Source organism: Streptomyces sp. NPDC001070, from assembly GCF_053598835.1.
In genome coordinates this window covers 63,188-120,527 of the sequence record NZ_JBSFLB010000008.1, presented here as the reverse complement: position 1 = coordinate 120,527, position 57,340 = coordinate 63,188, and the positions used below count along the sequence as shown (strand labels likewise).

At 72.5% G+C, this 57,340-nt stretch carries 48 protein-coding genes (2 of these 48 cut by a window edge); 31 read left to right on the top strand and 17 right to left on the bottom strand.

The window, feature by feature from the left end:
* The 4 genes from ACWDAS_RS12485 to ACWDAS_RS12470 form a co-directional block, all read right to left on the bottom strand.
* Positions 1–794, bottom strand: partial view of an ABC transporter permease subunit gene (locus tag ACWDAS_RS12485; protein WP_450389034.1) — the 5' portion only. 559 nt of this gene lie to the left of the window's left edge; only the first 794 of its 1,353 coding nucleotides appear in the window; its start codon is at positions 792–794; the stop codon falls past the left edge of the window.
* A gap of 9 nt (positions 795–803) precedes the next feature.
* Entirely contained in the window at positions 804–2,135 is a 1,332-nt protein-coding gene (locus ACWDAS_RS12480; protein ID WP_450389033.1) for an ABC transporter substrate-binding protein, read from the bottom strand.
* A 41-nt stretch (positions 2,136–2,176) separates the two neighbouring features.
* Positions 2,177–3,862 (bottom strand): glycoside hydrolase family 13 protein, encoded by a 1,686-nt coding sequence (locus ACWDAS_RS12475; RefSeq protein ID WP_450389031.1) that lies wholly within the window; start codon positions 3,860–3,862, stop codon positions 2,177–2,179.
* 240 nt (positions 3,863–4,102) lie between these two features.
* Complete coding sequence (locus tag ACWDAS_RS12470; RefSeq protein WP_450389029.1) at positions 4,103–5,380, bottom strand: ABC transporter substrate-binding protein; 1,278 nt, start codon at positions 5,378–5,380, stop codon at positions 4,103–4,105.
* A gap of 169 nt (positions 5,381–5,549) precedes the next feature.
* Here ACWDAS_RS12470 and ACWDAS_RS12465 point away from each other — a divergent pair, with 169 nt between their 5' ends.
* From ACWDAS_RS12465 to ACWDAS_RS12445, 5 genes are all read left to right on the top strand, one after another.
* Entirely contained in the window at positions 5,550–6,056 is a 507-nt protein-coding gene (locus ACWDAS_RS12465) for a PadR family transcriptional regulator (protein ID WP_450389027.1), read from the top strand.
* On the top strand, positions 6,053–6,829 hold the full coding sequence (locus ACWDAS_RS12460) for an ABC transporter ATP-binding protein (RefSeq protein ID WP_450389025.1): 777 nt from the start codon (positions 6,053–6,055) through the stop codon (positions 6,827–6,829). The genes ACWDAS_RS12465 and ACWDAS_RS12460 overlap by 4 nt, the downstream gene beginning before the upstream one ends.
* Positions 6,830–6,834: 5 nt before the next feature.
* Positions 6,835–9,141 (top strand): ABC transporter permease, encoded by a 2,307-nt coding sequence (locus tag ACWDAS_RS12455; protein ID WP_450389023.1) that lies wholly within the window; start codon positions 6,835–6,837, stop codon positions 9,139–9,141.
* Positions 9,142–9,345: 204 nt separating this feature from the next.
* Positions 9,346–10,431: an S-(hydroxymethyl)mycothiol dehydrogenase gene (locus ACWDAS_RS12450; RefSeq protein WP_450389021.1), complete on the top strand. Its 1,086-nt coding sequence runs from the start codon at positions 9,346–9,348 to the stop codon at positions 10,429–10,431.
* Positions 10,431–11,060: an MBL fold metallo-hydrolase gene (locus ACWDAS_RS12445; RefSeq protein ID WP_450389019.1), complete on the top strand. Its 630-nt coding sequence runs from the start codon at positions 10,431–10,433 to the stop codon at positions 11,058–11,060. Before ACWDAS_RS12450 ends, ACWDAS_RS12445 begins: the two co-directional genes overlap by 1 nt.
* 43 nt (positions 11,061–11,103) lie before the next feature.
* Here the strand turns inward: ACWDAS_RS12445 and ACWDAS_RS12440 are convergent, their stop codons facing one another.
* The 3 genes from ACWDAS_RS12440 to ACWDAS_RS12430 all read right to left on the bottom strand — a co-directional run bounded on the left by ACWDAS_RS12440 (position 11,104) and on the right by ACWDAS_RS12430 (position 12,626).
* The gene (locus ACWDAS_RS12440; RefSeq protein WP_450389017.1) at positions 11,104–11,361 is read right to left on the bottom strand and encodes a DUF4190 domain-containing protein; all 258 of its coding nucleotides are present in this window, start codon (positions 11,359–11,361) and stop codon (positions 11,104–11,106) included.
* A gap of 3 nt (positions 11,362–11,364) precedes the next feature.
* Positions 11,365–11,523, bottom strand: coding sequence for a hypothetical protein (locus ACWDAS_RS12435; RefSeq protein ID WP_450389015.1), 159 nt, complete (start codon positions 11,521–11,523; stop codon positions 11,365–11,367).
* A gap of 158 nt (positions 11,524–11,681) precedes the next feature.
* Positions 11,682–12,626, bottom strand: coding sequence for a D-2-hydroxyacid dehydrogenase family protein (locus ACWDAS_RS12430; RefSeq protein ID WP_450389013.1), 945 nt, complete (start codon positions 12,624–12,626; stop codon positions 11,682–11,684).
* A 99-nt stretch (positions 12,627–12,725) separates the two neighbouring features.
* On the opposite strand from ACWDAS_RS12430, the gene ACWDAS_RS12425 reads away from it, so the two are divergent.
* A complete protein-coding gene (locus ACWDAS_RS12425; protein WP_450389011.1) occupies positions 12,726–14,147 on the top strand; it encodes an ATP-binding protein in 1,422 nt (473 codons plus the stop codon).
* Here the strand turns inward: ACWDAS_RS12425 and ACWDAS_RS12420 are convergent.
* The 3 genes from ACWDAS_RS12420 to ACWDAS_RS12410 all read right to left on the bottom strand — a co-directional run bounded on the left by ACWDAS_RS12420 (position 14,134) and on the right by ACWDAS_RS12410 (position 18,949).
* On the bottom strand, positions 14,134–15,168 hold the full coding sequence (locus tag ACWDAS_RS12420) for a helix-turn-helix domain-containing protein (protein ID WP_450389009.1): 1,035 nt from the start codon (positions 15,166–15,168) through the stop codon (positions 14,134–14,136). The two genes, ACWDAS_RS12425 and ACWDAS_RS12420, sit on opposite strands and share 14 nt — an antisense overlap.
* A 75-nt stretch (positions 15,169–15,243) precedes the next feature.
* Positions 15,244–18,165 carry a SpoIIE family protein phosphatase gene (locus tag ACWDAS_RS12415; protein WP_450389007.1) on the bottom strand — a complete coding sequence of 974 codons (2,922 nt, stop codon included), beginning with the start codon at positions 18,163–18,165 and terminating at the stop codon, positions 15,244–15,246.
* A 58-nt stretch (positions 18,166–18,223) separates the two neighbouring features.
* Positions 18,224–18,949, bottom strand: a complete 726-nt coding sequence (locus ACWDAS_RS12410; protein ID WP_450389005.1) for a response regulator transcription factor — start codon at positions 18,947–18,949, stop codon at positions 18,224–18,226.
* Positions 18,950–19,706: 757 nt separating this feature from the next.
* Here ACWDAS_RS12410 and ACWDAS_RS12405 point away from each other — a divergent pair.
* The 3 genes from ACWDAS_RS12405 to ACWDAS_RS12395 all read left to right on the top strand — a co-directional run bounded on the left by ACWDAS_RS12405 (position 19,707) and on the right by ACWDAS_RS12395 (position 22,455).
* Complete coding sequence (locus ACWDAS_RS12405) at positions 19,707–20,069, top strand: bifunctional 3-phenylpropionate/cinnamic acid dioxygenase ferredoxin subunit (protein ID WP_450389004.1); 363 nt, start codon at positions 19,707–19,709, stop codon at positions 20,067–20,069.
* Positions 20,066–21,235 carry an NAD(P)/FAD-dependent oxidoreductase gene (locus ACWDAS_RS12400; protein ID WP_450389003.1) on the top strand — a complete coding sequence of 390 codons (1,170 nt, stop codon included), beginning with the start codon at positions 20,066–20,068 and terminating at the stop codon, positions 21,233–21,235. The genes ACWDAS_RS12405 and ACWDAS_RS12400 overlap by 4 nt, the downstream gene beginning before the upstream one ends.
* Positions 21,236–21,321: 86 nt before the next feature.
* Positions 21,322–22,455, top strand: a complete 1,134-nt coding sequence (locus ACWDAS_RS12395; RefSeq protein WP_450389001.1) for an aromatic ring-hydroxylating oxygenase subunit alpha — start codon at positions 21,322–21,324, stop codon at positions 22,453–22,455.
* Here the strand turns inward: ACWDAS_RS12395 and ACWDAS_RS12390 are convergent.
* A complete protein-coding gene (locus ACWDAS_RS12390) occupies positions 22,443–23,240 on the bottom strand; it encodes an IclR family transcriptional regulator (RefSeq protein ID WP_450388999.1) in 798 nt (265 codons plus the stop codon). The two genes, ACWDAS_RS12395 and ACWDAS_RS12390, sit on opposite strands and share 13 nt — an antisense overlap.
* A 222-nt stretch (positions 23,241–23,462) precedes the next feature.
* Here ACWDAS_RS12390 and betA point away from each other — a divergent pair, with 222 nt between their 5' ends.
* The 12 genes from betA (at position 23,463) to ACWDAS_RS12330 (ending at position 41,109) form a co-directional block, all read left to right on the top strand.
* A complete protein-coding gene (gene betA, locus ACWDAS_RS12385) occupies positions 23,463–25,127 on the top strand; it encodes a choline dehydrogenase (protein ID WP_450388997.1) in 1,665 nt (554 codons plus the stop codon).
* A 209-nt stretch (positions 25,128–25,336) separates the two neighbouring features.
* Positions 25,337–26,806 carry an aldehyde dehydrogenase family protein gene (locus tag ACWDAS_RS12380; protein WP_450388995.1) on the top strand — a complete coding sequence of 490 codons (1,470 nt, stop codon included), beginning with the start codon at positions 25,337–25,339 and terminating at the stop codon, positions 26,804–26,806.
* Between the two features lie 20 nt (positions 26,807–26,826).
* On the top strand, positions 26,827–27,930 hold the full coding sequence (locus ACWDAS_RS12375; RefSeq protein WP_450388993.1) for a quaternary amine ABC transporter ATP-binding protein: 1,104 nt from the start codon (positions 26,827–26,829) through the stop codon (positions 27,928–27,930).
* Positions 27,930–29,993 (top strand): ABC transporter permease, encoded by a 2,064-nt coding sequence (locus ACWDAS_RS12370; protein WP_450388992.1) that lies wholly within the window; start codon positions 27,930–27,932, stop codon positions 29,991–29,993. Before ACWDAS_RS12375 ends, ACWDAS_RS12370 begins: the two co-directional genes overlap by 1 nt.
* Before the next feature lie 17 nt (positions 29,994–30,010).
* On the top strand, positions 30,011–31,000 hold the full coding sequence (locus ACWDAS_RS12365) for an ABC transporter substrate-binding protein (protein ID WP_450388990.1): 990 nt from the start codon (positions 30,011–30,013) through the stop codon (positions 30,998–31,000).
* A 230-nt stretch (positions 31,001–31,230) separates the two neighbouring features.
* Positions 31,231–33,672: a GcvT family protein gene (locus tag ACWDAS_RS12360; protein WP_450388989.1), complete on the top strand. Its 2,442-nt coding sequence runs from the start codon at positions 31,231–31,233 to the stop codon at positions 33,670–33,672.
* Positions 33,673–33,828: 156 nt separating this feature from the next.
* Entirely contained in the window at positions 33,829–35,061 is a 1,233-nt protein-coding gene (locus tag ACWDAS_RS12355; RefSeq protein WP_450388987.1) for a sarcosine oxidase subunit beta family protein, read from the top strand.
* Positions 35,062–35,073: 12 nt separating this feature from the next.
* Positions 35,074–38,163 carry a sarcosine oxidase subunit delta gene (locus ACWDAS_RS12350; RefSeq protein WP_450388985.1) on the top strand — a complete coding sequence of 1,030 codons (3,090 nt, stop codon included), beginning with the start codon at positions 35,074–35,076 and terminating at the stop codon, positions 38,161–38,163.
* A complete protein-coding gene (locus ACWDAS_RS12345; protein WP_450388984.1) occupies positions 38,156–38,749 on the top strand; it encodes a sarcosine oxidase subunit gamma in 594 nt (197 codons plus the stop codon). Before ACWDAS_RS12350 ends, ACWDAS_RS12345 begins: the two co-directional genes overlap by 8 nt.
* A gap of 61 nt (positions 38,750–38,810) precedes the next feature.
* A complete protein-coding gene (locus ACWDAS_RS12340) occupies positions 38,811–39,260 on the top strand; it encodes an RrF2 family transcriptional regulator (protein WP_450388982.1) in 450 nt (149 codons plus the stop codon).
* Between the two features lie 83 nt (positions 39,261–39,343).
* On the top strand, positions 39,344–40,543 hold the full coding sequence (locus ACWDAS_RS12335) for a globin domain-containing protein (protein ID WP_450388980.1): 1,200 nt from the start codon (positions 39,344–39,346) through the stop codon (positions 40,541–40,543).
* 17 nt (positions 40,544–40,560) lie between these two features.
* Positions 40,561–41,109 carry an NUDIX domain-containing protein gene (locus tag ACWDAS_RS12330; RefSeq protein WP_450388979.1) on the top strand — a complete coding sequence of 183 codons (549 nt, stop codon included), beginning with the start codon at positions 40,561–40,563 and terminating at the stop codon, positions 41,107–41,109.
* On the opposite strand, the gene ACWDAS_RS12325 is transcribed toward ACWDAS_RS12330, so the two are convergent.
* On the bottom strand, positions 41,088–42,893 hold the full coding sequence (locus ACWDAS_RS12325; RefSeq protein ID WP_450388977.1) for an AMP-dependent synthetase/ligase: 1,806 nt from the start codon (positions 42,891–42,893) through the stop codon (positions 41,088–41,090). The two genes, ACWDAS_RS12330 and ACWDAS_RS12325, sit on opposite strands and share 22 nt — an antisense overlap.
* 264 nt (positions 42,894–43,157) lie before the next feature.
* On the opposite strand from ACWDAS_RS12325, the gene panD reads away from it, so the two are divergent.
* Positions 43,158–43,580: an aspartate 1-decarboxylase gene (gene panD, locus ACWDAS_RS12320; protein ID WP_450388975.1), complete on the top strand. Its 423-nt coding sequence runs from the start codon at positions 43,158–43,160 to the stop codon at positions 43,578–43,580.
* Between the two features lie 273 nt (positions 43,581–43,853).
* Entirely contained in the window at positions 43,854–44,954 is a 1,101-nt protein-coding gene (chvE, locus tag ACWDAS_RS12315; protein ID WP_450388973.1) for a multiple monosaccharide ABC transporter substrate-binding protein, read from the top strand.
* Between the two features lie 81 nt (positions 44,955–45,035).
* Here the strand turns inward: chvE and ACWDAS_RS12310 are convergent, their stop codons facing one another.
* The 3 genes from ACWDAS_RS12310 to ACWDAS_RS12300 form a co-directional block, all read right to left on the bottom strand.
* Positions 45,036–46,004 (bottom strand): hypothetical protein, encoded by a 969-nt coding sequence (locus ACWDAS_RS12310; protein WP_450388971.1) that lies wholly within the window; start codon positions 46,002–46,004, stop codon positions 45,036–45,038.
* A 149-nt stretch (positions 46,005–46,153) separates the two neighbouring features.
* Positions 46,154–46,960, bottom strand: coding sequence for a 4-hydroxy-tetrahydrodipicolinate reductase (gene dapB / locus ACWDAS_RS12305; RefSeq protein ID WP_450388969.1), 807 nt, complete (start codon positions 46,958–46,960; stop codon positions 46,154–46,156).
* A gap of 17 nt (positions 46,961–46,977) precedes the next feature.
* Entirely contained in the window at positions 46,978–48,240 is a 1,263-nt protein-coding gene (locus ACWDAS_RS12300; RefSeq protein WP_450388967.1) for an aromatic acid exporter family protein, read from the bottom strand.
* A 169-nt stretch (positions 48,241–48,409) separates the two neighbouring features.
* On the opposite strand from ACWDAS_RS12300, the gene ACWDAS_RS12295 reads away from it, so the two are divergent.
* The 5 genes from ACWDAS_RS12295 to ACWDAS_RS12275 are packed head-to-tail and all read left to right on the top strand — an operon-like array spanning position 48,410 to position 53,221.
* The gene (locus ACWDAS_RS12295) at positions 48,410–49,678 is read left to right on the top strand and encodes an ABC transporter substrate-binding protein (protein WP_450388965.1); all 1,269 of its coding nucleotides are present in this window, start codon (positions 48,410–48,412) and stop codon (positions 49,676–49,678) included.
* Positions 49,675–50,559, top strand: coding sequence for a carbohydrate ABC transporter permease (locus ACWDAS_RS12290; protein WP_450388963.1), 885 nt, complete (start codon positions 49,675–49,677; stop codon positions 50,557–50,559). The genes ACWDAS_RS12295 and ACWDAS_RS12290 overlap by 4 nt, the downstream gene beginning before the upstream one ends.
* A complete protein-coding gene (locus ACWDAS_RS12285) occupies positions 50,556–51,395 on the top strand; it encodes a carbohydrate ABC transporter permease (RefSeq protein ID WP_450388961.1) in 840 nt (279 codons plus the stop codon). Before ACWDAS_RS12290 ends, ACWDAS_RS12285 begins: the two co-directional genes overlap by 4 nt.
* A 10-nt stretch (positions 51,396–51,405) precedes the next feature.
* On the top strand, positions 51,406–52,584 hold the full coding sequence (locus ACWDAS_RS12280) for an ABC transporter ATP-binding protein (RefSeq protein ID WP_450388959.1): 1,179 nt from the start codon (positions 51,406–51,408) through the stop codon (positions 52,582–52,584).
* 10 nt (positions 52,585–52,594) lie between these two features.
* On the top strand, positions 52,595–53,221 hold the full coding sequence (locus tag ACWDAS_RS12275) for a DedA family protein (protein WP_450388957.1): 627 nt from the start codon (positions 52,595–52,597) through the stop codon (positions 53,219–53,221).
* A gap of 261 nt (positions 53,222–53,482) precedes the next feature.
* On the opposite strand, the gene ACWDAS_RS12270 is transcribed toward ACWDAS_RS12275, so the two are convergent.
* Both ACWDAS_RS12270 and ACWDAS_RS12265 read right to left on the bottom strand, forming a co-directional pair.
* Positions 53,483–53,932 carry a VOC family protein gene (locus ACWDAS_RS12270; protein ID WP_450388955.1) on the bottom strand — a complete coding sequence of 150 codons (450 nt, stop codon included), beginning with the start codon at positions 53,930–53,932 and terminating at the stop codon, positions 53,483–53,485.
* A 91-nt stretch (positions 53,933–54,023) separates the two neighbouring features.
* Positions 54,024–54,239: a dodecin gene (locus ACWDAS_RS12265; protein ID WP_450388954.1), complete on the bottom strand. Its 216-nt coding sequence runs from the start codon at positions 54,237–54,239 to the stop codon at positions 54,024–54,026.
* 127 nt (positions 54,240–54,366) lie between these two features.
* Between ACWDAS_RS12265 and polX the strand changes: the two genes are divergently transcribed.
* From polX to ACWDAS_RS12250, 3 genes are all read left to right on the top strand, one after another.
* Positions 54,367–56,100, top strand: coding sequence for a DNA polymerase/3'-5' exonuclease PolX (gene polX / locus ACWDAS_RS12260; RefSeq protein ID WP_450388952.1), 1,734 nt, complete (start codon positions 54,367–54,369; stop codon positions 56,098–56,100).
* Between the two features lie 66 nt (positions 56,101–56,166).
* Positions 56,167–56,556 (top strand): hypothetical protein, encoded by a 390-nt coding sequence (locus ACWDAS_RS12255; protein WP_450388950.1) that lies wholly within the window; start codon positions 56,167–56,169, stop codon positions 56,554–56,556.
* Positions 56,557–56,667: 111 nt separating this feature from the next.
* On the top strand, positions 56,668–57,340 hold the 5' portion of the coding sequence (locus ACWDAS_RS12250) for a VOC family protein (RefSeq protein ID WP_450388948.1). 110 nt of this gene lie beyond the right edge of the window; 673 of the gene's 783 nt are visible here — the first part of the coding sequence; it begins with the start codon at positions 56,668–56,670; the stop codon falls past the right edge of the window.

Sequence of the window (57,340 nt, the reverse complement as noted above, 5' to 3'; positions counted from 1 at the left end):
CCCTTGGTCAGCTCGACCGCCATGTGCGGCAGACCGCGCTCCTGGGGGTCCACGACGCCGGGCGTGCCCCCGCCGCCCGGGACGAAGTCCAGGTAGACCACGCCGGTGACGGCGTCGTCGGAGACCCGCGCGGGCGCGGCCGGGCGGGCCTGCGCGGGGAGGGACGCGGGCGGCAGGCCGACGAGGCCCAGCGTGACGTCCTTGCCCGGTGCCACCTGCGCGACCGCCTGGTAGCCGCCGTCGCCGGACTCCTTGAGCACCTGTGTGCCGCGCGGTCGGGCGCCGGGGTAGGCGGACGAGTCGGTGAAGGAGTCGTGGACGGCGACGGCGACCGCGTTCATGACTCCGCGCTGCGGGTCCTGGTCGTACACCAGGCGGAAGGTGATGCCCGCAGCGAGGAAGGAGACCGCCATCGGCATGAAGATCAGCAGCTTGAAGGCGGTGGCCCAGCGGACTCGCTCGGTGAGCACCGCCAGGACCAGACCCACGCCGGTGAGCAGCGCCGGCGCGACCGCGACCCAGATCGCGGTGTTGCGGATCGCCGTCAGGTTGGCGGGGTCGCTGAACATCTCCTGGTAGTTGTCCAGGCCCACGAAGCGGTCGCCGCTCGCGTCGAACAGGCTGCGGCCGATCGAGAAGAGGATGGGGTAGCCGACGAGGGCGCCGAGCAGGAAGAGCGCCGGGAGCGCGAAGGCGATCGCCGTGATCCGGGCCCGGCGCGAGCGCCGCCGGACGGCGGCCGGGGCGGTGCCGCCCGCCGGAGCGGACGGCACCTTGCGGGTGAGGGCGGACATGACGGGACCTCAGCCCTTGTACGCCTTGGCGGCCGCGGCCTCGAGCTTCGCCGCGGTGGCCTTGGGGTCCGACGGGTCGCGCAGGAAGTCCTGCAGGATCTGCCACTCGCCCTTGCCGGGCGTGCCGCCGAAGGCGGGCGGCGTCTGGTCCGACATGTCGAAGCGCACGGTGTCACCGGCGTCGACGAGGGACTTGGCGGCGGTGCGCAGGGTGTCGTCCGCGTAGGAGGCCGGGTCCAGCTTCGTGTTGGGGGAGAGGAAGCCGCCCGCCTTCGCCCAGAGCTCCGCGGCCTCGGGGGTGGCCAGGTAGGCGATCAGCTCCATGGCGGCCTTGGCGTTCTTGCCGGACTTCAGCGCCACGGCGGCCTCGCCGCCGCCGACCACCGGTGCGGGGCCGCCGTCGACCGAGGGGAAGGGGAAGAACTTGGCGTCCTCGCCGACCTTGCCGCCCAGGTCACCGGAGATGACACCGCCGACGAAGTCGCCCTCGTAGACCAGACCGGCCTTCGGGCTCTTGCCGAAGACGCGCGCGACGGAGTCCGGGAAGCTGGTGGCCAGGGCGCCCTTGCGGCCGCCGGCGAGCAGGTCGTCCTCGCCGAACAGCTTGGCCAGGGTGGTGAGCGCCTTGACGACGGTGGGGTCGCTCCAGGGGATCTGGTGCTGGGTCAGCTTGTCGTAGTTCTCCGGGCCGGCCTGGGAGAGGTAGACGTTCTCGAACCAGTCGGTGAGCGTCCAGCCGTCCGAGCCGCCGACGGCGAACGCGGGCAGGCCCGAGTCGGAGACCGCGCGGGCGGCGTCCAGCATCTCCTGGAAGGTCTTCGGCGGCTGCACACCGGCGGTCTCCAGCGCCTGCGGGCTGTACCAGACCGTCGACTTGTCGGAGGTCTTGAAGTACAGGCCGTAATAGGTGCCGTCGACGGTGCCGAACGTCTGCCAGATCTTGGCGTAGTTCTTCTCCGCCGCGCCCTTCACGGCCGGCGACAGCGGCTGGAGCCAGCCCTTGCCCGCGAACTCCTTGAGCACGCCGGGCTGCGGCACCATCGCGACGTCGGGCGAGTCACCGCCCTCGATCTTGCTGCCCAGGACGGTCGCGAAGTTGTCGCCGGTGGAGACGTACGCGACCTTCGCCCCGGTCTTGGCGGTGAAACCGTCCAGGACCTTCTGGAAGTTCTTCTGCTCGACGCCGGTCCAGACGGCGGCGACGGTCACCGTCTGGCCCTTGAGCTCCTGGCCGCCGGAGCCCGAGCCGGAGCCGGAGCCGGCCTTCGTGTCGCCGCCGCAGGCGGTGGTCGCGAGGGCCAGGCCGCATATCGCGGTGGCCGCGACGAGGGTGCGCTTCATCGGGGTCGATTCCCTTCTTCGGTGGGGTGGAGCGTGAACGGTCAGGTGCGTGCCGGGTCGTGGACCCACCAGGCGGCGGTGTTGCCGGGGAGGACTCCGGGCGGGCAGGCGGTGCTCGACAGCAGCGGCCGTCCGGGCACGGGGGCGGGGACGGGCTCCTCGCCGAAATTGACGGCGCAGACCAGGCCCTCGCCGCGGACGAAGGCGAGCACCCCCGGCGGTGTCTCCAGCCAGCGCAGCGTCCCCTCGCCGAGCTGGGGCAGCCGGGCGCGCAAGGCCAGCGCGTCCCGGTACAGGTGCCAGAAGGATCCGGTGTCCAGCAGCGCGCGGTCGGCGCTGTGCTCGGCGAACCAGGCCGGCTGCGGCAGCCACGGCCTGGCCGTGCTGCCCTCGGCCGTGAAACCGAAGGGCGAGGCGTGGCCCGACCAGGGCAGCGGCACCCGGCAGCCGTCCCGGACGAAGCGCCGGCTGCCGGTGCGCCGGAAGATCGGGTCGGTGAGCACCTCGTCCGGCAGGTCGACCACCTCCGGGAGCCCGAGCTCCTCGCCCTGGTAGACGTACGCGGCCCCGGGCAGCGCCAGCATCAGCAGCGCGGCCGCGCGGGCCCGGGCGGCACCGAGATGGCCCGCCGTGCCGCCCGCGTACCGGGTGACGGTCCTGACCTGGTCGTGGTTGTTGAGCACCCAGGTGACGGTGGAGCCGGTGCCGGCGATGTCGCGCAGCGCCTCGGCGATGGTGGTACGGAAGGCCCCGGCACTCCAGGGCGCGCTCAGCAGGTGGAAGAAGAAGGCCTGGTGGAGCTCGTCGGGGCGGACGTAGCGGGCCTGTTCGGCCGGGGTGGGCACGGAGACCTCGCCGACCAGGAGGCGTTCGCGCCCGTCGCGGGCGGTGTACTCCTCGCAGATCCCGCGCCACCGCCGCCACACGCCGTGCACCTCGGGACGGTTCCAGGCCAGCGGGTTGACCGAGTCGCGGGCCCGCTCGTCCGCCTCCGGGTCGGGGGAGTCGGGCAGGTCGGGGTGCTTGAACAGTCCGGCCGTCACGTCGATGCGGAAACCGTCGACACCGCGGTCCAGCCAGAAGCGCAGGACGTGCTCGAAGTGCTCCCCGACGCGCGGGTCGCGCCAGTTGAGGTCGGGCTGCTCGGGGGTGAACAGGTGCAGGTACCACTGGCCCGGCCGGCCGTCCGGCTCGGTCACCCGGGACCACGCGGGCCCGCCGAACATCGCCCGCCAGTTGTTGGGCGGCAGTTCGCCGTGCTCACCGCGGCCGTCGGCGAAGTGGAACAGAGAACGGGCGGCGCCGCCGGGCCCCTCCGCCAGCGCCGCGCGGAACCACGGGTGGGCGCTGGAGCAGTGGTTGGGGACGACGTCGACGACGGTGCGCAGGCCCAGGCGGTGCGCGTCGGCGACGAGGCGGTCGAACTCGGCGAGGTCGCCGTAGAGCGGGTCGACGGCCGTGTAGTCGGCGACGTCGTAGCCGTGGTCGTGCTGCGGCGAGGGGTAGAAGGGGCTCAGCCAGATCCCGTCGACGCCCAGCTTGCTCAGGTAGGGCAGGCCCGCCCGGACGCCGGCCAGGTCGCCGACCCCGTCGCCCGTGCTGTCCAGGAAGCTGCGGACGTAGACCTGGTAGACCACCGCGTCGCGCCACCACGGTCGTGCGGCGGTGAGAGCGGGGGAGGGGGCGGCGGCGGTGGAGGAACCGTCCTCCAGAGGGGCTGTGAACACCCGTCACCATCCTGACTGCGGGCGCGCGGGTGGACACTGCACGCCGCGCGGGTGGCTCGTTATGCATGCATGTTAAGTAGCGACGTCGGGGAGGTGTCAACGGAGCTGTCGATAGACGGCGCTTGCTGGCGTGATTTGTGTGGTTAAAGGTAGGGCTCGGGTGCGTGCTGGGCGCATGTGGGCCCGGGTCGACTACCTAACATGTATGTAGGACGATGCGCGCCGAAGGGGAACGCGGGATCAGCGGTCCCGCACGATCTCCCGCAACTCGCGGTCCAGCCGTGCGACGGCCTGCTCCGGAGTGGTGTTCAGCGCCAGCGCGTCCCGGCTCACCGCCGCCACCGCCAGGCTCACCTGCTCGTACCGCGCGCTCTTCGGTCGCGGCTTGGCCGCCTTGAGGCTCTGCTCCAGCACCGGCAGGTACGGGTAGCGGCGCACCAGCCCCGGATCCCGGTACAGGTCCGCCCACACCGGCGGCAGCGAGCCCTCCGTGAGCACCTGCCGCTGCACGGACTCACTCGTCATGTAGGCCATGAGGTCGGCGGCCGTCCGCGGATGCCGCGAGTGCGCGTTGACCGCGAGGTTGGACCCGCCCAGCACGCTGGAGCCCGGGCCGTCGGGCCCGGGCAGCGGCACGGCGCCGAAGCGCCCCGCCACCTCGGAGCCCGGCGCGGAGGCGAGGTCGTACACGTACGGCCAGTTGCGCAGGAACAGCAGCCGGCCGTCCTGGAACGCCTGCCGGGACTCCTCCTCCTTGAACCGCAGCGCCTCACGCGGGATCCAGCCCTCGCGCACCCCGCGCACCAGGAAGCCCAGCCCCTCGCGAGCGGCGGCGGAGTCCACGGTGACCCGGGTGCCCTCCCCGCCCAGGACCCCGCCCCCGGCCGACTGCACGGCCTCGGTGACATTGACCGTCAGGCCCTCGTACGGCAGGAACTGCCCTGCGTAGCCGCCGATCCGGTACTTCGGGGCGAGGTTCTCCGCCTCGCGCTCCAGCTCCGCCCAGGTGCGCGGCGGCGCCAGGTGCTCCCGGTCGAGGATGTCCTTGCGGTAGTAGAGCAGGGCGGCGTTGGTGACGTAGGGCACGGCGTACTGCCGCCCGTGGAAGGTGGCGGTCTCCACCACCGACTCCAGCAGCCGGTCCATCGGCAGGCCGCGCGGGTCGACCGGGGCGATCCAGCCCGCGCCGGCGAACTCCGAGGTCCACGCCACGTCGATGTTGAGCACGTCGAAGCGGTCGCTGCCGGAGCGCAGGCTGTCGGCCATCTGCGCGCGCACTTCGTCGGCGGCCTCGGGCAGTTCGACGAGGGTCGCCTTCTCCAGGGGGTGGGCGCGGTTCCAGCCGTCCAGTACGTGCTGGAGGTAACCGGTCAGATCACGGCCGGTCACGAAGGTCACCGGGCCCCGGCCCGTCGCGCCGGGCGGTCCGTCGGCGGCACGGGCGCCCCCGGAGGCGTATCCCGTCAGCAGCAGGGCAGCGGCGAGCAGACCCCTGCCCGCGGCCCGCGCCCAGCGCATACGATCCTCCAGGTCCCGCCTCCGGCGACGGCGTCGTCGTCCGGAGGGACATGTATACCTGTTGGACATGCGGGATACTAGCCATTGCGGCAAGACGGCCTGCTCGCCGATGATCGCGCTGGTGAGCGGCCCCTAACAAGCAGGTAACCGGGGAGGAGGCAGGAGGAGCGTGCGTCTTCCTCTCATGGCACTCCTCGCCAAGGGGCCCGCTCATGGTTACGAGCTGAAAACGGCACTTGAGAAGCTTTTCGGTGCTGCCTATCCTCAGCCGAACATCGGCCAGATCTACGTGACGCTGGCGCGCCTGGAGAAGTCGGGACTGATCCGGGGCGAGGACGTCACACAGTCCGGCCGGCCCAACAAACGGATCTACGAACTCACCGACGCCGGGCGGGAGGCGGTCGCCGCCTGGTTCGACGAGCCGTCCAGCGAGCCGCGGGTGCGCGACGAGTTCTTCATGAAGCTCGCCCTCGCCCCGGCCACGGGAATGGCCGACCAGGTCTCCCTGATCAACAAGCAGCGCCGCCACTACCTCAACCTGATGCGGGCCATGTCCCGGCTCGCCTCGGGGGAGGACCGGGACAACCGCATCGCGCAACTGCTCATCGAGGGCGCGACCCTGCATCTGCAGGCCGACCTCGACTGGCTCGAGCGCTGCCAGGAGGAGCTGGAATGAGACGGGCCGAGCCGCCCCTCGCGGGGGCGCCGCACATGCTCCGGGTCGAGGGACTGGTCAAGACGCACCGCGTGGACGGTGGTGAGGTCAGGGCCGTGCGGGGGGTCGACCTGGAGGTGCGGCCGGGCGAGTTCGTCGCCGTCACCGGGCCCTCCGGCGCGGGCAAGTCCACCCTGCTGCATCTGCTCGGCGGGCTGGAACGGCCCGACCGCGGCCGGATATGGCTGGACGGGCAACGGGTCGACCAGCTCGGCGAGGCGCGGTGGGCGGTGCTGCGGCGGCGCGGCGTCGGCATCGTCTTCCAGTTCTTCAACCTCGTCTCCACCCTCACCGTCGCCGACAACATCGAACTCCCCGCCCTGCTCGCCGGCCGCTCGCCCCGCCAGGTGCGCGCCGCCCGCGAGGAGCTGCTGGCCGAACTCGGCCTTGAGGGCAAGGAGGACAGCACCCCCGCCGATCTGTCCGGCGGCGAGCAGCAGCGGGTCGCCCTCGCCAGGGCCCTGGTCAACCGCCCGGCCCTGCTGCTGGCCGACGAACCCACCGGCAGCCTCGACAGCAAGGGCACCCGCGAGGTGCTGCGGCTGCTGACCCGCTGCCATGAACGCGGTCAGACGATCCTGCTCGTCACGCACGACGCCAAGGTGGCCAGCGCCGCGGACCGGGTGATCAGCCTCTTCGACGGCGAGATCGTCGACGACATCACCCTCGACGCCCCGCCGCCCGCCTCGCGTCCCTCGCGCGCCGCCGCCGACGTCGTGAAGCTGCAGGGCTGACCGCCGTGCGCGCCACCGTCCGCTGGGCCCTCGCCGATCTGCGCACCCATCGCGGCCAGGCCCTGTCCATCGTCCTGGCCACCGCGGGCATCACCGTGGCGCTGCTGCTGTCCGTCGCGCTCCTGGTGTACGCGGCCAACCCCTGGCAGCGGATGTTCACCGCCACCGAGGGCGCCCACGTGTGGCTGCGCACGGACGGACGCGCCGACACCGGCGCGCTGTCCCGGATCGACGGCGTCACCGCGGTCTCCGGCCCCTTCCGCACCCTCACCGTCACCGCGCAGCACGGCCGGGAGAAGGCCGCCCTCGATCTGCGGGCCGCCGGCGCGAACCCGCCGCGGGTGGGACGGCCGCTCATGGACGGCGGGGACTGGCTCAACGGCGGCGCGGGCGACGGCATCGTGCTGGAGCGGTCGGTGGCGACCGCACTGTGGGCCGAGCCGGGGGACGAGATCAGCGTGGCCCTCGGCGGACGGCCGGTCACCGTCCGGGTGGTCGGCGTCGCCGAGACCGCGGAACCCCTCTACTCCCCGGGGGACAACCCCGGCACCGCCTGGGCGTCGCCCACGCTCGTGAGCAGCCTCGCCACCGGCGCGGCGCGGCCCGGGCAGACGGTCGGGCTGCGGCTGAGGGACCCGGCCGACACCGGCTTCGTCGTCCAGCGGGCCGTCACCGCCGTCGGATCGGACCGGGTCATCGATGTCGCCACCTGGCGGGAGGCCCGCGCCGACGCCGAGGGGGACAACCATCTGCTCGGGCTGCTGCTCGGCCTGTTCGGGCTCGCCGCGCTGCTGGCCGCCGCGATCGCGGTGACCGGCGGCATCGGCACCCGTGTCCTGGCGTACGTGCGCGACATCTCGGTCCTCAAGGCCGTCGGCTTCACCCCGGCGCAGGTGGTCCGGATGTTCCTGGTGCAGCACGCGGTGCTGGCCACCGCCGGGGTGGTGCTCGGCTCGGCGGCCGCCGAGTCGCTCGCGCCGGGGATCCCCGGGCCGATGGGGGACGCCATGGAGCTGTGGCAGGGACTGCCGCAGCACACCTGGGCACTGCCCGGCACCGCGGCGGCGACCGTGCTGGTCATCGCCCTGGCCACGGTGGTCGCCGCCTGGCGGGCCGGCCGCGTGCCGCCGATCCCCGCCGCGCGGGGTGCCGTTCCCGGACGCCGCCGGATGTCCGGCGCGGCCCGGGTCGCGCTGCGGCTGCGGACCCCGCCCGCCCTCGTGCTGGGCTGCCGCGGGGTGCTGCACCGGCCCGCCCGCTCCGCGGCCGCCGTGGTGCGGCTCGCCCTGCCGATCCTGATGATCACCGTCGCCCTGGGGACCTGGGCCACCCTGGACCGCTTCGAGCACCACCCGGAACAGCTCGGCCAGGCAGGTGAGCTCACCGCCCGTCCCAACGGCCTGACCGACGAGGCCGTCCGGCGGTTGCTGGCCACGCGACCGGAGATCACCGCGGTGCACCCGGGTACCGAACTCGCCGCGCTCGCCCCCGGCCAGTCGCAGTCCGTCACCCTGCGCGGGATCGGCACCACGGACGATCCCTACCCTTTCGCCGTCGCGGAGGGCCGCCACCCCACCGGGCCCGACGAGGCGCTCGCCGGGCAGGGCCTGCTCGACGCGCTCCACATCGAGGTGGGCCAGTGGGTACGGGTCACCGTCGGCGGCACCCCGCACATCCTGCACATCGTCGGCCGCAGCATCGAGACCGGGCACGGCGGCCGGGTGATCTCGGCGCCGCTCGACGTGCTGCGCGCCCAGGACGCCTCCATCAGCCCTTCGTACTACAGCCTGGTGCTGCGCCCCGGCGCGGACCGGGCGGCCGTGCGCGGCGTCCTGACCGACGCCTCGCACGGCGCCCTGGAGGTGCGCGAGGTCACCGGGCCGGGCGCCGAACTCTCCCCGGTGCGCGGGGTCATCATCGGGCTGGTCACCGTACTCGCGCTGATCGCCCTGGCCGAGCTGTCCACGGCCGTCGGCACCGGAATCCGCGACCACGCCCGCGACATGCGCGCCTACCGGGCCGTGGGCCTGACGCCCCAGCAGACCGTGGCGACCGTCGTCACCGGTATCGGGCTGATCGTCCTGGCCGCCGCCGCGGCCGGGGTCACCGCGGGGGTGTTCGCCTCGGACTGGCTGATCGACCTCCAGGGCGGTTCCAGCGGTGTCGGCGCCGGCATCGCGCAGTCCCCGCCCCGCGCCGCGCTGCTGCTGATGGTCTGCGTGTGCGTGGCGGTCGCGGTGTCGGTCTCCCTGCTCCCCGCCTCCCGCGCGGCGGGGGACCGCAACCCGCGCATGCTGTTCAACGCCCAATGACGACAGGACACCGGTCGCGGCACGCCGCCGAACGGGTCCGCCGGGCAAGATCCTTGGTAAGAATGAATCGCGCCGTTCGGCCGGGCTGTGCTGGTCCTTGACCGCCCTGTCGGCCGTCGTCGATGCTTGCGTTGCGGCACGTGCGGTGTGTGCCGTAATGAGAAACATTCACCTCAGGGATCCGTACCAGCCGAGGAGTGCCCCATGGCTCACCAGGTCCGTGCTGTCGTCGCCCGGAAGAAGGGTTCCCCCGTCAGCCTGGAAACGATCGTCGTGCCCGACCCGGGGCCGGGGGAGGCGCTGGTACGGATCCAGGCGTGCGGGGTCTGCCACACCGACCTGCACTACCGCGAGGGCGGCATCAACGACGACTTCCCCTTCCTCCTCGGTCACGAGGCCGCCGGCATCGTGGAGTCGGTCGGCGAGGGCGTCACCGACGTCGCGCCCGGCGACTTCGTGATCCTCAACTGGCGCGCGGTGTGCGGCCAGTGCCGGGCCTGTCTGCGCGGACGGCCCTGGTACTGCTTCAACACCCACAACGCCAAGCAGAAGATGACCCTGCTGGACGGCACCGAGCTCTCCCCGGCCCTGGGCATCGGGGCCTTCGCCGAGAAGACCCTCGTCCACGCCGGCCAGTGCACCAAGGTGGACCCCGCCGCCAGCCCCGCCGTCGCCGGGCTGCTCGGCTGCGGCGTCATGGCGGGTCTCGGCGCGGCCATCAACACGGGCAGCGTCGGCCGCGGTGACTCTGTCGCCGTCATCGGCTGCGGCGGCGTCGGCGGCGCCGCGATCGCGGGCTCCCGGCTGGCCGGCGCCGCGAAGATCATCGCCGTGGACATCGACGCGCGGAAGCTGGAGACGGCCAGGAAGCTGGGCGCCACGCACACCGTCAACTCCAAGGAGACCGACCCCGTCGAGGCGATCCGCGAGCTGACCGGCGGCTTCGGCGCCGACGTCGTCATCGACGCGGTCGGCCGCCCCGAGACGTACAAGCAGGCCTTCTACGCCCGCGACCTGGCCGGCACCGTCGTCCTGGTCGGCGTGCCGACCCCGGAGATGAAGCTGGAGCTCCCGCTGCTGGACGTCTTCGGCCGCGGCGGCGCGCTCAAGTCCTCCTGGTACGGCGACTGCCTGCCCTCCCGGGACTTCCCGATGCTCATCGACCTCTACCTGCAGGGCCGCCTCGACCTGGAGTCCTTCGTCACCGAGACCATCGCGCTGGACGAGGTCGAGAAGGCCTTCGAGCGGATGCACCACGGTGACGTGCTGCGCTCGGTGGTGGTCTTCTGATGGCCGCCCGGATCGACCACCTCGTCACCTCGGGCACCTTCACTCTGGACGGCGGCACCTGGGACGTCGACAACAACGTCTGGATCGTCGGCGACGACACCGAGGCGATCGTCGTCGACGCCGCCCACGACGCCGACGCCATCGCCGGCGCGCTCGGCGGCCGCCGTCTGGTCGCCATCGTCAGCACCCACGCCCACAACGACCACATCGACGCCGCGCCCGCGCTCGCCGCGCGCACCGGTGCCCCGATCCTGCTGCACGGCGACGACCTGCCGCTGTGGAAGCTGACCCACCCCGAACGGGCACCCGACGGCGAACTGACCGACGGTCAGGTCATCACGGTGGCCGGCACCGACCTCACCGTGCTCCACACCCCGGGCCACGCGCCGGGCGCCGTCTGCCTCTACGCGCCCGCGCTCGGCACGGTCTTCACCGGCGACACCCTCTTCCAGGGAGGTCCGGGAGCCACGGGACGGTCCTTCTCGCACTTCCCGACCATCATCGACTCGATCCGCGACCGGCTGCTGGCACTGCCACCGGAGACGGTCGTCCGCACCGGCCACGGCGACAGCACCACGATCGGCGCCGAGGCCCCGCACCTGGACGAGTGGATCGCCCGCGGCCACTGAACCCTCGCGGCCGCCGCACCCACGGGTGCGGCGGCCGCGGCCGTCAGAGCGACCACACGAAGGCGTGGTCGCTCGCGGTCACCACCGCGAGCACCACCAGATCGGCCGTCCCTAGCAGCAGCCCCAGCACGGCCCGCCCCCGGCGGCCGGTCCCCTGCAACAGCGCCATGGAGCCGAGCACGAGGGCCGCGGGGCCGAGGACGAGGCTGAAGACGAGCACGCCCACCAGCCCCAGGACGAAGGACGCGGCCGCCGCGCTGTCCGCGTGCGCGCGGCGCGCCCTCGCGGATGTCCCGCGCATCACTCACCCCTCCCTGCGGTGCGCGATGCGCCGGCGCACCCCGTACAGCGCGAGCCACACCACGATGACGGCGGCCACGGCGAGGGTCACGGGCAGTGGCAGATGCGCGGCCGGTCCGAGCAGCAGCCCGAACAGGGCCACCGCGACCACCAGGAACAGCATGCCGGTCCTTCCCGGTTCTTCGTCGGTTCCAAATTCAGTGAACAGTTGTACACGGAGATTCTGCCCAGCGGGGCCACCGGAAAACGCGAACCGGCGCCCCGCGGAAGGCGGGACGCCGGTTCGGCCGAAAAGCACGCTCCCCGCCCGGAAGTCCCGGGTCAGGCCGTCAGCACCCGCATCGGCGCGCCGTCCCGGAAGGCCGCGACGTCCTCGGCCGCCTGCCGGAAGAAGACCTCGTACGTCGCCTCCGTGACGTAGCCCAGGTGCGGCGTGAGCAGGACGTTGGGCAACGTCCGCAGGACGTCCCCGGCGGGGAGCGGCTCGGTGTCGTACACGTCCAGCGCGGCGCCGGCGATCCGGCCCTCGCGCACCGCGGCGACCAGCGCCGGGGTGTCGACGAGCGGTCCGCGCGAGGTGTTGACCAGCAGCGCCGATGGCTTCATCCATTCCAGCTCCTCGGCGCCGATCAGACCGGTGCTGCGCGCCCCGAGCTTGTAGTGCACGGTGACGACGTCGGAGGAGGAGAACAGCTCCCGCTTGCCGACCGCCCGCGCGCCGCACGCGGCGGCGTGCTCCGGGTCGAGGTTGGTGCTCCACGCCAGGACGTCCATCCCGAACGCGGCGCCGATCGCGGCGACCCGCGCGCCGAGCCGGCCCAGCCCCACGATGCCCAGCGTCCGGCCGTGCAGGTCGCCGCCGATCGTGTGCTGCCACTCCCCGCGCCGCATCCCGGCGGCCTCCTCCGGGACATGCCGGGTCAGCGACAGGATGAGCGCCCAGGTCAGTTCGGCCGTGGCGTGCGGGACGCTCTCGGTGCCGCACACCGTCACCCCGTGCCGGCGGGCCGCGTCCAGGTCGATGGAGGCGTTCGCCATGCCGGTGGTGACCAGCAGCCGCAGCGCCGGCAGCGCCGCGAAGCGCTCCTCGGTGAAGGGAGTGCGCTCACGCATGGCGACCACCACGTCGAAGCCGTCCAGCGCCTCGGCCAGCTCCGCGGTGCCGGCGATGTGGTCGTGGAGGAAGACGACCTCCGCCCCCAGCGCGTCCCAGTCGGCGAACCGGTGCGCCGCCTTCTGATAGTCGTCCAGGACGGCGATGCGCATGGTGCGGTCTCCTCGGCTCGATCGATCGAACGGATGTGTCCAGCGGCTGTCCTAGTATCTGCTCGGAAAGCGGCCGTAACCGAACCGAGGGGTGGGCCCGTGGAGGCACCCGACAGGCACCGCCGACGGCGCTGGTGGCCCCGCTCGCTCTACTGGCGCCTCGCGCTCGGCTTCCTGGCGATCACCACGATCGGCGTCGCGGCCGCCGACGTCTACGCCGCCCGCGCGCTCGCCGACGGCCTGCGGAACCGGCTGGACCAGCAACTCGCCTCCATACGGCAGGACCGGCTGGACGAGCTGGAGAACAGCTCGGACCTCAAGCCCGCGGGGGCGACGGTCGTGGTGCTGCTCACCGACGCCATCGGCAGGGTCGTGCAGCGGGAATCCGGCGCCATGGTGGAGCGGGCCACCATCCGGCTGTCCAGCGCCGAACTGGACCGCATGGCGTCCGCCGGCCGGGCGGGCACCGTCGGGCCCACCCCGATGCGGGCGGTCGTCGAGAAACTCCCCGACGGCGGCTACCTGGTGATCGCGGAGTCCACCGCCGACGACACGGCCACCGTCCACAACCTCGTGGTGATCGAGGCCGTCTCCGGTGTGCCACTGGTCGCCTGCGTCGTGCTCGGCGCGCTCTGGTTCAGCCGCCGCACCATCTCCCCGCTCAACGAGATCACCGCCACCGCCCGCCGCTTCGCCGCCGAGGGCGCCCCGTCGCAGCGGGTCTCCGCGCCGGTCTCGACGGCGGAGGTGGAGGCCCTCGCCGACGCCGTCAACGCGATGCTCGGCCGGGTCGACGAGGAGTTCAACCGCCGCCGCAAGGCCGAGGAGCAGCTGCGCGACTTCGTCGGCGCCGCCAGCCACGAACTGCGCACCCCGCTCACCGCGATCGGCGGCTACGCCCAGCTGGTGCGCTTCGGCGCCCTCGACGACCCGGGCCGCCTGGACGACGCCATGCGGAGGGTGCAGAACGAGACCCGCAGGATGTCCGCCCTCGTGGACGAGCTGCTCCTGCTGGCCCGCCTCGACCAGGGCCGCCCCCTGGAGTGCCGCCCCGTCGACCTGGTCGAACTGTGCGCCGACGCGGTGGCGGACACCCGCGTCGTCGACCCCGAACGCCGGGTGAGCCTCGTGGCGTCACCCGGCACCCACCTGGTGACGGGCGACCCCGACCGGCTCCGCCAGGTGGTCACCAATCTGCTGGCCAACGTCGTCGCCCACACCCCGCACGAGGTGTCCGCCGAGGTGCGGGTCGGCCGCGAGGGCGACGAGCAGATCGTCGACGTCATCGACAGCGGCCCCGGGATCCCCGAGGAACTGCGCGAGCGGATCTTCGAGCGGTTCTTCCGCGCGGGCGGCACCGTCCGCCCCGCCCGGCAGGACGACCGCCCCGCGCCGGGAAGCGGACTGGGGCTGAGCATCGTGGCGGCCATCGCCGCGGCCCATTCCGGCTCGGTGCGCGTCGAATCCTCCGACTCCGGTGCGTGGTTCCGGGTGCGGCTGCCGGCGCTCACTGGCGCATGATCGCCGCGACGGCCAGCGCGGTCCTGAGCACCTGCAGATCGCGTGGAGCGTCCACGCGCCGCCCGGTCAGCTCCTCGATCCGGCGCAGGCGCCGGTCGAAGAACTTGCGGCGCAGCGCGAGCAGTTCGCACGCGAGGTCGACGTCGCCGTCGGCGGTGACCACCGCGTTCAGCGCGTCCCGCAGCACCAGGTCGTCCAGTACGGGTTGCACCATCGCGACCAGCCGCTGCGCGATGTCGGGCGTCTGCGCGGCCGCGTACTCGACCAGGACGTCGTCCAGCTGGTAGACGCCGGGCCCGAAGCCCAGCGCGTCCACGACCGCGCAGATGTCGTCCACCAGCAGCTGACCGGCCGTCACCTCGTTGTACGGCTTCCAGTGCACCGCGAGCCGGCCCGTCGCGCCCAGGCCGCGGTGGATGCGCCCGGCCAGGTCGGCGGAGTCCTCGTGCCGGGCCGCCGGGGTGAGGACGTAGAGGCCGCGCGTCGAGGCGAGGACGGCGGTCTCGGGGCCGCCGTGGCCGCGGGCCACCGCCTCGACGTCGCCGATGGGGCGGCCCGGCGCGCGCAGCGCCATCACGGCGTAGGCGGGCGGGGCGTACACCGGCGCGGGCGGCGGGGACACCGGGACCGAGGCCGATGCCCCCTGCCCGGACTGGGCGAAGAAACCGCGGGTCAGCTCCCTGGTCACCCGGCGTCCGGCGTCCGCCAGGCGCCGCGCGAACTCGCCGCCGGGGTCGGCGCTGCCCGCCGCCGCGTACCCGCTGGACACCAGGATGTGCTCCGTCGTCTCCCGGACGGCGACCCGCAGCGCGCTCACCGGCTCGCCGCGCGCCGCCCAGGACACCCCCTCGCCGCGGATCCGCGCGGCCGTCTGCTCGCTCCACTCTCCCGAGCCGGAGACGACTTCGATCAGGGCCGCGAACAGCTCCCGCCGCAGCGAGGGTTCGCCTTCGCCGGAGTCGCCGAACCCCAGGTCGAGACAGGAATCCAGGCCCGTGGACGCCGGTGCGTGGGTGGTCATGCGCGCAAGCCAAGCACCGGAGCATCAGAGTCACATCAAAGCGCGATCAGAGTTGGCGCTGGGGATCGCCCGCCGTCACAACGGCTCCGGGACCGCCTGCTCGGTCCAGATGCACTTGCCCCCGGGGACATAGCGCGTGCCCCAGCGCTGGCACAGCGCGGCGACCAGCTGCAGCCCGCGGCCGCCCTCGTCGGTGTCCCCGGCGTGCCGGATGCGCGGGGTGCTGAGGCTGCCGTCCGACACCTCGCAGACGAGCGTACGGCTGCGGATCAGCCGCAGGCCGATGGGTCCCCGGGCGTGCCGGACCACATTGCCGACCAGCTCGCTCGCGATCAGCTCCGTCGTCATGACCAGCTCGTCGAGCCCCCACGCGTCCAGCTGCCGCCGTATGTGCTCCCGGGCCTGGCCCGCGGCGAGCGGGTCCTCGGGCAGCGCCCAGGACACCACGTCCCCCGGCGCGAGGGAGTGCGTGCGGGCGATCAGCAGGGCCGCGTCGTCCCCGGCGTGCTCCTGGTGGGGGTCGAGCGCCGTGGCGACCTCGTCGCAGAGCCCGCCCAGGCGCCCGACCTCGCCCGGCCGGTCGTCCGGCGGCCCCGCGGGTGCCGCGGCGAGCGCCCCGGTGAGGGCCTTGGCCAGCCCGGCCAGTCCGGTGTCGATGTCACGGCGGGAGGACTCGACGAGGCCGTCCGTGTAGAGCACCAGCAGACTGCCCTCGGGGATCTCCAGCTCCACGGTCGCGAACGGCGGTGTGGCGGCGCCCAGCGGCGGGTCCGGCGACTGCCCGGCGAAGTGGACGGTGCCGTCGGGCAGCACGAGCGCCGGCGGCGGATGCCCGGCCCGGGAGAAGACGCAGGTACGGGTCGTGGGGTCGTACACGGCGTACAGGCAGGTGGCGTAGAAGTCGTCACCGAGGTCGCTGACCAGGTCGTTGAGGTGCGCGAGCAGCTCGTCGGGGGGCAGTTCGAGACCGGCCAGCGTGTGCACCGCGGTGCGCAGCCGCCCCATCGTCACGGCCTCGGAGATCCCGTGTCCCATCACGTCGCCGATGACGAGCGCGACCCGGTCGGCGGAGAGCGGGATGACGTCGTACCAGTCCCCGCCGACCGTCGTCCCCTCGACGGCGGGCAGATAGCGGGCGGCGGCGGTGACCGCGGGCAGTTCGGGCAGCTCCTGCGGCAGCAGGCCGCGCTGCAGCTCCTGCGCGCGGCCGTGCTCGGCGTCGTACAGCCGGGCGCGTTCCAGGGCCTGCGCGACCAGCCCGCTGAGCGCGGTCAGCAGGGTGCGCTCCTCCTCGCTGAACGGGCGGGGCTCGGAGAAGGAGACCACGCACGAGCCGACGGCCTCCCCGGAGACGATCAGCGGCAGGAAGGCCCAGGCGTGCTTCTGGGACCACTCCTGGAAGTGGATCCGGGCCGGATACCGGGTGCGGAAGTCCCTGGCGGAGGTGATGTAGCGGGGTACGCGCTCCCGGATGGCGTCGGCGCTGGGGCTGTCCTCGGCGAGACGGGTCCGGCTGAGCCGTTCCATCAGACCGGGGGGATAGCCGACCGAGCCGGCGACACGCAGGAGGTCGCCCTCCAGCGTCTGGATGATCAGACCGGTGGCGTCGAAGAGCGGCAGCACGCGGTCCGCCGCCGCCGCGACGACGTCCTTGACGGTGACGGCCTCGGCGAGCGCCGTGGTGAGCCGCTTGATGTGCGCGGCGCGGTCGGCGGCCGCCCGCGCGGCCTCGGCGCGGGCCTCCTCCGCGAGCCAGTGCTCGGTGACATCGGTCAGGTAGACGGTCAGGCCGCCGGGCACGGGCATGACCCGCAGGTGGTACCGGCGCGTTCCGCCGTCCCACTCGATGTCCCCGCTGACCGGTGAGCCGCCCTTGGCCGCCCGGCGGCAGTGCGCCTCCAGCTCCGAGTCCCGCACGCCGGTGAGGTCCCACAGGATGTCCCCGACCAGCGGCCGCCGCGCGCCCAGCAGCCGTTCGGCCTGCGGGTTGGCGAAGGCTATGCGGCCGTCGTCGTCGATGGCCAGGAAGCCGTCGCTCATGTGGCGCAGGGCCCGGCCGACGGCGTCCATCGCGACCCGGGTCTCCGTGCTGTCCCACAGCACGCCGGCCAGCCGGGCCGCCTTGCCGTCCTCGCCGAGCACGCTGCGGCCACGGGCCTGCACCCAGCGGAAACTCCCGTCGGGCCGGCGGACCCGGTACTCCCAGGCGAAGCCCCCGGCGGCCCGGGCGGCGTCCTCGGCGTCGGCGATCACCCAGGGCAGGTCCTCGGGGTGGACCAGCTCCACCCAGGTCTCCAACCGCCCGTCGTACATCTGCGGGGACATCCCGAACACGGTGCGCGCCGTCTCGTCGAGGTACGCCTCGCCGGTGCGGACGTTCCATTCCCAGGTGCCGATGCCCACGTCGGAAGGGGTCTCGCGGAGCCGGGAACCCGTGCCGCCCTCCGCCAGCCGCCAGCGCTCACGCGATGCGACGGCCGCCGTCCGCCCCAGCCGCTCCGACACCCAGGCCGCGATCTCCCGGAGCAGCCCCCACTGGGCGGCCGTGGGCGGCTCGGCCTCCGCGGTCACGACCGAGAGCGCGCCCAGCGGACCCTCCGGGCCGGGGAGCGGGACGGCGGCGAGCCCGGTCCCGCCGGGCAGCGGCCCCGGGGTGGACCCCGTCGTGGGCAGCCACACCGGGTCGCCACCGGTCGTCGCAAGGCCCGGGGCGGTGCCGTCGTGCGGGGGGAGGAAAAGCCAGGCGCGGGTCAGGTGCCGGGGCAGACCGCTGCGCGCGGCCAGGCGCAGCGGGACGCCGCCCCGGGCCTCCTGTCCGCGCAGATGGACCAGACCGCCCAGCGCGTTGAGCGCCGCCACGGCCTGCTGGAGCCCCAGTCGCAGCGCCTCGCGCTCGCCCTGGTCGTCGCCCGAGGACCGGAGCAGGCGCAGCCGGTCCGCTCCCGGCTGCTCGAGCGGCGCTTCCGGCTCCTGGGCGGCGGCATCGTTCGGGATCATGCCCTCTTCTCGTCGGCTCTTCCTCCGAAGGCAAACATAGCGCCGTGCGCCGACACCGTCAGCGTGAACGCGAATCGGCGGCCTGCGCCGCCCTGACCAGGTACCCGGCCCCCCGCACCGTACGGATGAGCGACTGGTCGGTGTCGCCGAGTTTCCGGCGCAGGTAATAGATGTACGTCTCCACGATCCCGGACTCGCCCTGGAAGCCGCAGCTCCACACGGCGTCGAGGATCTGCCCCTTGGACACCACCCGGTCCGGGTTCTCCAGGAGGAAGCGCAGCAGGGCGAACTCGGTGGCCGAGACCTGCACCGGGCGGCCGTGCCGCCACACCTCGTGGGTGTCCGCGTCCAGCTCGACCCAGCCCGCCCGCAGCCGCCGCCCGGCGGGCTCGGGGGCCCGGCCCCGGCGCAGCAGCGCGTTCACACGGGCCGCGACCTCGTTGATGTCGAAGGGCTTGGTGACGTAGTCGTCCCCGCCCAGCGCCAGGCCCCGGATCTTGTCCTCCACCGCGTCGCGTGCCGTGAGGAAGAGGACGGGGGCGCCCACCCGGGCGGCGCGGAGCCTGCGGCACACCTCGAAGCCGTCGAGGTCGGGCAGCCCCACGTCCAGCAGGATCACGTCGGGCGCGTGCTCGGCGGCCGCCGTCACCGCCTCCTCGCCGGTCCCGGCCGTGACCACGTCGAAGCCCAGGAACTGCAGCGCCATCGCGAGCATCGAGGCGATGCTCGCCTCGTCCTCCACGACCAGCACGCGGGGTTGCTGAGCCGAAACGGTCACGTTCATGCCGTGTGTCACTTCCTCCGGGCCGGATCCCGGCCGTTGTCACACAGAAGAGGAACGGATTATGTCATTCAGCTGAACCCGGACAACCCCCGTGACCGGAACAAGTCCCTGCGGACCGCAGGTCCGCGGGGTGCGCGGGGCGCCATGGCGCCCTTCGGCGCGGGACACGGGGTGCGGACGTGCGGGGTCTGCGTCCCGCCGGGCGGGCCGGTTCCGGCTCCCGGCGCCGCGTCGCCCCGGGCCGGGGCGGGGGCCCGGAGCCCGGCGCGGGGGCGTCCGTCGTCCGCCGCGGCCGGTTCCGGTCGGCTCGGGCGCCGGGCACGGCGGGGCGCGATGGCCGGACGGCCACCGCGTGCGCGCGAGCGTGACGGCAGCGGTTCCCCACGCCGCGCTTGCCGGGGCGGCTGGGCCGCCCCGGGCATCGCCCCGCAAGCGCTGCCGCGACAGGTACCGGAGGGGCAACCGGCCTCCCACCGGGCCTCGTTGGTCCTGGCCGTCGGCCGGGCCCCGCGTCCCTCCGGCTGCCGTACGCCGAAGCCCCCTCGGCGCGGGCCGCCCGCAGCGGTCGACCGGGTACGACGGCGATGCGAGCCGAGCCGGGCGGACCGGCGCCATCGCGCCCGGCGCGGACGGCACATGACCGGGCGTCGGGCGTCCACTTCCGGCTGTCCGGGCGATGCCTTGACAGGGGTTGGGGGCGCCTCCACACTGATGTTGCGTCAATCGCAATCCGTTTCGCTATACGCACCGAGGTGTCATGATGATTCCCGTGTGCCGGCTCGCGGATCTCCCGCGAGGCGAGGCCTTCCGGCTCGAAACCGACCCGCCCGTCGCGGTGTTCCACACCGAGGAGGGCGAGCTCTACGCCGTCGACGACACCTGCACCCACCAGGACGCGTCGCTCGCGGACGGCTGGCTGGAGGGGCGCGAGGTGGAGTGCCCGCTGCACGCCTCGAAGTTCGACCTGCGGACGGGCGCGGTGGACGCGCCTCCGGCCAAGCGGCCCGTGCGGACGCACGAGGTCGTGGTCGAGGACGGCATGATCCATGTGCGCCTGTCGACGGCCCCGCCCAACCTCCCGCCGTGCGTGGCCACGCGGCTCGCCGGGGGAGCCGCGTGAGAGCGGTCGTCGTGGTCGGCGCCTCGCTGGCCGGGCTGTCGGCGGCGCGGGCGCTGCGCGCCCGGGGTCACGACGGCAGGCTGGTGGTCGTGGGTGAGGAGCCGCACCGGCCGTACGACCGGCCGCCGCTGTCCAAGGAGTTCCTCGCCGGCGAGACCGGGGAGGAGGCGCTGACGCTGGAGGCGGACGGCGAGGACCTGGGCGCCGAATGGCTGCTGGGTACGCGGGCCGTGGCGCTCGACCCCGGCACACGGGGGATCCGGCTCGCGGACGGCCGCTCGGTCACCGCGGACGGCGTCGTCATCGCCACCGGATCCGCGGCCCGCACGCTCCCCGGCATGTCCCGCCTCGCCGGGGTGCACACCCTGCGGACGCTGGACGACGCCCGCGCGCTGCGGGCCGATCTCGCGCGGGGCGGCAGGCTCGTCGTCATCGGCGGCGGCTTCATCGGGGCCGAGGTCGCCTCGACGGCGTACGCGCTCGGCATCGACGTGACCGTGGTCGAGGCGGCGCCCACCCCTTTGTCGGGGCCGCTCGGCGAGGTGATGGGCGGGGTCGTGTCCCGCCTCCACGCCGACCACGGCGTACGGCTGTTGTGCGGCACCGGCGTACAGGGGGCCGAGGCGGGCGGCGACGGCCGGGTGGCGGCCGTGGTCCTGGCGGACGGCCGCCGGCTGCCCGCGGACACCGTGGTCGTCGGCGTCGGCGCGCGTCCGTGCGTGGACTGGCTGGCGGACTCGGGACTCGCCCTCGGCGACGGCGTCCTCTGCGGTGCGGACGGCCGGACGGGTCTGCCGGGCGTCGTCGCCGTCGGCGACTGCGCCGCCTGGTTCGACCCGGCGACCGCCGCGCACCGCCGCGTTGAGCACTGGACGGGTGCCCTGGAGCGCCCCGCCGCCGCGGTGGCCGCACTGCTGTCCGGCGGCGCGACGGAGCAACGGGCGCCCAGGCCGCCGTACTTCTGGTCCGACCAGTACGGCGTGCGCATCCAGTTCGCGGGCCACGCCGCTGGGGCCGACAGCGTCACCGTCGAGGAGGGCGCGCCGGACGAGCGCAACGTCCTCGCCGTCTACCGCAGGGCCGGGGTGCCCGTCGCGGTGCTGGGGATGAACCAGCCCCGGCTGTTCACCCGCTGGCGCAAGCAGCTGGCCGCCGCGACGTCTTGACAGCGCCGGACCCGCCCCACATGCTGCAGTTGCGCATTGCACACTCCGTTGCTCATTACACAACATCGTCCGCAAGGAGTGCCCCCGTGACCCCGACCGGCCTGCCGGACAGCCTCATCGCCACCCTCCCCGGCTCCTCCTACACCGATCCCGGGATCTTCGCCCTGGAGCAGGAGCGCATCTTCGAGGCGATGTGGTTCTGCGTCGCCCGCTCCTCGGAGCTCGACGCGCCGGGTGCCTTCCGGACGGTGGACGTCGGCCGCGAGAGCATCCTCGTCACCCGGTCGCGCGACCACGCGGTGCGCGCGTTCTTCAACGTGTGCCGGCACCGCGGCGCCCGGCTGAGCACCGAGGCGAGCGGCGAGGTCAAGCGCGCCTTCCAATGCCCGTACCACGCCTGGACGTACGACCTGAACGGCAGGCTCGTCGCCGCCCCCAACCTGACCAAGATGCCCGACGTCGGCCGCACCGAGTACGGGCTCGTCGGCGTCCACGTGCGCGAATGGCTGGGCTACGTATGGGTCTGCCTCGCCGAGGACCCGCCCTCCTTCGAGGAGCAGGTGATCGGCGAGGTGGTCACCCGGCTCGGGGACGTGGCGTCCATCGAGCGCTACGGCATCGAGAACCTCCGGGTCGGCCGGCGGATCGTCTACGACGTCAGGGCCAACTGGAAGCTCATCGTCGAGAACTTCATGGAGTGCTACCACTGCGCCACGATCCACCCCGAACTGACCGAGGTGCTACCGGAGTTCGCCGACGGCTACGCCGCGCAGTACTACGTCGGCCACGGCGCCGAGTTCGGCACCGGCATCGAGGGTTTCACCGTCGACGGCTCGGCGGGCCTGGACCGGATACCCGGCGTCTCGGCGGACCAGGACCGGCGCTACTACGCCGTCACCATCAAGCCGCAGGTCTTCGTCAACCTCGTGCCCGACCATGTGATCTTCCACCGCATGTACCCGGTCGCCGTCGACCGCACGGTCGTCGAGTGCGACTGGCTCTACCTGGAGGAGGTCGTCGCCGCCGGCAAGGACGTCAGCCGCTCGGTCGAGCTCTTCGACCGGGTCAACCGCCAGGACTTCGACGCCTGCGAGCGCTGCCAGCCCGCCATGAGTTCCCGGCTCTACGCCAAGGGCGGGGTCCTGGTCCCCAGCGAGCACCACATCGGCGGCTTCCACGACTGGGTGCACGGGCGCCTCGGCACGGTTCAGCCCAGGTAGCCCATGCGGTGGCTGATCTCGGCGGCCCCGGCGACCAGCACCGGCCCGAGTTCGTGCATGCGCTCCTCGGTGAAGCGGTACGAGGGGCCGGACGCGCTGACGGCGGCGATGACCTCGCCGTCCCGGGAGCAGATGGGGGCGGCCATCGCGTGCAGGCCGATCTCCAGTTCCTCCAGCGTCCAGGCGTAGCCGCGCTCCCTGGCCTCGGCGAGGTTCTTCTCCAGTTTCGTCCGCGAGGTCAGGGTGTGCGGGGTGAGCTTCTCCAGGCCCGCGTCCGTGAGGAGTTCGGCGCGCCGCGCGGCCGGGAGGTGGGCGAGCAGGATCTTGCCGCTGGAGGTGGCGTGCAACGGGGTGAGCTGACCGACCCAGTTGTGCGCGGTGACCGCGGCCGGTCCGCGCACCTGGTAGAGGTTGATCGCGAAGTGCTTCTCCATCACGGCGATGTTGACGGTCTCGCCGATCTCCTCGGCGAGCCGCTCGCACACCGGCCGCCCCTGCTGCGTGATGTCGATGCGGCCGGTGACCGCGCCCGCGAGCCGTACGATGCCGAAGCCGAGCCGGTACTTGCCGCGCTCGCCCGCCTGCTCCACCAGGCCGCGCGCCTCCAGCGCGCCCAGCAGCCGAAACGCCGTCGACTTGTGGACCTCGATCTCGGCGGCGACCTCGCTCACACCGGCCTCGCCGCGCCGGGCCAGGATCTCCAGCACGCTGATGGCCCGGTCGACGGACTGAACGCCACCCGGCTGCGAACCATTCGTTTCGGTATCTGCACTGAAGTTGCTCACAGCGAAACTATACGCGCGGTATACAACTGCGCGGGGGGTCCCCCGGACGGAGTGCGGGGGAGGAACGAGACTGAATCCCCGGAAACCAAGTTGCGCGGTTCGCAACCTGGTGCGCATAGCGGCACCCGTACTAGCATGCTGCGCCAGTCGACCTGTCGACGGCGCGATCGTGACGATGGTGGCGATCGGGACGAGTGAGACGACGAGTGAGACGAGGCTGACATGGCTGCCCTTGAGTACGACTTCGTCATCGTCGGCGGGGGCTCCGCCGGCAGTGCCCTCGCCAACCGGCTCTCCGCCGATCCCGGCACCCGCGTCCTGGTGCTGGAGGCCGGACGTCCCGACTACCCCTGGGACGTCTTCATCCACATGCCGGCGGCGCTCACCTTCCCGATCGGCAGCCGCTTCTACGACTGGGGCTACGAGTCCGAGCCCGAGCCCCACATGGGCGGCCGCCGCATCTACCACGCCCGCGGCAAGGTGCTCGGCGGCTCCAGCAGCATCAACGGCATGATCTTCCAGCGCGGCAACCCCATGGACTACGAGCGCTGGGCCAAGGACCCCGGCATGGAGCACTGGGACTACGCCCACTGCCTGCCGTACTTCCAGCGCATGGAGAACTGCCTCGCCGCGGGTCCCGACGACGAGTTCCGCGGCCACGACGGGCCGCTCGTCCTGGAGCGCGGGCCCGCCGCCGGCCCGCTGTTCCCGGCCTTCCTGAAGGCGGTGCAGGAGGCGGGCTACCCGCTCACCGACGATGTCAACGGCTACCGCCAGGAGGGCTTCGCGGCCTTCGACCGCAACGTCCACCGCGGCCGTCGGCTCTCCGCCGCCAAGGCCTACCTCAAGCCCGTGCGCAACCGCCCCAATCTGACCGTGCGGACCCGGGCCCTGGTCACCCGTGTGCTGTTCGAGGGCAAGCGCGCCGTAGGCGTGGAGTACGAGCGCCGCAAGGGGGTTCCCGTCCAGGTGCGCGCCCGTGAGGTCGTCCTCTGCGGCGGCGCCGTCAACTCCCCGCAGTTGCTGCAGCTGTCGGGCGTCGGCAACGCGCAGGAGCTGTCCGCGCTCGGCGTCGACATCGTCCACGACCTGCCCGGGGTCGGCGAGAACCTCCAGGACCACCTGGAGGTCTACGTCCAGTACGCCTGTACGCAGCCCGTGTCGATGCAGCCGTACCTGGCCAAGTGGCGCTACCCCTTCATCGGCCTGCAGTGGCTCTTCCGCAGAGGGCCCGCCGCCACCAACCACTTCGAGGCCGGCGGCTTCGCCCGCAGCAACGAGGAGGTGGACTACCCCAACCTGATGTTCCACTTCCTGCCCATCGCGGTGCGCTACGACGGCTCCGCCCCGGCCGGCGGGCACGGCTACCAGGTGCACGTGGGGCCCATGTACTCCGACGCCCTCGGCTCGGTGAAGATCAGGAGCAAGGACCCTCGGGAGAAGCCCGCGCTGCGATTCAACTACCTCTCCACCGAGCAGGACCGCCGCGAGTGGGTCGAGGCGATTCGCGTCGCCCGCACCATCCTGAGCCGGCCCGCGCTCGCCCCCTACAACGGCGGCGAGATCTCGCCCGGCCCCTCCGTGGAGACCGACGAGGAGATCCTGGCCTGGGTCGCCAAGGAGGGCGAGACGGCCCTGCACCCCTCCTGCACCTGCAGGATGGGCACCGACGCGATGGCGGTCGTCGACCCGGAGAGCATGCGGGTGCACGGTGTGGAGGGACTGCGCGTCGTCGACGCGTCGGTGATGCCCTACGTCACCAACGGCAACATCTACGCACCCGTGATGATGATCGCGGAGAAGGCCGCCGACCTGATCCTGGGCCGTGAACCGCTGCCGCCGTCCAAGGCGCAGTACTACCGGCACCGCGACGCCACCGCCCAGTGATCGCCAAGTGACCTCGTCGAGGCCCCTGTTACAAGCGATTTACCACCAGGTGGCGCCCCGTGGCGCGGACGCCGGACGGCGTGCGCCCTCCCCGGTCACGATGTGCCGTACAAGTCGTGCAACCCCTTGACGGCCGGTGGCCGTTCGGACAGGGTGTTCCACCACAAGCAATTCGATGCGCTATGTGCAACGAAGCGAGGGCTCCGCGCGTGGCAGACCTGTATCTGGACGGAGAGTGGCGCGAAGCGGCGGCCGGGGGCCGCCGGGAGATCCGCTGCCCCGCCGACGGCACGCTCGTCGCGACGGTCCCCGAGGCGACCCGCGCCGACGCCGAGGCCGCCGTCGCCGCCGCCCGCGCCGCCTTCGACCACGGTCCGTGGCCCCGCACCCCGGAACGCGAGCGGGGCGCCCTCCTGCTGCGCACCGCGGACATCGTCGAGCGGGACGCCAAGGACTTCGCCCGCGCCGAATCCCTCGACACCGGCAAGCGGCTCGTGGAGAGCGAGTACGACATCGCCGACGTCGTCTCCTGCCTGCGCCACTACGGCGGCCTCGCCGGGACCTCCGCCGGCCGCGTCATCGACACCGGCCGCGACGACGCCGTCAGCCGCGTCGTGTACGAACCGGTCGGCGTCTGCGCACTGATCACCCCGTGGAACTACCCACTGCTGCAGGCCTCCTGGAAGGTCGCGCCCGCCCTCGTCGCGGGCAACACGATCGTCCTGAAGCCCAGCGAGCTGACCCCGTCCACCTCCGTCCTGCTGATGCGGGCGCTGGAGGAGGCCGGACTCCCTGCCGGGGCCGCCAACCTCGTCCTCGGCGCCGGCCCCGAGGCCGGCGCACCGCTCAGCGAGCACCCCGGCGTCGACATGGTCTCCTTCACCGGCGGCCTGGAGACCGGCAGACGCGTCATGGCCGCGGCGGCCCGGACCGTGAAGAAGGTCGCCCTCGAACTCGGCGGCAAGAACCCCAACGTGGTCTTCGCCGACGCCGACTTCGAGACGGCCGTGGACTTCGCGCTCACGGCCGTCTTCCTGCACTCCGGGCAGGTCTGCTCGGCCGGGGCCCGGCTGATCGTCCAGGACGGGCTGCACGACGCCTTCGTCGACGAGGTCGTCCGGCGCGCCTCGGCCATCCGCCTCGGCGGCCCGTTCGACCCCGCCGCCGAGACCGGCCCGCTGATCTCCGCCGCCCACCGGGACAAGGTCGAGGCCTACGTCGCCGCCGGGATCGCCGAGGGCGCCGTACTGCGCTGCGGCGGCGCCCGCCCCGCCGATCCGGCCCTCGCCGGAGGCTTCTACTACCCGCCGACCGTCCTCGACGGCTGCGACCAGGGCATGCGCGTCGTCCACGAGGAGTCCTTCGGCCCCGTGCTGACCGTCGAGCGCTTCACCGACGAGGACGACGCCGTACGCATCGCCAACGACACCGAGTACGGCCTCGCCGGGGCCGTGTGGACGCAGGACGCCGGACGCGCGCAGCGGGTCGCCCGCCGGCTGCGCCACGGCACCGTGTGGATCAACGACTACCACCCCTATGTGCCGCAAGCGGAATGGGGTGGCTTCGGGCACTCGGGCGTGGGCCGGGAACTGGGACCGACCGGCCTGGAGGAGTACCGCGAGCCCAAGCACATCTGGCAGAACATCCAACCCCGGCCGCAGCACTGGTTCCGCGGCTGAACGCCGAAGAGAGGTCGACCGTGACGACCCCAGCACAGACCGATGTGCCGCAGCGGCGCGGCGCGTCCAAGGACCAGGACCAGGAACATGACCGGAATCCGGTCATCTCCGTGCGCGGGCTGTGGAAGGTGTTCGGGCCGAAGGCCGAGAAGGTGCCGGGGTCGCAGGAGCTGTGCGGGCTCAGCCGCCGGGAGCTGATGGAGCGCACCGGCTGCACCGCGGCCGTGCGCGACGTCCACTTCGACGTGTCGCCCGGAGAGGTCTTCGTCGTGATGGGCCTGTCCGGCTCGGGCAAGTCGACCCTGGTGCGCTGTCTGACCCGGCTGGTCGAACCCACCGCCGGTGAGATCGTCTTCGAGGGCGAGGACATCCGCGCCGCCGACGCCAGACGGCTGCGCGAACTGCGCCGCAACAAGTTCTCCATGGTCTTCCAGCACTTCGGGCTGCTGCCGCACCGCCGGGTCGTCGACAACGTCGCGTACGGCCTGGAGATCCGCGGCACCGGCCGGGCCGAGCGCACCAAGCGGGCCCTGGAGGTCGTCGAGCTGGTGGGCCTGTCCGGCTACGAGAACTCCTACCCCGACCAGCTCTCCGGCGGAATGCAGCAGCGCGTCGGCCTCGCCCGGGCGCTCGCCGGCGACCCCGACGTCCTCTTCTTCGACGAGCCTTTCTCCGCGCTCGACCCGCTGATCCGCCGCGACATGCAGAACGAGGTCATCCGCCTCCACCACGAGGTCGGCAAGACGATGGTCTTCATCACCCACGACCTGTCCGAGGCGCTCAAGCTCGGCGACCGCATCCTCATCATGCGCGACGGGCGGATGATCCAGTGCGGCACGGGCGACGAACTGGTCGGCGCCCCCGCCGACGACTACGTGCGCGAGTTCGTCAGGGACGTGCCGCGCGCCGATGTGCTCACCCTGCGCTGGATCATGCGCGACCCGCAGCCCGACGACGCCCTCGACGGCCCCGAACTCGGCCCCGACGTCGTCGTCCGCGAGGCGACCCGGGCCGTGCTCGCCGCCGAGAAGCCGGTGCGGGTCGTCGAGGACGGCACGCTCCTGGGCATCGTGGGCGACGAGGAGATCCTCGCGGTCGTCGCGGGCCGGGAAGGAGGCGCGTGATGGCCGTCGTCGCCTCCGGTGGTGAACGGCTCGCCCCCGTCCGCGTGCGCCGCCGGGCCGTGGTGGCGGGCATCGTCGTGCTGTGGCTGGTGCTCTTCGCCGTGCTGCGCGGACGCCAGACGCTGGCCCTCGCGGCGGCCGACCTGACCTCGCTGCACCGCTGGTTCAACGGCGTCAACGACACGATCGGCGCCGACCGCAACAGCAATCCCCTCTTCCTCTACTTCTTCAACGAGATCCGGCTGGTCATCGACAACCTGGTGACCTTCGTCCAGACGCTGATCTCGCAGCCGCCGGAAGGCCGCCCGGTGCCGCAGATCGGCTGGCTCGGCGTCGTCGCGATCGCCGGATACGTCTCCTGGGCGCTGGGCAACTGGCGCGTGGCGCTGCTGGCCGTGGCGGGCTTCACCTTCCTCGGGCTCCAGGGCCTGTGGCAGGAGAGCATGGACACCCTCGCGCTCACCCTGTCGGCCGTGCTGGTGGCACTGCTGATCGGCATCCCGCTGGGAGTGTGGGCCGGGATGTCGCCGAGGGTGAACCGCGTCCTGACCCCCGTGCTCGACTTCATGCAGACGATGCCGACCTTCGTCTACCTGGCGCCGCTCACCCTCTTCTTCCTCATCGGCCCCGCCTCCGCCACCATCGCCACCCTGATCTACGCGGCGCCGCCCGCCGTCCGCATCACCGCGCACGCCATCCGCTCGGTCCCCGGGACCACCGTGGAGGCGGCGGAGTCGCTCGGCTCGACCAGGGCGCAGACCCTCACCAAGGTGCTGCTGCCGATGTCCCGGCGCACGGTGGTGATGGGCGTCAACCAGACCATCATGGCCGCCCTGTCCATGGTGACCATCGCGGCCCTGATCGACGCCCCCGGTCTCGGCAAGACCGTGGTCCAGGCCCTGCAGTCGCTCGACGTCGGCACCGCCTTCAACGCCGGACTGGCCATCGTCGTCCTGGCCGTCGTCCTGGACCGGTTCACGACCGCGGCGGCCGAGCAGAGCGGGACGGGGGTCCCCCGGGCCGGAGACCGGGGGAGGAGCGGGATGGGGGTCCCCCCGGCCGAAGACCGGGGGAGCTCCGGGGAGGGGCACCGTCCCGGTCTCCGCTCCCCGCGCCTGCGCCGGCCGCTGCTCGGGCTCGGCGCGGTCGCCGCGGCCGTCGCCGCCTGGCTGTCGCACACCTACGTCTGGGCCGCCGAGTTCCCCGGCGACGGCGGTGCCGGGCGCTCCCTGGCGAGCGCCGCCGACACCGTGACCACCTGGGCGCAGGACAACCTCTCAGGCGCCACCAACGGCATCCGCGACGCGGTCACCAGTGCCCTCCTCAACCCCTTCCAGACGCTGCTCACCGACTCCCCGTGGTGGCTGACCGGCTTCGTGCTGGTGGCCCTGGGCGTCGTCCTCGGCGGTCTGGGCGCCGGCGCCACGGCGGCGGTCTGCGTGGGACTGCTGGTCGGCACCGGCGTGTGGCAGGACGCGATGACCACGCTCGCCTCGACCGTCGCGGCGACGCTGCTGGTGATGCTGCTCGGCGTGACCGTGGGCGTGTGGATGGGCCGCAGCGCGCTCGCCGACCGGATCATCCGGCCGAGTCTGGACGCGGCGCAGGTCATGCCGCCCTTCGTCTATCTCGTACCGTTCCTCGCGCTGTTCGGCGCGAGCCGCTTCACGGCGATCGTCGCCGCCGTCGTGTACGCCGCGCCCGTGACGATCAAGATCGTCGCGGACGGCTTGCGGGGCGTGCCGGAGACGACCGTGGAGGCGGCGACGGCGGCCGGGTCCGGCACCTGGCAGCTCGTCACCAAGGTTCAACTGCCGATGTCACGCGGCGCCCTGACACTCGCGACCAACCAGGGCCTGATCTACGTGCTGTCGATGGTTGTGGTGGGCGGCCTCGTCGGTGCGGGCGCCCTCGGCTACGACGTCGTGGCCGGTTTCTCGCAAGGAGAGCTGTACGGCAAGGGGCTGGCGGCGGGACTCGCCATCGTACTGCTCGGCGTGATGTTCGACCGGATCACTCAGGCCGCGGCCGGGCGCATCAGGAAGGTGCCCGGCGGGCGCTAGAGCAGGAGGCGGAAGACATGGCAACACACCTGACGGCGGCCGGCCGGCACGCGAGATGGCGCGCCGGCGCGGCCGGAGTCGCGGCTCTCGGGCTCGCCCTCACCGGCTGCGGCGGCGCCAAGGTCGGCGAGCCGGACGCCGGCTCGGCCGGCTCCTCGGGCAAGTGCGGCACCTTCAACCTGGCCGTCAACCCGTGGGTCGGCTACGAGGCGGACGCGGCGGTCGTGGCCTACGTCGCGGAGAAGAAGCTGGGCTGCACGGTCAAGAAGAAGGACCTCAAGGAGGAGATCGCCTGGCAGGGTTTCGGCACCGGCGAGGTCGACGCGATCCTGGAGAACTGGGGCCACGACGACCTGAAGAAGAAGTACATCGAGCAGCAGAAGACCGCCGTCGAGGCCGGCCAGACCGGCAACAAGGGTGTCATCGGCTGGTACGTGCCGCCGTGGCTGGCCGAGAAGTACCCGGACATCACCGACTGGAAGAACCTCAACAAGTACGCCGACAAGTTCCGCACCTCGGAGTCCGGCGGCAAGGGCCAGCTGCTCGACGGCGACCCGTCGTACGTCACCAATGACGCCGCACTGGTGAAGAACCTCAAGCTGGACTACAAGGTCGTCTACGCCGGCAGCGAGACCGCCCTCATCCAGGCCTTCCGGCAGGCCGAGGCCAAGAAGCAGTGGGTGCTCGGCTACTTCTACGAGCCGCAGTGGTTCCTGTCCGAGGTCAAGCTCGCCAAGGTCGAGCTGCCCCCGTACCAGGACGGCTGCGACGCCGACGCCGCGAAGGTCGCCTGCGACTACCCCGTGTACGACCTGGACAAGATCGTCAGCAAGAAGTTCGCCGGCTCCGGAAGCCCCGCCTACGGCCTGGTGAAGAACTTCAACTGGACGAACGAGGACCAGAATCTCGTCGCCAAGTACATCGCCGTGGACAAGATGACACCCGACGCCGCCGCCGAGAAGTGGGTCGAGGCCAACGAGGCCAAGGTCGACGCCTGGATCAAGTAGGCGACGGTCTCAGCGCGTTCGTCGCGTTCCCCGCGTTCACCGCTGCGCTCCCCGTGCCCGGCGGGCTGTGTTCCGACAGCCCGCCGGGCACCGCCGTTTCCCGGTCGTCGCCGGGCCCGCGGGGGCCTTCTCCGGCCCCTGGAGGGCCTCTTGACACCCACTCCGGCGCCCGGCACATTGAGTTGCGCAACCTGAATCTTGTTGCGCTGACAGCAACTGGAGGTTTGGCGATGACGGGACCCCGAGTGGTCATCATCGGAGCGGGCGTCGTGGGGGCGGCGCTGGCCGACGAACTTTCCGCCGCGGGCTGGACCGACATCACGGTCGTCGACCAGGGCCCGCTCCCCGCCACCGGGGGCTCCTCGTCCCACGCCCCGGGCCTGGTCTTCCAGACGAACCCCTCCAAGACCATGACCGAACTCGCCCGCTACACCGTCGAGAAGCTCCGCTCCCTCGACGTCGACGGGCAGCCCTGCTTCCTCCAGGTCGGCGGCCTGGAGGTGGCCACCACCCCCGAGCGACTCGCCGAACTGCACCGCCGCCACGGCTGGGTGACGGCGTGGGGCGTCGAGGCCCGGGTCGTCGGACCGGACGAGTGCGCCGAACTCCACCCGCTGCTGGACCGCTCAAGGGTCCTGGGCGGACTGCTCGTCCCCACCGACGGCCTCGCCAAGGCCGTCCTCGCCGTCGAGGCGCAGACACGGCGCGCCGCGGACCGCGGCGTACGCTTCCTCGACCGTCACGAGGTCCTCGGCATCACGCGGGACGACGGCCGTGTCACCGGTGTCGTCACCGACCGCGGCGGCGAGCTGGCGGCCGACGTCGTCGTCTGCTGCGCCGGCATCTGGGGCCCCAAGGTCGCCCGTATGGCGGGGATGGAACTGCCGCTCACCCCGCTCGCCCACCAGCTCGCGTGGACCGGCCCCGTCCCCGCCCTGGCGGGCCAGACCGACGAGGCCGTCCGCCCGATCCTGCGCCACCAGGACGCCGGCCTCTACTACCGCGACCGCCACGACCGCATCGGCATCGGCTCCTACGGCCACCGCCCCATGCCGGTCTCCGCCGACGACATCGCCTCCTTCGCCGACGCCGAACGGATGCCCTCCGTCCTGGAGTTCACCGAGGAGGACTTCGCCGACGCCTGGACCGAGACCCGGGCGCTGCTGCCCGCCACCCGCGACACCAAGATCGAGGAGGGCATCAACGGGCTCTTCTCCTTCACCACCGACGGCATGCCGCTGCTCGGCGAGTCACCGGACGTGAAGGGCTTCTGGGTCGCCGAGGCCGTCTGGGTCACCCACTCGGCGGGGGTCGGCCGCGCTATGGCCGAGTGGCTCGTCGACGGCCACTGCTCCTCCTTCGACCTGCACGAGTGCGACGTCAACCGCTTCGAGCCGCACCAGCTCGCCCCCGAGTACGTACTCGCCCGAGACTGCCGGAACTTCGTCGAGGTCTACGACATCATCCACCCGCTCCAGCCGAGCGGCGCCCCGCGCCCGATCCGCACCAGCCCCTTCCATCCCCGCCAGGAGGAGCTGGGCGCGTTCTTCCTGGAGGCGAACGGCTGGGAGCGGCCGCAGTGGTACGAGGCCAACGCCGGCCTGGTGGAGGGCCGTGCCATCGCCACCCCCGACGACTGGGCCGCCCGCTACTGGTCGCCGATCGTCGGCGCCGAGGCCCAGGCCACCCGCGAGACCGTCGCGCTCTACGACATGACCGCGCTCAAGCGCCTGGAGGTCACCGGACGGGGCGCCGCCGCCTTCCTGCAGCGGCTCACCACCGGCAATGTCGACAAGTCGGTGGGTTCGGTCACCTACACCCTGCTCCTCGACCACGACGGCGGCATCCGCAGCGACATCACGGTGGCCCGCCTCGGCGGCGACCTCTTCCAGGTCGGCGTCAACGGCAACCTCGACCAGGACTGGCTCACGCGGCACCTCCCCGCCGACGGCACGGTCGCCGTCCGCGACGTCACCGCGGGCACCTGCTGCGTCGGGCTGTGGGGCCCGCTCGCCCGGGAGGTGCTCCAGCCGCTCGCCGACTGCGACTTCTCCAACGACGGCCTCACGTACTTCCGGGCCAAGCGGGCGCACATCGGGGCCGTGCCCGTCACGGCCATGCGGCTTTCCTACGTCGGCGAACTCGGCTGGGAGCTCTACACCACCGCCGACCTGGGCCTGAAGCTCTGGGACACACTGCTGGCCGCCGCCCGGCCCCTGGGCGGCATCGCCGCGGGACGCGGCGCCTTCAACAGCCTGCGCCTGGAGAAGGGGTACCGCTCCTTCGGCACCGACATGACGTACGAGCACGACCCGTACGAGGCCGGCCTGGCCTTCGCCGTCAAGGAGGACAAGGAAGACTTCATCGGCAAGGACGCGCTCGAACGGCGCCGGGGCGAGGTGCGGCGCAAGCTCACCTGCCTGACCCTCGACGACCCCCGGGCCGTGGTGATGGGCAAGGAACCGGTGTACGACGGCGACCGGCCCGTCGGCTACGTGACCAGCGCGGCGTACGGCCACACGATCGGCAAGGGCATCGCCTACGCGTGGCTGCCGGCGGAACTCGCCGTGCCGGGACGCGCCCTCGACATCGCGTACTTCGGCGAGCGCGTGGCGGCACAGGTCGCCGCGGAGCCGCTGTTCGACCCGGCCATGTCCCGCCTGCGCGGCTGAGCGCCGTGGCCGGCACCACCCGTACCTCGGCCGACGCCGCTGAGAGGAAGCCCCGCGCATGAACCCGCTCACCGCCCGCCTCGCCGAACTCGACCCCGAGGCGAACGCCGCGCACCCGCTCCACCCGCACCTGTCGCAGGACGGAGACAACGCCCGATGACCCCCCGCACTCCGGGCGCCGAGCTCCCGGAGCACCCGGACCGGCTCTGGCGCACGCCCCAGCCCAGGCGCGCCTACGACGTCGTCATCGTCGGCGGCGGCGGACACGGCCTCGCCACCGCGCACTACCTGGCGCGCAACCACGGCATCACCGATGTCGCGGTGCTGGAGAAGGGCTGGCTCGCGGGCGGCAACATGGCCCGCAACACCACCATCATCCGCTCCAACTACCTCTGGGACGAGAGCGCGGGCATCTACGAACACGCCCTCAAACTCTGGGAGGGCCTGGAGGAGGAGCTGGACTACCCGATCCTCTTCTCCCAGCGCGGTGTCCTCAATCTCGCCCACAGCCTCCAGGACGTGCGCGACAGCGTCCGCCGGGTCGAGGCCAACCGGCTCAACGGCGTCGACGCGCAGTGGCTGGATCCCGGGCAGGTGAAGGAGGTCTGCCCGATCGTCAACACCTCGCCGGACGTGCGCTATCCGGTGATGGGCGCGACCTACCAGCCGCGCGCGGGCATCGCCAAGCACGATCACGTCGCCTGGGGCCTGGCCCGCTCGGCCGACGCCGCGGGGATCGACATCATCCAGAACTGCGAAGTGACCGGCATCGACATCGCCGGGGGCCGGGTCACCGGGGTGCGGACCACGCTCGGTCCCATCGCGGCCGGGAAGGTCGCGCTCTGCTCCGCGGGCCACTCCTCCGTGCTGTCGAGGATGGCCGGCTTCGACCTGCCGCTGCAGAGCCATCCGCTCCAGGCGCTGGTGAGCGAACTGCTGCAGCCGGTGCATCCGACGGTCGTCATGTCCAACGCCGTGCACGTCTACGTCAGCCAGGCGCACAAGGGCGAACTGGTCATGGGCGCGGGCATCGACGCGTACAACTCCTACACGCAGCGCGGCGCCTTCCACATCATCGAGCGGCAGATGGCCGCCGCGCTGGAGCTCTTCCCCGTCTTCGCCCGCGCCCACGTGCTCCGCACCTGGGGCGGCATCGTCGACGTCAGCCCGGACGCCTCGCCGATCGTCGGCCTCACCCCCGTCCGCGACCTCTACCTCAACTGCGGCTGGGGCACCGGCGGTTTCAAGGCCACCCCCGGGGTGGGCTGGGTCTACGCCCACACCATCGCCAACGACGCCCCGCACGCCCTCAACGCCCCCTTCTCGCTCGACCGTTTCACCACCGGCGCGCTCGTGGACGAACACGGCGCGGCCGCGGTGGCCCACTGAGGAGCCCGACCGATGCTGCTCATCCCCTGCCCGTGGTGCGGGCCGCGCGACGAGGCCGAGTTCCACTACGGCGGCCAGGCGCACCTCGCCTGTCCCGAGGACCCGGCGGCCCTGACGGACGAGGAGTGGGCGCGCCACCTCTTCTTCCGGGACAACCCCAAGGGACCCTTCGCCGAGCGCTGGATGCACACGGCGGGGTGCCGCCGCTGGTTCAACGCGGTGCGTGACACGGCGACGAACCGGTTCGTCGCCGGCGGTCCCACCCCGCCCGCGGCCGGCGCCACCGCGGAGCGCCCCGGACCGGAGGGGCGGACCGCCGCGCCCCCGGCGCCCGCGGCCCACGCGTCCGCGCCCCCGGCACCCGCGGTCCCCGCCCTACGGCCCGCCCGTGACCCGGCGCAGCCCTTCCGCCTCGCGGAGGGCGGGCGGATCGACCGCACCGCGCCCCTGGCGTTCACGTTCGACGGCACCGCGTACACCGGCTACCGCGGTGACACCCTGGCCTCCGCCCTCCTCGCCCACGGTGTGATCGCCACGGGCACGAGCATCAAGCTCGGCCGCCCGCGGGGCATCTTCTCCGCCGGGGTGGAGGAGCCCAACGCCGTCGTGCAGATCGAGGCGCCCTTCCCGGAGCCGATGCTGCCCGCGACGACCGTCGAGCTCTACGACGGCCTCGTCGCGACCGGCCTACCCGGGCAGGGCAGGCTCGCCGAAGAGCCCGACCCGGCCCGTTACGACGCCGTCCACGCCCACTGCGACCTGCTGGTCGTCGGCGCGGGCCCGACCGGTCTCGCCGCGGCGGCCGTCGCCGCCGGCACCGGGGCACGGGTGATCCTCGCCGACGACCAGCCGGAGCCGGGCGGCAGCCTCCTCGGCAGTTGCCGGTCCCCGGAGCGGGCCGCGGAGACCGAGGCCCTCCTCGCGTCCGCCCCCGGGCTGCGGATCCTGCGCCGCACCACCGTTTTCGGCCACTACGACGACAACCACGTCCTCGCCGTCGAACGCCGCACCAACCACCTCGGCGCCGCCGCCCCCGCCCACGTCGCCCGCGAACGCGTCCACCGCATCCGGGCCCGCCGGGTCGTCCTCGCCACCGGCGCCCACGAGCGTTCCCTGGCCTTCCCCGACAACGACCGGCCCGGCGTCATGCTGGCCGGCGCCGCCCGCACCTACGTCAACCGCTACGGCGTCCTCCCCGGGCGCAGGGCCGTCGTCTTCACCACCAACGACGGCACCGACGTCGTCACCCGCGACCTGTCCGCCGCGGGCGTGGAGATCGCGGCGGTGGTCGACGCGCGCGACGGGCAGTACGTCACCGGCACCGAGGGAGCGGACCGGCTGACGGCCGTGCTGGTGGGCGACCGCCGGATCGAGGCCGACCTCCTGCTGGTGTCGGGCGGCTGGAACCCCGTGGGCCACCTCTACAGCCAGGCGGGCGGCGGCCTCCGGTACGACGACGCCCTCGGCACCTTCGTCCCGGTGCCGGGATCGTCCCACCAGGCCGTGGAGTTCGCCGCCACGCCCGCCGAGGGCGCGGCGGCCGCCGCGCGGGCGCTCGCAGCAGAGGGCTTCATGCCGGAGCGGCCGCGACCCGCGCCGGCGGAGCCCGGCCCCGGGCGCCCGCCGCTGACCCTCTTCGACGTCCCCGTCGCGGCCCCCGGCCCGCGCTTCGTGGACCTGCAGCGCGATGTGACCGTCGCCGACCTGGCGCGCGCCACCGGCGCGGGGATGCGCTCCGTCGAGCACACCAAGCGCTACACCACCGCGGGCACCGCCAACGACCAGGGCAAGACCTCCGGCGTGCTCGCGTCGGGCGTCGTCGCCGGCCTCCTCGGGGTGGACGTGGCCGACCTCGGCACGACGACCTTCCGCCCGCCGTACGCCCCGGTGTCCTTCGCCGCGCTCGCGGGCCGCGACCGTGGGTCGCTCCACGACCCGGTCCGCGTCACGGCGCTGCACGACCTGCACACCGCGCTCGGCGCCCTCTTCGAGAACGTCGGCCAGTGGAAACGCCCCTGGTACTACCCACGGCCCGGCGAGGACATGGCGGCCGCCGTCCTGCGCGAGTGCCGGGCCGCCCGCGAGGACGTGGCCTTCATGGACGCCTCGACCCTCGGCAAGATCGACGTCCAGGGCCCGGACGCGGCGCTCTTCCTCGACCGGCTCTACACCAACCTGATGTCCACCCTGCGGACCGGCATGATCCGGTACGGCGTCATGTGCCGCCAGGACGGCATGGTCTTCGACGACGGCACGGTCATCCGGCTCGCCGAGGACCGCTTCCTGGTCACGACGACCACGGGCAACGCGGCCGCCGTCCTGGACTGGATGGAGGAGTGGCTGCAGACCGAGTGGCCGGAACTGCGCGTCCACTGCACCTCCGTGACCGAGCAGTGGGCCACCGTCGCCCTCGTCGGCCCGCGCTCCCGCGCGGTGCTGCGCTCACTCGCCCCGGAACTCGCGGTGGACAACGCCGACTTCCCCTTCATGGCGTGGCGGGACACGACGGTCGCGGGACTGCCCGCCCGCGTGTGCCGGATCAGCTTCTCCGGGGAGCTGGCGTACGAGATCAACGTCTCGCCCTGGCGGGCGCGGACCCTGTGGGAAGCGGTGCACGCCGCGGGAGCCACCCCGTACGGCACCGAGACCATGCACGTGCTGCGCGCCGAGAAGGGGTACCCCATCGTCGGCCAGGACACCGACGGCACGGTCACCCCGCAGGACCTCGGGATGAGCTGGGTCGTGTCCAGGAAGAAGCCCGACTTCATCGGCAAGCGGTCCCACGCCCGCCCCGACACCGCGCGCCCCGACCGCAAGCACCTCGTCGGCCTGCTGCCCGAGGACCCCGCTCTGCTGCTCCCGGAGGGTGCCCACCTCGTCGCGGGTCCGGCCCTGCCCGAGCCGCCGGTCCCGATGCTGGGTCACGTCACCTCCAGCTACCGCAGTGCCGCCCTCGGCCGCACCTTCGCGCTCGCCCTGGTCAAGGGCGGCCGGGAGCGGGTGGGGGAGCGGCTGTACGCGCCCGTCGGCGGCCGTCTCGTGCCCGTGACCGTCGCTTCTCCCGTCCTCTACGACCCCGAGGGGGCCCGCCGCGATGGCTGACACCACCACCCGCCGCAGTCCGCTGTCGGCCGTGGCCGGCCGGCTCGCCGCCGCGACGCGCGCCTCGGGCGGCGCGCTGCGGCTGGCGGAACTCCCCTTCCTCGCGCAGATCGACCTGCGCCTGGACCCGAAGGGCCCGGCCGCCGAGGCGGCCGGACTCGCCCTGGGCGGGCCGCTGCCCCTCGAGCCGTGCACCGCCGTCCGCTCCGGCGACCTGGCGGTCCTGTGGCTCGGACCGGACCAGTGGCTCGTCGTCGGGCCGCCCGGGACCCAGGAGGACCTGGAGGCCCGGCTGCGCAAGGCCGCGGGAGAGGCGCACGCCTCCGTCACCGACGTCTCCGCGCAGCGCACCACCCTGCTGGTCTCCGGTCCCCGCGCCCGCGACCTGTTGGCGCACGGGTGCTCGCTGGACCTGCACCCGCGGGTCTTCGCGCCGGGCCGCTGCGCGCAGACCACGGTGGCCCGGACCCAGGTGGTGCTGGTGGCCCGGGACGAGGTGAGAGCGGGCTTCTGGGTGCTGGTCCGCCCCTCCTTCGCCGGCTACCTCGCGGACTGGCTGCTGGACGCCGCCGCGGAGTACGTGTGACCTGTGCCGCACGGCCCCTCTTTAACTTGAATCATGGATTCGCATTATCTAGCCTCAAGGTATGCGCCTGACGAAGTCCACCGACCTCGCGCTCCGTGCGGTGATGGCTCTCGCCGTCAAGGACGAGCCGTCCACCGCCCGGGACGTGGCCGATGTGATGCGGGTCCCGTACTCGCACCTGGCCAAGGTCGTGGCGCGACTGCAGCACCTGGGCGTCGTCGAGACCCGCCGCGGTCGCGGCGGCGGCCTCGAGCTCACCGCCGCCGGACGGACGGCCTCGGTCGGCCGCCTGGTACGGGAGCTGGAGGGTGTCGGGGACGTCGTGGACTGCGAGGGTGAGACGCCCTGCCCGCTCGCCGGGGCCTGCCGGCTCCGCGGCGCGCTGCGCCGGGCGCAGGAGGCCTTCTACGCCTCCCTCGACCCGCTGACCGTCGCCGATCTGACCGCCACGCCCACCGGACCCGTCCTGGTGGGGCTGGTCGGCTCCGGCCCGCCCGGTCCCCGGGGCTGACCCACCTGAACCGACCGCCCGCCGTGGGCGGGTTTCCGCACGCCCTTTAATGCGAATTCCAGATACCAATTAGGGAGCCGTTCATGCTCAGCGAGAAGTCCGCAGCGACCGTCCGCGCCACGCTGCCCGCCGTCGGCGGCGCGATCTCCGAGATCACCGCGCTCTTCTACGAACGGCTCTTCGATGCCCACCCGGAGCTGCTGCGGGATCTGTTCAACCGCGGCAACCAGGCCGCGGGCACCCAGCGCGAGGCACTCGCCGGGGCCATCGCCCACTTCGCCACCGCCCTGGTCGAGCACCCGGGACAGCGCCCCGACGCCATGCTCGCCCGCATCGCCCACAAGCACGCCTCGCTGGGCATCACCCCGGGCCAGTACCACATCGTGCAGAAGCACCTCTTTGCCGCCATCGCCGAAGTGCTGGGCGACGCCGTCACCGAGGAGGTCGCCGCGGCCTGGGACGAGGTCTACTGGCTGATGGCGAACGCCCTCATCGCCATCGAGCAGCGGCTGTACGCCGAGCGCGGCATCCTGGCCGGCGACACCTGGCGCCCCTGGGAGGTCGCCGAGCGGGTGCGGGAGACCGAGGACGTCGTCACCTTCCGGCTCCGCCCCGCCGACGGCCTGCCCCTGCCGGACTTCGGCCCCGGCCAGTACGTCTCGGTGCGCGTCGAACTCCCCGACGGCGCCCGGCAGATCCGTCAGTACAGCCTCTCCGGCGCCCCCGGCGACACCACCCGGCAGATCACTGTCAAGCGCGTGCACGGCGCCGTCCCCGACCCGGCGGGCGAGGTCTCCAGCCACCTCCACGACCACGTGGGCGAGGGCGCCCGCGTCGAGCTGTCGGCCCCCTACGGCGACATCGTCCTCGACGACAACGGCGCGCCCCTGCTGCTCGCCTCGGCCGGCATCGGGTGCACCCCGATGCTCGCCATGCTGCACCAGCTGGCCGACGGCGGCTACGAGGCGCCCGTGACCGTCGTCCACGGCGACCGCTCGCCCGGCCACCACGCACTCGGCGCGGACCACCGCGCGCTGGCCGAGAAGCTTCCCGGAGGCAGCGCCCACTTCTGGTACGAGGACCCGGGCACCGCCGCCTCCGCCGACCGCACCGGCCGGGTGGACCTCTCCGGCGTCCCGCTGCCGGACGGCCTGCAGGCCTACCTGTGCGGCCCGCTGCCCTTCATGCGCGCCGTGCGCGCCCAGCTCATCGAGCGCGGCGTGCCGGCCTCCGCTGTGCACTACGAGGTCTTCGGCCCGGATCTGTGGCTGGGCCGCGACTGAGCGGCCACACTGGTCGGATGGCAGAGAAGGCGGTCAAGCGCAGCGCGGGGATCCTGCTCTTCCGCGGCACCTCGGACGGTTCGCCCGAGGTGCTGCTGGCCCACATGGGCGGCCCCTTCTGGTCGTCCAAGGACGCGGGGGCGTGGACGATCCCCAAGGGCGAGTACGAGCCCGACGAGACGGCGGAGGCGGCCGCCCGGCGCGAGTTCCTGGAGGAGCTGGGCCTGCCGGTGCCGGAGGGGACTCTGCTGCCGCTCGGCGAGAACCGCCAGCCCAACGGGAAGATCGTGACGGTCTGGGCCCTGGAGGGCGACCTCGACACCGGCCTCGTCGAGCCCGGGACCTTCTCCATGGAGTGGCCCCGGGGCTCCGGCCGCGTCCAGGAGTTCCCCGAGGTCGACCGGGCCGAGTGGTTCGCGCTCGGCCCGGCCGCGGACGGCAGGATCCTCACCCCGCAGCGGACGTTCCTCGACCGGCTGCGCCGGCTGCTCGCCGAGGGCGGCGCGGTCGTCGAGGCGAACGCGGTCGGCGAGGGCGGCGCCGGTCAGGAGGGCGACGAGGCGTAGATCGACTCGATCTGCGCCGCGTACTCACTGACGATCGTGCTCCTGCGGAGCTTCAGCGAGGGCGTCAGCATCCCGTTCTCCACCGAGAACTCCATCGGCAGGATGCGGAACGCTCGGATGGACTCGGCCCGCGACACCGCCGCGTTGGCGATCGACACCGCGCGCTGGATCTCCCCGAGCACCTCGCGCTCGGTGAGCGTCGTCTGCAGCTGCACCGCCTCCCGGTCCAGGGTGACCAGCGCCGCGACGAACGGCCGGTTGTCGCCGACCACGATGCACTGCGAGATCAGCGGATGCGCCCGCAGCCGCTCCTCGAGCACCAGCGGGGCCACGCTCTTGCCGCCGCTGGTGATGATGATGTCCTTCTTGCGGCCGGTGATGGTCAGATACCCGTCCGGGTCCAGCGTGCCCATGTCGCCGGTCGCCATCCAGCCACCGCGGCGCCACACCTCCTCGTTGGCGGCCGGATCGGCGTGGTAGCCCACGAAGACCGTCGTGCCCCGGACCAGCACCTCGCCGTCCGGCGCGATCCGCACCGCACTGCCCGGCAGCGGCCGGCCGACCGTGCCGAAGCGCACCTTCCCCAGCGGCTGCGCGGTCACGGCGGCGGTGGTCTCGGTCAGCCCGTACCCGTCGTAGATGGTGAGCCCGGCGCCCGCGAAGAGCAGCGCGAGGTCCCGGCTGAGCGGGGACCCGCCGGAGACGGTGTAGTGCACACGTCCGCCCAGCACCTCCCGGATCCGCCCGTAGACCATCCGCTCGAACGCCGAGTGCGCCGCCCTCAGCAGCGGACCCGGGCCGGGCCCCGAACCGAGCGCGTGCCGCTCCACGGCCTCCGCGTAGCGCACCGCCACGTCCGCCGCCCGGTCGAAGACATGGGCCTTGCCGCCGAGGGTGGCGGTGTTGCGGGCGCCCTGGATGATCTTCTCGTAGACGTACGGGACGGCCAGCAGGATGGTGGGCCGGAAGGACCGGAACGCGGGCAGCAGTTCGCCCGGCGCGAGGTCGGGCTGGTGCCCGAGCAGGACACCCCCGCGCACCGCGCAGGTGGTCACCATCAGCCCGTAGATGTGCGACATGGGCAGGAACGCCAGCACCGACGGCCGCACCCCGGCCGGCGCGAAGATCGAGCGGTAGCCGGCCAGCAGGGTGTCGCACTCGGCGGCGAGGTTGGCGTGGGTGATCAGGCACCCCTTGGGCGGCCCCGTGGTGCCCGAGGTGTACGCGATGACCGCCACCGACTGCGGCTCGACCGCCCAGCGCAACTGCTCCAGCAGCACCGGGTGGATCTGCCGGCCCAGCGTCCCCAGCCAGCGGACGCAGCCCGCGTCGAGCTGCCAGATCCGGCGCAGCGAGGGCAGCGTGTCGCACACCGCGCCCACGGTCATGGCGTGGTCCTCGTGCTCGACCACGATGGCGACCGCCCGTGAGTCGGAGAGGATCCAGCGGACCTGCTCCGCGGACGACGTCGGGTAGATGGGGACGATCCGGGCGCCGATCGACCAGAGCGCGTAGGAGAACAGCGTCCACTCGTACCGGGTGCGGGCCATCACGGCCACCGGCTCGCCGAAGCGGATCCCCTCGGCCACCAGGCCCCGCGCCAGATCGGCCACCTCGTCGCGGAACGCGGCGGCGCTCACCTCCTGCCAGGCGTCGCCCTCGTGCCCGTCGCGTCGGGCCAGGACGGCGGCGTGGGGGCGCTTTTCGGCCGCCTCGTACACCGAGTCGGCGAGTCCCCCCGACCGCAGCTGTTCCACCTGGGGCGGAAGGCTGAACTCGCGCACGGTGCCCCCTTCCCCGAGCCAGTGCCGCGCCGCTCCAAGGGGCGGCGGGTCGGAAGATATCCGGCGATTGGTCCACTTGCCTAGAGCCGGGGTGGAAGCGGCAGGGACTGACGCGAGCGAGCGTTGACCCCGGTGTGCGGGCCGCCGTTTCGACGGCCGCATCGCGGGACGGCCGTCGACCGGGGAGGCGGCTCGTTGTAGAGTGGGGAAACCGCCCTTGACCTGCAAAAACGCAGGCAGGGAGCCTGACACCTGGAGCATCCGATGCTGCGTACCATGTTCAAGTCCAAGATCCACCGAGCCACCGTGACCGAGGCCGACCTGCACTACGTCGGTTCCGTCACCGTGGACGCCGATCTGATGGACGCCGCCGACCTGCTTCCCGGCGAGCTGGTCCACATCGTCGACATCACCAACGGCGCCCGCCTGGAGACCTACGTGATCGAGGGCCGCCGCGGCTCCGGGGTCATCGGCATCAACGGCGCCGCCGCCCACCTCGTGCACCCCGGCGACCTCGTCATCCTGATCAGCTACGCGCAGGTGGACGACGCGGAGGCCCGCGCGCTGCGCCCGAGCGTGGTGCACGTCGACGCGGAGAACCGGATCGTCGCGCTCGGCGCCGACGCCTCCGAGCCCGTTCCCGGGAGCGGTACCGAGGCGAGCCCGAACGCGGTGCCGGTCGGCTGAACGTCCGTGCGAGCGGCTGTGCTATTGTCCGGATCCAACTTCGAGGTATCCATCCAGGTGCGGCCCGGTGGTCACGGGTCGCGTCGGGACGGGGAGCACGGCCCGTGGCCGTCATCCTCCCGCAGTACTCCTCGGGCCTGACGCATCAGCAGTTCACCGGGCTCCGGCGGATCGCTGGGCTGCCACGGACTTCCGTGACGGGCCCGGACATTGTCGCTCTCGGGGGTGGGCGATGAGAGCACATTTTTGTTCGGCCCGAAAGGAAATGAGTCGATGCACGCTGGCAGAGCTGCCAGGCTGCGTACCGCGACGCTCGTGGTCCTCACCCTCTCGCTGACGGCCGCGGCCACGGGCTGCGGTGACAAGTCGGGTAGTGAGAGCGGTGAAGTCACGGTGGGCATTGCCCTGCCCACCAGGGCGCAGACCCGGTGGATAGCCGATGGCGACAACATGGTCAGGCAGTTCAAGGCCAAGGGGTACAGGACCGACCTGAAGTACGCCGCCGACAATGTCGACACGCAGGTCGACCAGGTCGAGAAGATGATCGACTCGGGCGACAAGCTCCTGATCATCGGCGCGGTCGACGGGTTCGAACTGGGTGACGCCCTTCAGAAGGCGGCCAGGGCGGGTGTCAAGGTGATCGCCTACGACCGCCTGCTGCTCGGTTCCAGCAACGTCGACTACTACGCGAGCTTCAACAACTTGAAGGTCGGCCAGATCCAGGCCCAGTACATCGTCAAGAAGCTGGGGCTGGCGGACGGCAAGGGCCCGTACAACCTCGAACTGTTCGCGGGTGACCCCGACGACAACAACGTCCAGTTCTTCTACAACGGGGCGATGGATGTTCTCGGCAAGTACATCGAGAGCAAGCAGCTGGTGGTCAAGAGCGACCAGACCCGGCTCAGCCAGGTGGCGACGTTCAAGTGGCAGGCGGAAATCGCCACCGAGACGATGGCCACCCGCCTCAAGCAGTACTACCACGGTGGCTCCACTGTGGACGCCGTCCTCGCCCCCAACGACGGCATCGCCCGCGGTGTCATCGAGGCGCTGAAGGCGGACGGCTACGGCACCGGTGCCAAGCCGATGCCCCTCGTCACCGGTCAGGACGCCGAGGTGGACTCCGTGAAGGAGATCATCAAGGGCGACCAGTCGATGACGGTGTACAAGGACACCCGCAAGCTCGCCGAGGTCGCGGTCACGATGGCCGGTGCCATCCTCAGCGGCGACCGGCCCCAGGTCAACGACACCGAGCAGTACGACAACGGCAACAAGATCGTGCCGGCGTACCTGCTCGACCCGGTCGGCGTCGACAAGAAGAACTACAAGAAGCTGCTCGTCGACAGCGGCTACATCAAGGCCTCCGACCTCAACTGAGGCAGGCGGCACGGACGCCACAGGGCCGGGAGGAACGCTGACGTTCCTCCCGGCCCTCGTCGTGTCCGCGGCGGTGCCGCGTCAGATGATCACGTTGAGCAGGCCGACGTTGTAGAGGCCGCCGTAGCCGCGGCCGAACTTGTGGCCGAAGCCGTAATCGAAGTCGTCGAACCCGAAGCCGTAGCCCCTTCCGTAGCCGCCGTGGCCGCCGTGGCCCTTGCCGTAGCCGTTGCCGAAGCCCAGACCGTAGAGGCCCCTGCCGAGCCCGATGCCATAGCCATAGCTGACGCTGTAGCCGTAGCCGATCCCGTAGCCGTGGTGCCTCTTGTGGTTGCAGTACTTCCGGTGGTGGTGCTTCTTGTGCTTCTTCTTGTGGTCGGCCTTCTTGTGGTGGCCCTTGTCCTTGTCCTTGCCCGAGTAGTTGTTCTTGTTGTTGTTCTTGTTGTTGTTCTCGTCCTTGTCCTTGTACGAGGCGTTGTCGCCCTTGCTGTTCTTGCCGTTGTCCCCGCCCTTGCCGCCCTTGTTGTTGCCGCCCTTCGAGCCCTTGCCGTTGCCGTTGTCCCCGCCGTTGTCGTCGTTGCCGTTGCCGCGGCCGTTGCCTCCGCGGCCGTTGCCTCCGCGGCCGTTGCCTCCGCGGCCGTTGCCGCCGCCGCCGTAGCCGCCGTCGTCGTCGCCGTAGCCGTTGTCGCCGCCGTTGTCTCCACGGCCGCCCCCGCCGTAGCCGCCGTCGTCGTCGTTGCCTCCGCCGCCGTTGCCTCCGCCGCCGTAGCCGCCGTCGTCGTTGCCGTTGCCGCGGCCGTTGCCTCCGCCGCCGTAGCCGCCGTCGTCGTCGTTGCCGCCGCCGTAGCCGCCGCCGTCGTCGTTGCCGCCGCCGTAGCCGCCGTCGTCGTCGTCGCCGTAGTCGTCGTTGTTCTTGCTGTGGGAGCCGTTCTTGTTGTCGTCGCTGCCCGGTGCGGCGAGGGCGCTGCCGGTCGAGGCGGCCATGAAGCCGGTGGCAAGAAGTCCGGTGGCGACGCCGAGAGCGGTGCGGCGCATCAGACTGATTCGCATGAGGGTCCTTTCCTCGGACGCGTGGCGGGCGGCGATCGCCGCCTCTGCGATCCAGTCGTACGCCGCGCCGCAAACGCCCGCCCGTCGAGCGGAGCGTCCGGGCGACAGCGTGGCCAAGGAAGTGACGCAGTGCCACGGGGAACGGAACGTCAGTCCCCGCCCAGCAACAGGGTGTCGAGCCCGCGTACCAGCCCCCGGCGGCCGGCCGCCGCACGAACCGCGAGCAGGGTCCCCGCGACGTACGGGGCGGGGGAGCTGCCCGCCTCGTGCCGGATCACCAGCCGCTCGTCCGGCAGCCCGAACTGCGCCTCGACGGCGAGGGTGTAGCCCGGCAGCCGCAGCGAGTGGACCTGCGTGCCCGCGATCGTCGCGCCCCGGGCCTCCGGGTGTCCGGCCGTGCGTTCCGGGTCCACCGCGTACTCGGGCCGCCGAACGGCGGCCAGCTGTTCGGCGAGTTCACGGGCGGTGCCGCTCGGGGCGTCGGGCTTGGTCGCGGAGGCGTAGTCGATGATCTCCCAGTGCGGCAGATGACGGGCCGCCAGACGGGCGGCCGCCTGGGCCATCGCGGCGGTCAGTGAGAAGTTCCCGGAGGCCACCACGCCGACCCCGTGCTCCTCGGCGAGCGCCGCGATCTCCTGGTAGTCGGCGCCGGACAGTCCCGAGGAGCCGACCACGACGTGGACCCCCCGGACCACCGCGGCGCGCACGTGCCGGCCCACCGCGGTGTGCGAGGTGTAGTCGATCAGCACGTCGACCCCGTCCAGCGCGTCGTCGACGGTGCTGAAGACCGGCACCCCCAGCTCCGCACCGCCCCACACCGCGCCGAGGTCGGCCCCCGCCGCCGACCGCGCCACCGCCGTCCGCAGCCGCAGGTCCCCGGCGTCCAGTACGGCCCGCGCGACCGCCTCGCCGGTCCAGCCCGTCGCCCCGGCGACGCACACATTCAGCAGGTCCATCCCCCCAGCATGAGGCATCAGCCCCGCCCCTCCCGTCCCGAGCCGGTCCTGCCGGGGGACCCCCTGCGCAGCCGGGCGGCCATGGCGCGGGCCTGACGGCGCATCCGGCCGGACAACGTCGTCGAGCGCGGCGCGGCGGCGACGAGCTGCTCGGAGAGCCACAGCGAACGCTTCTCGAGGTCCAGCTCGTCCAGCAGCCTGTCGATGTTGGCCAGCAGCGCCCCGTACAGGTCCCAGCTCTCCCAGCGCCGTTCGGTCTCCGCCCGCAGCAGCGACGCGATCCGGTCCCGTTCCTCCCGGCCCCGGCGCAGCGCGTCCTCCAGACGGGCCTCGGCCTGGTCCGCGCCCGCCGTGACCTGGGCGGCGATCAGCCGGCCGAAGCTGTCCACGGCGTCGGCCATGTCGGCGAACAGCTCGTCCATGCCCACGGCGAGCTCGCCGGTGAACAGCGCCTCCCGCCGGCCGCGCTCCCGGTCCAGTTCCGTCAGCGAGCGGCACAGCGTCCGCAGCAGGACGGTCGACACCTCCAGTGTGTCCAGCCCGCTGCGCAGCAGGAGCCGGGTCATCGCGCCCTCCGCCGGTTTCACCCGGGGGTTGAGCCGGGTTCCCTCCTCCGCCCTGCGCAACGAGGCGTCGAACCGGGCGATCTCGTTGTCCAGCCGCCGCGCGTCCATCAGCCAGGAGCGGGCCTGCTCGGCGGTCGCGCCGCCGCGCACCTCGCGGCCCATGCGCAGCATCAGCGCGCGCATGTGCTCGGCCAGCTCGCGCACCGCGTCACCCGCCGGCTCCACGAAGGCGGGCGGCGGCACGACGACGTTCAGCAGCACCCCGACGACCGCCCCGACCAGGGTCTCCAGTACGCGGTCCAGCGCCTCGCCGGAGGGCGCCGGCACGGCCAGGATGAGCATCGCGCTGATCGCCACCTCGGCCACGAACTCGTCCACGCGGATGAAGTGACCGATCACCAGCGACGCCAGGATGATCAGCCCGAGGCTCCACCACGTCAGGCCGATCAGCTCGGCGAAGCCGACCGCGATGAGGACGCCCGCCACCACGCTGACCACCCGTCGGATGCCCGTGGTCACCGTCGTGTAGAGGGTCACCTGCACGACGAGGAGGGCGGTCAGCGGGGCCGTCAGCGGCTTGGGGTTGGGCAGCAGCCACACGGCCACGGCGTACGACAGCACCGCGGCCACGGTGGAGCGCGCCGTCTGCACGACGATCGGGTCGTTGGTGCGCCGCAGGAGGTCGGCGAGCGGGGCGGGGAGGGCGCCGGGCACCCTGCCAGTGTCCCCGGCGGCGGGACACCGGCACCGGGTCAGCCGCGGAGGGTTGCGCCGACCGCGTGAATCCGGGCGCCCGACACGCCCCTGAGGCGCCGTCGGCGGTTCCCGGCGGCGCTTCATGGTCCGGGGCCGGCTTGTGTCCGGCCAGGGGAGCGAGGTGCCTATGGCGTGCGCGGTGCGGCGCTGCCGGGCCCTTGTCGCGGTGGCCGCCCTCGCGGCTGTGGCGGTCGCCTGCGGCGGCGCATCCCGGACCTCCGGACGGGCGACCCTCGACTGGTACAACTTCCCCGACGACTCCGGGGCGCTGCAGCAGGCCGCCGACCGCTGCAGCCGCGCCTCGGGCGGACGCTACGTCATCCGCTACAACAAGCTCCCCCGGACGGCCGACGGCCAGCGGCAGCAGCTCGTACGCCGTCTGGCCGCGCACGATCCGGCCCTCGACATCCTCGGACTGGACGTCACCTGGGCGCCGGAATTCGCCGAGGCCGGCTGGATCCGCCCGTGGACGGGGGCGCACCGCGCCGAGGCCGTCCGGGACACCCTCGCCGCGCCGCTGCTCACGGCCACCTGGAAGGGCCGCCTGTACGCCGCCCCGTACAACACCAACATCCAGCTGCTCTGGTATCGCGCGGACCTCGTGCCGGAGCCGCCCGGCACCTGGGCCGAGATGCTGGACGCGGCCCGCGCCCTGGCGAAGGCCGGCAAACCCCACCGCGTCGAGGTCCAGGGCGCACAGTACGAGGGGCTCACCGTCTGGTTCAACACGCTCGTCGCCAGCGCCGGCGGGTCGATCCTGAACGGGGACGCCACCGCGCCCTCGCTCGGCCCGCCCGCCGTCCGCGCCGCGGGGATCATGCACGAGCTGGCGGCCTCGCCCGCCGCCGACCCCTCGCTCGCCAACCAGACGGAGGACCAGAACCGGCTGGCGATGGAGTCGGGCAGCGCCGCCTTCGAACTGAACTACCCCTTCGTGTATCCGGCGATGAAGGCCGACAACCCGCAACTGTTCCGGCACTTCCGATGGGCCCGCTACCCGCGGGTCGACGCCGGCCGTCCCGCACGGGTCACCATCGGCGGCATCGACCTCGCCGTCGGGGCCTACAGCCGCCGGCCCGCACTCGCCTTCGAGGCGGCGCTGTGCCTGCGCGACCGCGACAACCAGCTGACCGCCGCCCTCCGGGGCGGCCTGCCGCCCACTCTGCGCGGCCTCTACACGGACCCCGCGATCGAGCGCAGCTACCCCTTCGCCAAGGACATCCTGGCCGAACTGGAGAACGCCGCCCTGCGGCCCAGGACCCCCGCGTACCAGAACGTGTCCATCGCGGTCTCCCACACCCTGTCACCACCCGCCTCGATCCGGCCCGTCGGCTCCGTCCGGGAGCTGAGGGGGCAGATCGAGGACGCGCTGCAGTCCAAGGGGCTGGTCCCGTGACGCGGCTCTCGGCGGGTGCCCGGCAGGAGCGGCGGCTCGGCCTGCTGCTCTGCGCGCCCGCCGTCCTCGTCATGCTCGCGGTGACCGCCTATCCCGTGGTCTACGCGGTCTACCTGTCACTGCACCGCTACGACCTGCGCTTCCCCCAGCTGGCCCGGTTCGTGGGCCTGGACAACTACGCCGCCGTCCTGGGTTCGGGATTCTGGTGGGAGGCCTTCTGGGTGACCTGCGTGATCACCGTCGTCTCGGTCGCGGTGGAACTGGTACTCGGCATGGCCCTCGCCGTCGTCATGCACCGGGCGCTCCTCGGCCGCGGCGCCGTGCGCACCGCGATCCTGCTGCCGTACGGGATCGTGACCGTCGTCGCCGCGTTCTCCTGGCAGTACGCCTGGACCCCGGGCATCGGCTACCTCGTGGACGCGGCCGGCGAGGCCCCGCTGACCGACCACTGGAAGGCCATCGGGCTGATCATCCTGGCCGAGGTGTGGAAGACCACCCCCTTCATGGCGCTGCTGCTGCTCGCCGGTCTGGCCCTGGTGCCCGAGGAGACGTTGCGGGCGGCCATGGTCGACGGGGCCGGCCGGTGGCAGCGCTTCCGGCTGGTCACGGTGCCGCTGATGAAGCCCGCCATCCTGGTGGCGCTGCTCTTCCGCACCCTCGACGCGTTCCGGATCTTCGACAACATCTATGTGCTGACGCAGGGCTCGAACGGCACCGGTTCGGTGTCGATCCTCGGTTACGACAACCTCTTCACCGCGCTGAACCTCGGTATCGGATCGGCGATCTCCGTGCTGATCTTCCTCTGCGTGGCGCTCATCGCCTTCGCCTTCATCAGGCTGTTCGGCACGGCCGCCCCCGGATCGGAGGACCGCGGACGATGAGTACGAGCCCGGCGCAGCGGCGGCGGATCGCCCGGTGGAGCGCCGTCAACACCGTGGTCGTGCTCTACGCCCTGTTCCCGGTGTGGTGGATCGTCGCCCTGTCCTTCAAGGACCCGAGCACCCTGTCCGACGGCAGTCTCATCCCCCGGAAGTGGACCCTGGAGAACTACCGGGGCATCTTCGCGACCTCCGAGTTCACCCGCGCGCTGGTCAACTCCATCGGCATCGCCCTGATCTCCACCGTCATCGCCGTCACGCTGGGCACGATGGCCGCGTACGCCGTGGCCCGGCTGCGCTTCCCCGGCAAGGGGCTGCTGATCGGCACCTCGCTGCTGATCGCGATGTTCCCGCCGATCTCCCTGGTGTCACCGCTGTTCAACATCGAGCGCCATCTGGGGCTCTTCGACACGTGGGCCGGGCTGATCATCCCCTACATGACCTTCTCGCTGCCGCTGGCGATCTACACGCTGTCGGCGTTCTTCCGGGAGATCCCGTGGGACCTGGAGAAGGCAGCCAAGGTCGACGGGGCGACCCCCGCACAGGCGTTCCGGCTGGTCATCGCACCGCTCGCGGCGCCCGGGGTGTTCACCACCGCGATCCTGGTCTTCATCTTCTGCTGGAACGACTTCCTCTTCGCGATCTCCCTGACCTCCACCACCGCCGCGCGCACCGTCCCCGCGGCCATCGCCTTCTTCACCGGCAGCTCCCAGTTCCAGCAGCCCACCGGCTCGATCGCCGCCGCCGCCGTGGTGATCACCGTGCCGATCGTCGTCTTCGTGCTGCTGTTCCAGCGGCGCATCGTGGCCGGACTGACCTCCGGCGCAGTGAAGGGCTGAAGCACCGCACATGGCCGAGATCACCCTTGAGGGCGTCACCAAGCGCTATCCCGACGGCGCCGTGGCCGTCCGCGACGTCAGCCTCGCCATCGCCGACGGCGAGTTCGTGATCCTCGTCGGCCCGTCCGGCTGCGGCAAGTCCACCACCCTGAACATGATCGCCGGACTGGAGGACATCACCGAGGGCACCCTCCGCATCGGCGGCCGGGTGGTCAACGACAAGGCCCCCAAGGACCGCGACATCGCCATGGTCTTCCAGAGCTACGCCCTCTACCCGCACATGACCGTGCGGCAGAACATGGGCTTCGCCCTGCGCCTGGCCGGAGTCGACAAGCCCGTCATCAAGACGAAGGTGGAGGAGGCCGCACGCATCCTCGACCTCACGGCCCACCTCGACCGCAAGCCCGCCAACCTCTCGGGCGGCCAGCGGCAGCGCGTCGCGATGGGCCGGGCCATCGTCCGTGAACCCAAGGCCTTCCTGATGGACGAGCCGCTGTCCAACCTCGACGCCAAGCTCCGGGTCCAGATGCGCACCCAGATCGCCCGGCTCCAACGGCGCCTCGGCACGACCACGGTGTACGTCACCCACGACCAGACCGAGGCCATGACCCTCGGCGACCGGGTCGTCGTCCTGCGCGGCGGCGTCGTCCAGCAGACCGGTTCGCCGCAGGAGCTGTACGACCGGCCGCGCAACCTCTTCGTCGCCGGGTTCATCGGCTCGCCCGCGATGAACTTCCTGCCGGCCACTCTGGAGGAGGACCGGCTGCGCACCCCGCTGGGCGACCTGCCGCTCGACGACCGCACGCGTGCGGACCTGGCACGCCGGCAGGCGCCGCGCGAGCTCATCGCCGGTTTCCGGCCCGAGGACTTCGAGGACGCCGAACTCGTCGACCCGGGCCGCGGCGGCGCAGACTTCGCCGTCACCGTCGACGTCCGGGAGTCGCTCGGCTCCGACGTCTACGTCCACTTCGCCCAGGAGGGCGGCGCGGCCGCCGCGGACCAGCTGGCCGAACTGGCCGCCGACTCCGGCCTCGCCGACACCGGCGCCGGCGCTCCCGAGATCGTCGCCCGGCTCTCGGCCCGGACCCGGGCCCGCGAGGGCGAACGCGTCCGGCTGTGGCTGGACACCTCCCGGGCCCACGTCTTCGACCCGGCCACCGGCGACAACCTGACGGTCACCGAGCCGTGACGGCACGGTGATGGCCACCACCCCGCCACCGCTCCCCGGGCCCCTCGCGCACCTGACCCCGCTCCTCGACGACTGGGGCTACCTCGCCGTCGGCGTCCTCGTGCTGCTCGACAACGGCGGCATCCCCGTCCCCGGGCAGACCGTCCTCGTCGTCGCGGCCGCCTACGCAGGCACCGGGCGGATGGACATCGCCGGCGTCATCGCGGTCGCCGTCGTCGCGGCCGTCGCGGGCGACTTCCTCGGCTACCTCATCGGCCGCAGCGGCGGCCGCGCCTTCGTCCACCGCTGGGGCCGCTACGTCCTGCTCACCCCCGAACGCTTCCTGCGCGGCGAGGAGTTCTTCGCCCGGCGCGGCGATCTCGTCGTCCTCCTCGCCCGCTTCGTCGACGTCCTGCGCCAGACCAACGGCATCATCGCGGGCACCGCCGGCATGCTCTGGTGGCGCTTCCTGCTCTTCAACACCCTCGGCGCGATCCTCTGGGTCGGTGTCTGGGCCTGCCTCGGCTACGCCGCCGGCACCCGCCTCGGCCCCATCTACGCCTGGCTCACCCGCTTCCAGCTCTACGTCCTGATCGCTGCCGCCCTGGCGATCGCGGCCCTGATCACCCGCCACATCTGGCGCCGCCGCCGGCGTTGACCGCCAGATGTTCCCCCGTTGACGTTCAGGGCGACCCGGACCGGGTCGGGACCGCGCTCCGGGAGCACGCCGGATTCCGCCGCAGTGTTCCCCGAGACGTGTCGCGGTGGTCACGGCGGCCGCGCTCGTGCCGTTCCTCCGGATCGTCGTCCCGGAGCGCGTCTGACCGCCGCTACGCGGTGGCCATGTGTCGTATTGGGCCGGCAAGGTGACCCGCGGGACCCGGGCCCGGCTCCCGCGCACCCGACCGGGCGTTTCCGGCTACACCACGCAGAACTCGTTGCCCTCCGGGTCGTGCAGCACCACCGCGTAGTGGTCCGCACCGGGCTCCGAGAGCACGCGCTGCCGGGCGGCACCCGCCGCGACCAGGCGGCCGACCTCGGCCTCCACCCGTTCCCTGCGGGTCTCCAGCGGCACCTCGGCCCGCCTGCCGCCCACCTTGACGTCGAGGTGGAGCCGGTTCTTGACCGTTTTGCCCTCGGGCACCTGCTGGAACCAGATCCGCGGGCCGTCACCCTCCGGGTCCACGATCGAGTCGCAGCAGTCCCTGTCGCCGAGCTCCTCCTCGGGCACGCCGATGCTCAGCCAGTACTCCCGCCAGGTGGGAAAGCCCTCGGGCGCGTCCTCGAGTCTGTAGCGCAGCGCGTCCGCCCAGAAGCGCGCCTGCGCCTCGGGGTCCGCGCAGTCGATCGTGAGCTGGAACGCGACCATGATGTCTCTCCCGTCGAAGCGGCCTGCCCGGTGCCCGCACCGGTGGGTCCATGCTGCCCGACGGGTACGACAGTCCCGGCCGGTCGGCCGGTCAGCCGCTCTCCTCGATCCGGAAGCCGACCTTCAGGCCGACCTGGAAGTGCCCGACCTGCCCGTCCGCGAAGTGACCGCGGATCTGCGTCACCTCGAACCAGTCGAGGTTGCGCAGGGTCTCCGAGGCCCGGCTGAGGCCGTTGCGGATGGCGGCGTCCACGCCCTCACTCGACGAGCCGACGATCTCGGTCACCCGGTACGTGTGGTCGGACATGGGGCCTCCCTGGATCGGTGGGACGGGTGGTTCCGCCCCTCCACGGTGCCTCATCGCCCGGCCCGCCGCGAGGGGAAGGACGCGGCCGCGGCGTTAGCCCACGGCGCGCCCCGGGAAGGGGCACCACATGGCCAGGGCCAACGACGAGGTCGAAGCCCTGCTCCGGGAGTACGCCGACCTCATCCAGATCACCGGCGGCGACGCCTACAAGGCGCGCGCCTATGAGAAGGCCGCCCGCGCCATCGGCGGCTACCACGAGGACGTCTCGCGGCTCGACGACAAGGAGCTGCGGAAGATACCCAACGTGGGGAAGTCCGTGGCCGAGAAGGTCACCGAGTACCTGCGCACCGGCGCCGTCCCCGCCGTAGAGGAACTGCGCGCCCGCATCCCCGCGGGCGTACGGGAGATGACCGCGATCCCGATGCTGGGACCCAAGCGGGCCATGATGCTCTACAAGGAGCTGCACATCGCCTCGGTGCAGGAGCTCGCCGACGCCATCCACCAGGAGCGGCTGCGCGACCTGCCCGGCTTCGGCGCCCGGACCGAGGAGAACATCCTGCACGGCATCGGCCTGCTGCGGTCCTCGGGCGGCCGGGTCCCGCTGAACGTCGCCATGGAGGTCGCCGAGGAGGTCGTCGCGGTGATGTCCGCGCTCCCCGGCTGCGAGCGCTGCGCCTACGCCGGATCGCTGCGCCGCATGCGGGAGACGGTCGGCGACGTCGACGTCCTCGTGGCCGCCGAGAAGTCCGGGCCGTTCATGGAGGCGTTCACCCGGATGCCGTCCACCGCCGAGGTCATCGCACAGGGCTCGAAGAAGACCTCGATCCGCACCACCAAGGGCCTCCAGATCGATCTGAGGGTCGTGCCGCCCGACTCCTGGGGCGCCGCCCTGCAGTACTTCACCGGCTCCAAGGCACACAACATCCGCACCCGCGAGATGGCCGTCCACCACGGGCTCAAGCTCTCCGAGTACGGGCTCTTCGACACCGCGACCGGCGAGCGGATCGTCTCCCGCACCGAGGAGGAGGTCTACGCCCGGCTGGGTCTGCCCTGGATACCGCCCACGCTGCGCGAGGACCGGGGCGAGATCCGGGCAGGCCTGGCCGGGGAGCTGCCCGACCCGGTCACCGAGCGCGCCGTCCGCGGCGACCTGCACACCCACACCGACCTCACCGACGGCCTCGCCGGCCTGGAGGAGATGGTCGTCGCCGCGGCGGCACGCGGCTACGCCTACTACGCGGTCACCGACCACGCGCCGAACCTGTACATGCAGCGCATGACCGACGAGAAGATCCTCGCCCAGCGCGACCAGGCACGTCGCCTCGACCGCGCCCACAAGGGCATGCGCGTACTGCACGGCACCGAACTCAACATCGATCCCGAAGGGGGCGTGGACTGGCCGGACGAGTTCCTGGCCGGCTTCGACCTGTGCGTGGCCTCGATCCACTCCCACTTCAACCAGGGGCGTGACGCCCTCACCCGGCGTCTGGTCCGCGCCGCGGAGAACCCCTACGTCAACATAATCGGCCACCCCACCACCCGGCTGCTGGGCAGGCGCCCCGGCATCGACGCCGACCTCGACGAGGTCTTCGCCGCCTGCGCCCGCACCGGCACCGCGCTGGAGGTCAACGCCCAGCCCGACCGGCTCGACCTGAACGACGAACTCATCCTGCGGGCCCGCCGGCACGGTGTGCGGTTCGCCGTCGACAGCGACGCCCACTCCACCCTGCACCTGGATTTCATGCGCTACGGCGTCGGCACGGCCCAGCGGGGCTGGCTCACCGAGGACGACGTCGTCAACGCCTGGCCGCTCACCCGGCTGCGCCGCTTCCTGCGCAAGGACGGCCGTACGCATCCGTGACCGTACCCGGGGTAGGCGCATCGTGACCGCCCCCCGCACCACGGCCTGGACATCGAGGAGGACACGATGCTGCTGCTGGGACTCGTGCTCATGGGCGCCACCGCCGCCTTCACCGGACTTCTGATCGCGGAGAACCTCGGCGGAGGACCCGACTACACCGTGACGCTGTTCGGCTCGGACGTCGGCACCGTCAACACCCTCGGCGCGTTCCTCGCCGGTCTCGCGCTCGCCCTGGTGTTCTGCCTGGCCGCGGTCATCGCGCTGGCCGGCGCCGGACGCGAGCGCAGCCGCCGCGCGGAACTGCGCCACCTGCGCCGCCGGGCCCGCGCCGCCGAGGCGGCGCCCGACGCCACCGCCCCGGCCGTCGCCACCGAGACCGCCGACGACACGGTCACGACCACGAAGACCCCCAGGGCGTCCGCGCGCCGCCGGGGCATGCACCTCTTCGGCCACTGAGACGCCCGGACCGCGCGGGACGCCCGCCCGTACGTACGACGGACCGCCGAAGATGCCTCCCGGACCCGCTGCCGCCATTCTGGGAACGGGGCAGGACAAGGAGGCCGGTACGTGTCCACCACGAAGATCTGCTGTGTGGCGGGCGCCCCGTGCTGGGTCAGCCTGATGGCACGCGACCTGGACGTGGCGAAGGCGTTCTACGGACCGCTGCTCGGCTGGGAGTTCGAACCCGGGCCCTCGCGCTGGGGCCCGTACGAACGGGCGCTGGTGAACGGCACCGAGGTCGCCGGCATCGGGGCGATCGCCCGGGACTGGGAGACCTCGGTCAACTGGACCACGTACTTCGGGGTGGAGAGCGCCGACGCCACCGCCGCCGACATCCGCGACCGCGGGGGCACGGTGGCGGTCGGCCCGCTGGACTTCGACGCCGGACGGCTCGCCCTGGTCGCCGACTCCATGGGCGCCTCCTTCGGGATCTGGGAGGGTGAGCACGGCCCCGCCCGCAAGCTGCGGATGCACGGAGCCCCCTCCTGGATCGAGCTGCGCACCCGCGACGCCTTCGCCGCGGCCATGTTCTACGGCGAGGTCTTCCACTGGGACCGGCGCGGCCCCCGCTACGTCGTCGAGTGGGAGAACGACCGTGTCGTGCTCTACGTCGACGGGCACAGCGTCGCGGGGATCCGCGGCGGCGGCGTCGAGGCGGCGGCCGACCCCAAGGTCCGGCCCCGCTGGCACGTCTTCTTCACCGTCGTCGACGTCGACGAGGCCGTCCGGCGCGCCAAGG

Excerpts from the sequence above, each read along its gene's own strand:
- ACWDAS_RS12435 (WP_450389015.1), bottom strand. The coding sequence starts at position 11,523 with ATGCTGTTCCTGGTGGTCGCGGTGGCCCTGTTCGGGCTGCTGCTCGGA.
- ACWDAS_RS12275 (WP_450388957.1), top strand. The coding sequence starts at position 52,595 with ATGGCCACCACCCCGCCACCGCTCCCCGGGCCCCTCGCGCACCTGACC.
- ACWDAS_RS12470 (WP_450389029.1), bottom strand. The coding sequence starts at position 5,380 with ATGCGCTGGGCGCGGGCCGCGGGCAGGGGTCTGCTCGCCGCTGCCCTG.
- ACWDAS_RS12420 (WP_450389009.1), bottom strand. The coding sequence starts at position 15,168 with ATGACCACCCACGCACCGGCGTCCACGGGCCTGGATTCCTGTCTCGAC.
- ACWDAS_RS12445 (WP_450389019.1), top strand. The coding sequence starts at position 10,431 with ATGGCCGCCCGGATCGACCACCTCGTCACCTCGGGCACCTTCACTCTG.
- ACWDAS_RS12295 (WP_450388965.1), top strand. The coding sequence starts at position 48,410 with ATGGCGTGCGCGGTGCGGCGCTGCCGGGCCCTTGTCGCGGTGGCCGCC.
- ACWDAS_RS12270 (WP_450388955.1), bottom strand. The coding sequence starts at position 53,932 with ATGGTCGCGTTCCAGCTCACGATCGACTGCGCGGACCCCGAGGCGCAG.
- betA (WP_450388997.1), top strand. The coding sequence starts at position 23,463 with ATGGCTGCCCTTGAGTACGACTTCGTCATCGTCGGCGGGGGCTCCGCC.
- ACWDAS_RS12415 (WP_450389007.1), bottom strand. The coding sequence starts at position 18,165 with ATGATCCCGAACGATGCCGCCGCCCAGGAGCCGGAAGCGCCGCTCGAG.
- ACWDAS_RS12285 (WP_450388961.1), top strand. The coding sequence starts at position 50,556 with ATGAGTACGAGCCCGGCGCAGCGGCGGCGGATCGCCCGGTGGAGCGCC.
- ACWDAS_RS12255 (WP_450388950.1), top strand. The coding sequence starts at position 56,167 with ATGCTGCTGCTGGGACTCGTGCTCATGGGCGCCACCGCCGCCTTCACC.
- ACWDAS_RS12450 (WP_450389021.1), top strand. The coding sequence starts at position 9,346 with ATGGCTCACCAGGTCCGTGCTGTCGTCGCCCGGAAGAAGGGTTCCCCC.
- ACWDAS_RS12440 (WP_450389017.1), bottom strand. The coding sequence starts at position 11,361 with ATGCGCGGGACATCCGCGAGGGCGCGCCGCGCGCACGCGGACAGCGCG.
- ACWDAS_RS12330 (WP_450388979.1), top strand. The coding sequence starts at position 40,561 with ATGGCAGAGAAGGCGGTCAAGCGCAGCGCGGGGATCCTGCTCTTCCGC.
- ACWDAS_RS12480 (WP_450389033.1), bottom strand. The coding sequence starts at position 2,135 with ATGAAGCGCACCCTCGTCGCGGCCACCGCGATATGCGGCCTGGCCCTC.
- ACWDAS_RS12335 (WP_450388980.1), top strand. The coding sequence starts at position 39,344 with ATGCTCAGCGAGAAGTCCGCAGCGACCGTCCGCGCCACGCTGCCCGCC.
- ACWDAS_RS12310 (WP_450388971.1), bottom strand. The coding sequence starts at position 46,004 with ATGCGAATCAGTCTGATGCGCCGCACCGCTCTCGGCGTCGCCACCGGA.
- ACWDAS_RS12410 (WP_450389005.1), bottom strand. The coding sequence starts at position 18,949 with ATGAACGTGACCGTTTCGGCTCAGCAACCCCGCGTGCTGGTCGTGGAG.
- ACWDAS_RS12265 (WP_450388954.1), bottom strand. The coding sequence starts at position 54,239 with ATGTCCGACCACACGTACCGGGTGACCGAGATCGTCGGCTCGTCGAGT.
- ACWDAS_RS12355 (WP_450388987.1), top strand. The coding sequence starts at position 33,829 with ATGACCCCCCGCACTCCGGGCGCCGAGCTCCCGGAGCACCCGGACCGG.
- ACWDAS_RS12280 (WP_450388959.1), top strand. The coding sequence starts at position 51,406 with ATGGCCGAGATCACCCTTGAGGGCGTCACCAAGCGCTATCCCGACGGC.
- chvE (WP_450388973.1), top strand. The coding sequence starts at position 43,854 with ATGCACGCTGGCAGAGCTGCCAGGCTGCGTACCGCGACGCTCGTGGTC.
- ACWDAS_RS12460 (WP_450389025.1), top strand. The coding sequence starts at position 6,053 with ATGAGACGGGCCGAGCCGCCCCTCGCGGGGGCGCCGCACATGCTCCGG.
- panD (WP_450388975.1), top strand. The coding sequence starts at position 43,158 with ATGCTGCGTACCATGTTCAAGTCCAAGATCCACCGAGCCACCGTGACC.
- ACWDAS_RS12345 (WP_450388984.1), top strand. The coding sequence starts at position 38,156 with ATGGCTGACACCACCACCCGCCGCAGTCCGCTGTCGGCCGTGGCCGGC.
- ACWDAS_RS12430 (WP_450389013.1), bottom strand. The coding sequence starts at position 12,626 with ATGCGCATCGCCGTCCTGGACGACTATCAGAAGGCGGCGCACCGGTTC.
- ACWDAS_RS12340 (WP_450388982.1), top strand. The coding sequence starts at position 38,811 with ATGCGCCTGACGAAGTCCACCGACCTCGCGCTCCGTGCGGTGATGGCT.
- polX (WP_450388952.1), top strand. The coding sequence starts at position 54,367 with ATGGCCAGGGCCAACGACGAGGTCGAAGCCCTGCTCCGGGAGTACGCC.
- ACWDAS_RS12370 (WP_450388992.1), top strand. The coding sequence starts at position 27,930 with ATGGCCGTCGTCGCCTCCGGTGGTGAACGGCTCGCCCCCGTCCGCGTG.
- ACWDAS_RS12360 (WP_450388989.1), top strand. The coding sequence starts at position 31,231 with ATGACGGGACCCCGAGTGGTCATCATCGGAGCGGGCGTCGTGGGGGCG.
- ACWDAS_RS12365 (WP_450388990.1), top strand. The coding sequence starts at position 30,011 with ATGGCAACACACCTGACGGCGGCCGGCCGGCACGCGAGATGGCGCGCC.
- dapB (WP_450388969.1), bottom strand. The coding sequence starts at position 46,960 with ATGGACCTGCTGAATGTGTGCGTCGCCGGGGCGACGGGCTGGACCGGC.
- ACWDAS_RS12350 (WP_450388985.1), top strand. The coding sequence starts at position 35,074 with ATGCTGCTCATCCCCTGCCCGTGGTGCGGGCCGCGCGACGAGGCCGAG.
- ACWDAS_RS12405 (WP_450389004.1), top strand. The coding sequence starts at position 19,707 with ATGATGATTCCCGTGTGCCGGCTCGCGGATCTCCCGCGAGGCGAGGCC.